Raw genomic sequence first — 57671 nt, 5'->3', positions numbered from 1 at the left:
CTATTCGATTTTGTCTTTAAAAGTAAATGTTAAAAAAGATTTTGCAAGGACAATCACGGATTTTATAAACAGGTCGGCGGAATCTTTTTATGGCAGCAAATTGAATTCAGACTTGCCTTTTGCTTCTGCCGCTGATTCAAAGGAAAACAGAATTTGTGCCTATAAAAAATTCGGCTTGTCATCAAGGGAAATTGAAATTGCCGAGCTTTTGCTAAAGAATCAGACTAACAAGCAGATTGCAAAGGAGCTTTTTATTGCCACCAGCACGGTTGCAACTCACATTCAGCACATATATGAAAAATTCGGTGTAAAAAGCAGAAGCGAATGGATTCTGGCAGTTATGAGCTTGTAGCTGAATTTATTTTAAATGAAGAATCCGCTGATTTCTTGAGCCGCGGAATTGCAGTGAAATGTCCTTAAGCTCTTCTATAAAAGGTCCGTCTACAAGAACATCAATGCAGCTTAAAAATTGCTCTGTAAAGGCGCAGTGTTTTTTTCCGTCGGAAGGAAGAATGTCTTTGTCGTAAACGTAGCCTGTGTAGCACCAGATTGTTTTCTTGGGAAACATTTTTTTTACTTTTGATAAAAACGGCGCAAGAACTTCCTGATTTTCCGGCTCAAAAGGCTCTCCTCCAAGAACTGTAAGTCCTGAAATAAATTCCTTTGAAAGAGCTTCGATTATTTCGTTTTCTATTTCTTCTGTAAAAAGTTTTCCGTACTGAAAATTCCAAGTGCATTTGTTAAAGCAGCCCGGACAATGAACTCTGCATCCAGAAACAAAGAGGGAAACTCTAACACCTTCTCCGTTTGAAATGTCGAATTTTTTAATTTCTCCGTAGTACATTTATAAGTGCAGCACACGCTCTTTTATTTCCTGTGTGCGTCCCTGATTCCAGTATTGTGTTCCAATGTAGCCGCAGGTTCTTCTTGCAACGTTCATTGTGGCTTGGTCGTGATTTTTGCAGTTTGGACATTCCCAGATAAGTTTTCCGTCGCTGTCTGTTGCAATTTGAATTTCGCCCGTGTAGCCGCATTTTTGGCAGAAGTCGCTTTTTGTGTTCAGTTCTGCATACATTATGTTGTTGTAAATGTGCTTTAAGAGAGCCATTACAGCTGGAATATTGTTTTCCATGTTCGGAACTTCAACGTAACTTACAGCTCCGCCTGGCGAAAGTTTTTGGAATTCAGATTCAAATGAAAGCTTTGTAAATGCGTCGATTTTTTCTGTTACATTTACGTGATAGCTGTTTGTGATGTAATTTTTGTCTGTAACGCCTTCAATTATTCCGAATCTTTTTTTGAGGCACTTTGCAAATTTGTAAGTTGTGCTTTCAAGAGGAGTTCCATAAACGGAATAGTCGATGTGCTCGGCTTCCTTCCATTTTTTGCAGGCTTCGTTTAAGGCTTTCATGACATTGAGCGCAAAAGGCTTTGCATCTGGATCTGTGTGAGATTTTCCGGTCATGTAGCGCACGCATTCGCAAAGTCCGGCGTATCCAAGGGAAATTGTTGAATATCCGTTGTACAAAAGCTTGTCGATAACTTCGCCTTTCTTTAAGCGCGCCAAAGCACCGTTTTGCCATAGGATTGGCGCGGCATCAGATTTTGTTCCAAGAAGGCGTTCGTGGCGGATTCTAAGCGCTCTGTGGCAAAGTTCAAGCCGTTCCTGAAGAAGCTGATGGAATTTCATCATGTCGCCGCCAGAAGAGCAGGCTACATCAACAAGATTCAGCGTTACAACTCCCTGATTGAATCTTCCGTAGTATTTTGGCTTTCCAGTCAAGTCCAAGTAAGGCGTTAAAAATGAACGGCAGCCCATGCAAGGATAGCAGTTTCCGTTTCCTTTTGCATCGATTTTTAGCTCCAGCATTTTCTTTTCGCTGATGTAGTCTGGAACCATTCTACGCGCTGTGCATTTTGCGGCAAGTTCGGAAAGATAATAATACGGTGAGCCTTGTTCCACGTTGTCATTTTCAAGAACATAAATAAGCTTTGGGAATGCAGGAGTAATCCAGGCGCCTTTTTCGTTTTTTACTCCCTGATAACGCTGCTTGAGAACTTCTTCTATAATAAGCGCAAGGTCAGCTTTTTCCTGCTCGTTTTTTGCTTCATTCAAGTACATGAAAACCGTCACAAAAGGAGCCTGGCCGTTTGTTGTCATAAGGGTTATAACTTGATACTGAATTGTCTGAACTCCGCGCTTAATTTCGTCCTTTACGCGCTGTTCTACCATATAATCGAACTGCTCGGAAGAAACCTGAAGCCCTGTCGCTTTTATGAGTTCTGTTGTTTCAGCCATGATTTTTTTGCGGCTTACGTCTACAAACGGAGCAAGATGAGTGAGAGTAATGCTTTGTCCGCCGTACTGGCAGCTTGCAACTTGGGCTATAATCTGTGTGGCGATATTGCAGGCTGTTGAAAAAGAATGCGGGCGGTCAATTTTTGTTCCGCTGATTACAGTTCCGTTTTGAAGCATATCTTCAAGGTTTACAAGGTCGCAGTTGTGCATGTGCTGGGCAAAATAATCCGCATCGTGGAAGTGTATGATTCCTTCGTCATGGGCCTTGCAAATATCCGGATCCAAAAGAAAACGGCGTGTAATGTCTTTGCTGACTTCTCCAGCCATATAGTCGCGCTGAACAGAAACTACAGTCGGATTTTTATTTGAATTTTCCTGCTTGACTTCTTCGTTGTTTTCTTCAAGAAGGCTCATTATTTGCTGGTCTGTTGTATTTTCTTTGCGCAAAAGCTGATGGCGGTAGCGGTAGGTTATATAAAGCTTTGCAACTTCATAAGCCCCGTTCTGCATGATTCCATTTTCAACAAGGTCTTGAATGTCTTCAACATTAAGAGCGTGTCCTGAATTGTGGCATTCGATTTCAATATCATCAACAATGGATTCAATCTGGCTTTCTTTAAGGCGCTGCGATTCTCTAACCTGCTCGTTTGCCTTTCTTATTGCCGTTGAAATTTTATTGCGGTCATAAACAGCTTCCGCACCACTTCTTTTGATGATTTTCATGCTTTTCCCTCTTTTTTAGAAGCACCAATGTCTATATATGGTGTTACAAGTGTTCTTAGTATACTAGCAGTAGTGTTTTCAGTCAATAAAACGAGCCTTTTGCAAAAATTAAAGAATTCTGTAAACAAGCGGTTTATGCGTGTTTCTTGGTGGCAGATTTTTTTTGCTTTTTTTAACTGCGGAACTAAGGGGAAATCTTTAAAAATAAGGGTACAAAAGCGAAAATAATTCTAAAAATTCTGCATAATCAGTTGAATTGTCATACTTTTGCAATATTTAAGGAGTTTTAAGAGACTATTCTGTAAAAAAACAGCGCACTTTGTGGTTTTCTGAAATCTGCTTTAAAGGCGGAATTTCCGAGCGGCATTTTTCCTGCGCTTTTGGGCATCTGTGGGCGAACGGACATCCAGAAAGGTTTTCCAGCAGTGTTTTCATTTCGCCTGTTTTTTCAACTTGAAATTTTCCGCCTGCGCCGGCAAAAAGTGTCTGCGTGTATGGATGCAAGGCTTCCTTGTAAAGGTCTTTTGCCTCGGCTTCTTCTACAATCATTCCGCGGTACATTACGCCGATTGTGTCGCAAAAATAGCAGGAAACTTTTAAATCGTGGGCAATAAACAAAAATGAAAGTCCGCGTTTTTTTCTTAAATCCTGCAAGAGATTTAAAATTTGAGCCTGAACAGAAACATCCAGCGCACTTACAACTTCATCGCAAATCAGAAGCTCCGGCTCAAGAATCAGTCCTCGTGCAATTGAAATGCGCTGTCTTTGTCCGCCTGAAAATTCCTGCGGCCGTCTGTCTAAATCTGCTTTGTCTAGTCCGATTTCTTCAAGCAAGGCGGCGGCTTTTTCACGTGCCTGTTCTTTTCCTTGCCAATGCGATGAGTATTTTAAAGGCGATGATAAAATGCTTGCAATTGTCATGCGCGGATTCAGCGAGCGGGAAGGATCTTGAAAAATGTACTTTACTTTTTCCCTGTATGCGGCAAGCTCTTTTTTGTCCAGGTTTCCGACTTCAACAGGCTCTTCTTTTTCCTGCGGATTAAAATATATTTTTCCGGAATCAGCATTGTACATTCTTACTAAAAGCCGGGCTGTTGTTGTTTTTCCGCAGCCGCTTTCGCCAACAAGACCGTAAGTTTTTCCGCGCTCAATTTCAAATGAAACTCCATTTACGGCATAGACTTGCTTGTTCTTCTTTGCAAAGAATCCTGCGTCAAGACCAAAGTGTTTCTGTAGGTTTTCTGCGTGTAAAATTATATCTTTTTTCATATAAAAACAGCCCTTTTTATATTATTTTGTAGCATTTGAAGTTTTCTTTTTCGCATTCGTCCTTTTTAAAGCCGCATCTTGGAGCAAACGGACATCCGGGCTCAGGAGAGGCTGGATCTGTAACTCTTCCCGGAATAGAAGAAAGTTCTTGCTCTGTGTAGTGGCTTCCGAATTTTGGTGTGGAAGCTAAAAGTGCCTTTGTGTATGGATGCCGCGGATTTTTTATGATTTGAGCGGAAGTTCCTTTTTCCATGATTAGTCCGCCGTACATTACAATTATGTTGTCGCAAAGTGAAGCTACAAGGTCGATGTTGTGGCTTATGAAAATTATTGAAAGTCCGCGCTTGTCTCTTAAATCTGCCAGAAGTTCCACGATTTGCGCCTGAATTGTAACATCGAGCGCAGTAGTTGGCTCGTCCGCAATAAGAAGGTCGCAGCCTTGTGCAAGAGAAAGCGCAATGCTGATTCTTTGAAGCTGTCCTCCTGAAAACTGGTGCGGAAAATTCTTTAGGCGTTTTTCTGCATCTGGAAGTCCGACTTCATTTAAAAGTTCCACAGCGCGTTTTTTGCATTCTTCTTTTGAAAGTTCTGGCTCTGAATTTCTGAAAGTTTCCGCAAAAACATTTCCTATGCTTTGAAGCGGATCAAACGAGCGTCCGGGCTCTTGGAAGATACAGCCGATTTTTCTTCCGCGCAATTCCCTGAACTGATCTTGCGAAAGTGAAGTAAGCTCAATGCCTTTAAAGAAAATTCTTCCTTCAACAAAAGCGTTTCCCGGCAAAAGTCCTGAGATTGCCGTTGTTGAAACTGATTTTCCTGAGCCGCTTTCCCCGACAATTCCAAGAATTTCTCCGCGCTTCATTGAAAAAGTTACGCCGCGAACAGCCTGAATCTGAATATTCTTGTTTCCAGTTGTAACATCAAAAGTTACAAAAAGATTTTGCACAGTTAAAAATGAACGCTGAAGTTCCGCCATTGAAAATTCGCACTGAGCAGGATGTGTCTTGATTTTCTTTTCAAGCTGCCTTTTTTTCCAAGTTGGAAAAACTGAATGGAACGGATCATAAAAATCGCGCAAGGCATCGCCCAGAAAATTAAACGCAAGCGTTACGGCAAGCAAAAGCCACACAGGAGTTAAGAGCCACGGAAAATTTTTTAGGTTGTTCAATGTGGAAATATCGCGATTTATAAGCGAGCCCCAGCTTACAGCAGGATCATTTATTCCAAGTCCAAGATACGAAAGTGTTGTTTCGCTCATAATAAAGCCCGGAATCGAAAGCGTTGTGCTTACAATAAGAAGGCTTGCAATCTGCGGAATTATATATTTGAAAATTATTACAAGCGATGGAGTTCCTTCAAGGACTGCGTTTTGAACAAATTCTTCACGTTTGATTGAATGAACCATTCCACGCAACGTCCGCGCGCTTCCCGGCCAGCCTACAAGAGAAAGAATTACGGTGATGACCATGTAGGAAGTTCCAGAGTCCATGTTTGTGTTTAATAGCGAGCGTAAAAAAAGAATCAAGTAAAGGCTTGGAATGAGCATAAAAAATTCGCTGAACCGCATTATAAACCAGTCTGTTGAGCCGCCGTAAAATCCTGCGAGTCCGCCGAAAATTATTGCAAGAACTAATGAAACTGCGCTGGCAATAAATCCAATCGTAAGCGAAATTCTGCTTCCGTATACGATTCTTGAAAAAAGGTCTCGTCCTAAATTGTCTGCTCCGATTAAAAATACTGGGTATTGGTTTCCGTTTGAATCAGGCTCAGTTCCAAAAAGATGAAGGTCGCACGGAATAATTCCAAGTACTTTGTATTTATGTCCATGTACAAAAAATTTCAAGTTGTGCCGCAAATCCTTTACTTTTGCGTAATGCCAAGTTGTGCTTTCCAGAACTCTGAATTCGCGGACTTTTAAACCTTTGGAAGTCAGCTCAATATTTGCAGGATGAAAAGTATCTTCTGAAAAAGATGCGGTCGCTGAATATGGAGCAAAAAATTCAGCAAAAATCATGACAATATAAATCGCGGCAATCATGATTAAAGAGGCAAGCGCAACTGGTCGTCCTGTAATATATTTAAAAAGCTGCTTCATTTTGTTTTATTTTCCAATGGCAAATTTGCTTAGCGGAATTTCCTTTGAGCAAGACAAAGGCAAAGTTACTGATTTTAACTGCGGAAATGAAATGCCGCTTTCGAGCGCAAATGTAGGATTTGTTCCGGACTTGTTTATAATCTGCGTAATAAATTTTCCGGCTGTAATTGTGTTTACTGTGGCTGTGAGCGGAATTGTTCCGTCTGCGGAATTTATTTCATTTTGGGCAACATCAAGAGCTGTAAGTTCTTTTCCGCCTGAGCTTATTTTGCATGAATTTAAAATGTACTTCCAGTCTGCGCCGCCTTCATTTTTTACATTCAAGTTGAAATTTATTTTTACGTCCATGTTCACGTTGTCGAGCAAATTTTCTGCAATCGGTTTTCCAGAAGCCAGTGAAGTTGCCGCGCTTGCTGCTTTTACCGCCGAGATTCCGCTTTTTGTGAAAGAAGAAATAATTTCTTTTGCAGTCGGCAGAACAACTTTTGGACTTGAAAACGAAAAGCTTGGCTTGAATACTGGAACGTCAAAGTCTTTTGAAAACGGCAATGTTATTGAAGAAATCAGCGGAATGTTGTCTATTGTTGCGTTTCCCGCTATTTTGAATGGAAGCGTTTTTTCAGACTTGAAAGTTTTTGCAAAGTTCAGAATTGAATCATAAGGAATTTTAAAATTGAACGAATTTTCTTTTGTGGATTTTGCTGAAAGTCCAATACCTTCATCCGCAGTCAAAGTTGTAAAAGCTTCTCCGTTGCAAGTTATGTCTGCCGCAAGTTTTGCAAGCGAAAGTGAAACTGGATAGGGATTTTTGATTGCATAGTCGCACTTTAAAGTTATTCCTTCTGTGTCGAGCGAAACAAATGAAATTGAATTGAATGAAACTGATGGCTTTGGAATTTCCGTTGGAATCTTGTTTGTTGAGCAGGAAATCTGAACAAAAGCAAGCAATGCGCTCGCGGCAATAGTTAATAAAAATTTTTTCATAAAGCACTCCAAAAAATTATTTATATCTGATTCTAGGATCTACAATTGCAAGTGTGATGTCTGAAATAATCATTCCGGCAAGAACTAGCGCGGAAACAAACATGCTGTTTGCCAAAACAAGATTTACATCCTGCTGGGTTACAGCTTCGTACATCAGCCGTCCAATTCCCGGATACGAAAAAATTATTTCCAAAATCAAGCTTCCGCTGAAAAGGCTTGCAAGAAGATTTGCGCTGCCTGTTATATACGGATTGAGCGTGTTTTTAAAAGCGTGGTTTAAATAAATTCTGCGCTCGCAAATTCCGCGTGAACGAAGAGCCATGATGTACGGAAGCCCCATTTGATCTAGCATAGTTGAGCGGATCATTCTCATAGTTCCTCCGACTCCGCCAAGAAAAGATGCAAGCAACGGAAGAAAAATATGATGAACATAGCTGAATGAAAATTTCAGCGGATTTTCAGAAAATGGAAAATTCGGATAGCCTGTTACTGGAAAAAGTCCTGTTATAGATGCAAAAAGCTGCAAAAGAATTAAAAGCAAAATTCCCGGGAACGCATGAAAAAACAGCGCGAAAAATGTTGCCGCCACATCGGTTCTAGTTCCGGCTTTGCTAGAAAAATAAACTCCGAGCAAAAAAGAAAATGACGTAATAAAAACAAGCGAAATCAAATTCAGAACTATTGAATTTTTAAGTCGTGATAAAATTAAAAAACTTACCGGCGTTCTGGAAATCAAACTGATTCCAAGATCGTGATTTACAAAAACTCTTTTAAGCCAGTCCATATACTGCGCGTAAAACGGTTTGTCCAGCCCCAGTTCTTTTCTAAGCTGCTGGCCTTGGTCGGTTGTAAAACTGTTGTCTTTTGAAATTTGCGATGACGAAACCGAAGTTGAATTCATGGAAGATGCGATTTGCTGTGTCATCATCTGATCAACTATGTCTCCGGGAGCAAGTTCCATGAGTGCGAACATTGCAAGTCCCAGAAGAAAAAGAAGAGCCGCCATTGTTGCAATTCTTCCAGTTATAAAAGATGCAAGAGGACTTTGCTTTTTAAAGTAGTTCCATGGAAAAGAAATTGTTTCCCAAAGTTTTTTTAAAAATGCTGCCATATTTTTTCCTTACTGAATCTGCGACAAGAAAATCCGTTCCGTCATTGCTCCGTTCATGTTGTCATAAAAAAAGTTTGAAATATCCCATTTGCCTTGGAGCGCAAAAAAAGTTTTCATGCTTACAAGATAAATTATCGGGCATTGCTCAAGAATAATGGACTGGTATTCGTCCCAAATTTTTTTTGCTTGATTGAAATCATTTGTAAAAGAACCTTCGTTGTAAAGGTGGTCGATTCTAGCTTCCCATTCAGTTGCCGGAGTTTTTTGCTCTGGATACCAAAGATGCAAATTTCCGGTTGAAGGCCAGACGTTGCTTCCTTGAGTTGGAAAAATATTTGCGCCAAGTCCAATGAACACCGATTGCCAGTCATAAGTTGAAGTCAAAAGCTCAATCAGTTTTTGAAAATCAACTTGACGCACGTTTACGGTTATTCCTACGCTTGAACATTCGTCTGCCACAATCTGCGCCATGTCATTTGTGGTTGCGCTGGATGAAGCGATTGTAAGGTCAAATGAAATTTCGTTTCCAAAGGCATCGCGCATTGTTCCGTTTGAATCTTGGTTTATTCCGATTTTTGACAAAAGCCGCAAAGCCATTTCCTTGTCGAATCTGTATTTGAGTGTGATTGCTTCGTTGTAATATGGATTCACGCTTGGAAAAAAATTGTATTTTGGCTCGGCAAGTCCGCGGTAAGTCTGCGCAATTATTCTTTCACGGTTTAAAAGGCAGCTCATTGCCTGACGGAATTCTTTTTTTGTAAACCAGCTGTAGAAATTTTTTCCTCTGTTTTTTGGATTCTGATTGAAAGTCCACATTGCAGTTCCAATTGAGCCTTCCGAGCGGAAAACTTTGTAAGAATCTTTTTGTCCGTTTATCACAGCGTCAACTTCCTCTGGAACAGGCGAATAAGATTCCATTTTTCCTTGCTTGAACAAAAGATATTCAGTCCGCGGATTTCCTACAATTTGAACTGTCTTTGTGTCTATGTAAGTTGTGGTTTTTCCTTGCGAATCTTTTTCCCAGTAGTACGGATTTTTTTTGTACACGATTCTCTGGCCCGGAATATATTCGGCTATGTACCATCTTCCCATTGAAGGAATCTCCCGGACATTGCACGAAGCCTTGAACAAGTCTTTTACGCCTTCCGCGCCTTTTTCTTCCTTTGCTTTTTTATAAATGAAAGCCGGACAAAAGTTCATGTTTGTGGCAAGAAGCGGATCTGCTATAATCCGCGGAAAAACAAAGTCAAACTGCCTATCGTTTATTTTTACACATTCAATGCGAGCAGAAGTTCCGTCTGGCATGGAAACAAACTGTCCGTTGTAGCCTGAACTTTGGAACGCTGGATCTCCTGCAATTTCGTTGTACCAAAAAACAATATCGTCAGAAGTTACAGGAACTTTTTTGTCTGAACCGTACCAAGTCCAGTAAAGATTTTCGCGCAAAGTGTAATGGACGGTGAGCGTGTTTTTTTCCTTGTTGGTTTTAACTTCAAAGAATGCCGCTTTTGGAAACCATTTTTTTTCAGCATTGTCATAGTCCACAAGGCAATCCAAAGTCTGGTTTATAATTCCTGCGCTTTCCGCATCGCGCTCTGCAATATACTGATTGAAAGTTTTTGGGTCTGCGCTTATTGAAGAAAGCCATTCGCCGCCTTCTGTTCCGTCTGTAAATCCGCCGCCTTTCCATGGCTTGTAAAGTGTTTTTTCAAGAAGAAGCGAGCCTGAATTTTTTTTGTATTCCGCAATTTCTTCAAGTGTCATTTCAGGAGATTTTTGTCCGCAGCTAAAAAACAAGCCGGCGCATAAAAACAAAGCGAATGTTTTTTTCATGTTACGCTCCTACGGTTATAGTTCCTTTAAAAACATCCCGGAGAATTTTTACTTCTGTTGGAATTTCCTGTTTTTTTTCTTCAACTTTTTTTGGAACAAACTGAATTTCAAAGCTTATAGTCCGCCCGTAAACTTTAGAAAGATACTCTGAAATTTTAAAAGCCTGCTGCTGAATTTGCATTTGCTCAAACTGATTTTCACTTATTGCGCTTGCCCTGTTTTCTTCAAGCTTCCATTCTTTTGTCTGCATTAAAGTGCTTGCAAGCAAAGCGTCATCTATAGAAAAATCAGAAATCATTGCATCTTTTACTTTTTCTATGTCCGAAGTGTCCACATTTTTTGCTGCGGATTCTTTTTGCTGCGGAATGTCAGTCTTTTGCTCTAAAGGCTTGTTTTCTGTCTCTGCTGAAAATTTTTCAGGCGGTTCAGCTCCGCCATCATAAAAAGAGTCTTCGTCTTCTTCCAGCGCGCTGAATGTGGGAATTGGAGCGGGAACAGATAAAAACGAATTTCTTGGCGCATTTATATTTGCTGGTTCATTTTTTTTTTCAGCAGGAATTTTTCTTTGCAAGTTTGAATTTGCCAGAATCGGTTTTACAGCGTCAATTGCTTTTTTTACTTCCGCCGCGGAAACATAATCCTTGAGCCAGCAAAGCCTTGAAACTGCAAGTTCAAATTCGTATCTTGGACTTAAAGAATAACGCACGTCTCTGTAAAGCTGCATGAAAATTCCAAGAGCTCTTTCTATCTGCACGGAATTCCAGGAATCCAATACTTCCTTAGAAAAACGGTCTGCGCTTTGTCCTAGCAATGACTCTTTTTTTACGCCGCTCTTTATAAGAAGAAGTGAACGCAAATAATCCGCGCAGTTTGAAACAAGCTGCTCAATGCTTACTCCGTTCTGCAAATATTCATCAAGCTTTAAAAGCGCGTTTTCTGAATCTTTTTTTACACAGAAACCGAATATTTCATTCAGGCGGTCAACTCCCACAAGCCCGAGTTTGTCGCGGATTTTTTCGTAAGTGATTTCTCCGCCGGAAAAAGCAGCAACCTGATCAAAGAGCGTGTACGAGTCTCTCATTGAACCAGTTGATTCTCTTGCAATCCAGTAAAGCGCTTCGTCTTCTGCCTTTATTCCAAGTTCGCTGGCGGCTTCTGCAAGCTGCTGTTTTACTTTTTCAATTGGAACAAGCCTAAAGTTGAACTGCTGGCATCTTGATTTTATTGTGGCTGGAACTTTTTGTATTTCCGTAGTTGCGAAAATAAAAATGCAGTATGGCGGTGGCTCTTCAATTGTCTTTAAAAGCGCGTTGAATGCAGAAGTTGAAAGCATATGCACTTCATCGATTATGTAGATTTTGTATCTGCATGAATTCGGCGGAAACAAAACTTCATCTTTTATCTGGCGAACATCGTTAACGCTTGTATTTGAAGCACCGTCTATTTCAATTACGTCGAGCGAAGAGCCTGCTGTTATTTCTTTGCACGCTGCGCATTCTCCGCACGGAAAAGCTGTAGGACCTTTTTGGCAGTTCAGAGCTTTTGCAAGGATTCTTGCGGTTGATGTTTTTCCGCAGCCTCTTGGACCTGAAAACAAATATGCGTGAGCTATTTTTTTTGATTGAATTGAATTCTTGAGAGTTTCTGCAACGAATTCCTGACCAACAAGATTGTCAAAATTCTGTGGACGACGCCTTGTCGCCGTAACTTCGTAAGCCATATCTTATAGAATACAGTAAAAAATCAATATTTACAACGGCAGTTTTTATAAGGGAAAAGCTATAGAATTTTTGTTTCCTGTTCTAAGTGGAATGCGCTTCCTATTCAAGCAGGAACAGCATTTTTGTTTTAAACGGAAGCTCTTTCCTATTAGAGCAGGAATGATTTCTTCTATATTATGATTATGTAAGCTTGAATCTGACTGGGTATCTGTATCTTACGGCGCAAGGTTTTCCGTTGATTAGTGCCGGAACGCAGTCTATTCCGTTGAACGCTGCAACTGCCGCTTCTGCAAATCCGTAGCCGGGGTCTTTTAGCACGTTGATTTTTACGACTTTTCCTTTTGGGTCAATAAAAAGTTCAAGCACAACTACGCCTTCAATTCCTTGCTTTTTTGCCATCTGCGGATAAGAAAGCCGGCTTAAAACTTTTTTTGCAGGAAACGCCGGGGCTTTTGAAATTTTATGCTGAGGAACATATTCCTCGAACGGCTCAGGTTCTGCCTCTTCTTTTTGCTCTTTAGTGATTTCTTCCTCTTTTTTCTCCTCGACTTTTTCACTTGCTTTTGGCTCTTTTTGTTTTGCCACTTCAACTTCTTTTTTTGGAGCGGATTTTAGCTTGGGCGGCGGCGGAAGATATTCCTGAACATCAACGAGCTTGAACACTTTTGTTTCTATAAAATCTTCCTCTTTAAGCTCCTTTTCAGCCTTTCCCTTAAAAAGACAAAATGCCCCAATATGAAAAAGAATCGTTACAATAAGTATGAACGGCTTGTAGCATTTCTGGCAGAACTGACAAAATTTTGCATTCTTTATCATATTACAACTCCTTTACAACAAAGCTCACAACTCTGTGCTGAAGCGACTGCAAAACTGACACAACCGAATTCACATATTTATACGGCGTGTTTTTGTCGGCAATTATGTGAATGCGCACATCGGGATGCTCGGCAATTGCGGAAACAATTAGCGCTTCTAAAAGTTCTGGCGTTACATTCTGCTTGTCCGCGCTTACAGTTCCGTCTTTCTGAATCCAGATTTCAAAGTTGTGCTCAAGGCTGGTTTTCTGCAGCTGCTTTGCTTCGGAATATTCAATGTGCTCTTCATAACGCTGGTTCATAAGTGAAATGAGCATTATAAAAATCAGCAGAAGAAATCCGATGTCCGACATTGAGGACGTTGTTATGCTCGCTTTTCTTTTTTTGCGTTTTATGTTCATACGCCGCCTTCCATTTTAAAGCAGAAGTTTTCTATATTAAGGTTTCTTATTTCGTAAATCACATCGACCACATTTTGATAAGGAGTTTCAGGATTTATCGAAAGAAGAAAAGTCATGTTCGGCCATTCTTTTTGTTTTTCTTGCAATGCGGCGCAAAGTTCTTCAAGATTTGAATTTTCCCCGTTGAGAATGAGAGTTCCGTCTGCATTCAGGCTGGCTTTCATAAGATCATTTTGCTGGACAACTTTCGGTTTTTCCTTTGATGGAAGATTCAGCACAAATCCCTTGTTCACGTTGAATCCCGCAATCACAATGAAAAACACAATCAAAAGAAAGCTCAAGTCCTGAAGCGAGCCTGAGCTTGTGTCTTCAAAAGGTCGTCTTCTGCTTTTAATCATTTTTGGCACCAAGAAGTTCCGGAACAATGTCGTTTACGGCTTTTGAAGTTTCTGCGGCAAAGACATCAACTTTCTGAACAAAAAGGTTGTAGGCAACAAGAGCGACAATTGCGATTATAAGTCCGAAAACTGTTGTAATGAGAGCCTCGTAGATTCCGCCTGCGACAAGCTGCGCATTTACATCTGTAGCATCTGCAATCGACTTGAACGCGCCAATCATTCCGGAAACTGTTCCCAAAAATCCTGTGAGAGGCGCAAGTGAAGAAAGTGCTGTAAGATAGTTGAAGCCGTTTTCCATTCTGCGGATTCTTTCCTGGGCCTCGCTTTCTGCTGCTTTTTCCATTCTTGACTCTCCGAATTTTGAATTCTGAAGAAGGGCCAGAAGAACTGTTGCGGCTGTTTTTTTTCGGCTGAATGAAGAGAGAAGCTGTTCCGCCTCGTCCTTTTTGTTTTGCCTCAAAAGTTCTTTTACCCGGCTGCTTAAAGATGAAACATTGCAGTCGTGCCAGAAAAGGTAAATGCAGCGTTCCAGAACCAGCGCGAATGTCGCAATGCTAAAAACAAGAAGAACCCACATAAACGGTCCGCCAAGCTTAAAAAGTTCAACTAAATTGAATGTCATAATTTTCTCCCATAAAAATCAGTTTTTTATCTGTCATTCTCGTGCTTGACACGGGAATCTTGTACAGCATAACATTGAATTACAAAACTCGCCATTCAGACTAATAGCTTATCTTAAGTCCGAGTGAAATCATCGGAATTCCAATGTTGAAGTTTGCGCTTGCCGCGCTGTCGTCTTCTTTTCCTGTTCGGCTGTTGAATCCTTTTTCGCCTTTTGGACTGTAAAGATTCAGGAATATGTCTTCTGCGCCGATGTAGTATTCAAGCGTTGTCCGTGATGATTTTCCGACTTTCTTTTTATAGCCGAGCCTAAGGTCAACCGGGCATGAAATCTGCGTGCGCAAACTGTCGCTGTAGAAACTGTTTCTTGTGTAACGCTGAATCACAGTTCCGTCTTCAAGCTTTGCCGGATAGCAGTAAATGTCGCCGCTGTCTTTTTTCGGTGTGCCTGTGGCAAATGTTCCTTTTACGGTAAGCGTCCAGTGCTCCTTGAATTTAAAGTTTGCAACAGCATTCAGCGTGTGGAATCTGTGGAAGTCCGGGTAATACCACTCGTCAAGCGGATCGCCGTAGTTTGTTGTTTGGTCGTCGTACATTTTTGTGTACGGATTTTTAAATCTTGCCATAACAAATGAGTATGAAAGATAACCGTCCCACTTTTCGCCGTTTTTCTTTTCCAGCATAAGGTCGAATCCAGTTGTGAAACCTTTTCCGTTGAACCTAGCATCAAGCTTTGTGTCCATCGGATTTGAATCGTCCGCAACAACAAACATTCTTTTCAAATAATGCTTATAATATCCTTCAAGCTTAAAGCTCCAGTCTTCATTGAATTTTAAATCTGTTCCCAGAACTGCAAAAATCGCCCGGTTTGGAGTTACTTCCGATTCTTTAAGTCCCATGTCGTTGCTTGCAACTATCAGCTCCATTGGCACAGAAGAGAAAAGTCCGCAGCCCGCGCTGAATGAAACCTTGTCAAAATGGTCTGTATAACGCCACGGTGTGTAGTGCAGAACTGCCCTTGGATTGAAAACTGGATTCGGGTTTAGGCTGAAATCGTTGCTGTAATTTCTTATGTGGAATTCATCAAGACGGAATCCAGCTTCTCCGCTCAAAAGGCTTTTGTCTGTTCCGAAATTCCAAAGCGCAAAAGTTGCCGACTTGAAAACATTGTTTTCTTTGTCTCTTATGGAATAATCAAATTCGTAAAAATCCGGATATGGAGAATCTCCCTTGAGCTGTTCATTCCAGCCGCAAGTTTTTTGCGTAGTGTCGCTTCTGCTCCACAATCCTTCTGCGCCGACTGCAATTCTGTTGCTTGCGTCAAGTTCCATTTCGCCTTCGATTTTTCCCTGAAGCTGATGAACTGTCATGCGCTCTTTTTGCCGTTCGCTCTGTGTGTTCAGATGATATTTTTTGCTTGTCCTTGCCTCATCGCTTAAAAGAGAACCGTACTGCTCAAGAAAGTCATCGTTGTATTTAAATTCGCCGTCAACAGTTCCGTAGTATGTCAAATCTTCGGATGTCCAGTTGTAGCTTGCAAGAGCCTTGATCTGTGTGTTGTCTGTCGGAATCCATTTTGCATTCAGTGCTGCGAATGCGCTTTGCATACTGAAGTCAAAGTCAGATGTTGTGTGCTCGCCATCATCAGTGTCGTCTGTTTCAAGTCCAACTCCGTCGCTTCCGTAGAATGCGTTGAAAGTCAAGCTCAGTTTTTCCGCCGGATTCCAGTAAGCCTTTGTGTAGAAGTCGCGGATATACGGAACTGTTTTGAGCGCGTCTGTGATTTCATTTGAGCCGCCGAACAGTTTGTATGCGCCGATGTAGCCTTCGATGTAGGTTACTTTTCCGCCTGCAAAAATTCCGAAGTTTTTTGTTACAGGAAGCTGGACGAACAAATCTGTCGCAATTGAAGTTATGTTGAAGTCAAAGTGTATTTCTTCTCCCGGCTGAACGGTTGTCACTTCCATCAGTCCTGAAAGAGCCTGTCCGTATCGCGCTGAAAAAACTCCGTTGCTCATCTTTACGCTGTCTGTCATGTGCGGATTGAAAATTGAATATGCGCCGCCCCAGTGCCACGGATAAAGAATGTAAACTCCGTCAAGAACAGTCTGCATTTCGCGTGGATAGCCTCCGCGGATTGAAGGCTCGCTGTTCCAGTTGCCGTTGAAAGTTACGCCAGGCATTGTCTGCACGGAACTCATAACGTCTTCAACAAGCCCAATCTGCGCAGTTGTCTTAATCTGCTCCTTGTCCATCACAACAGAAACTCCGCTGACAGCTTCTTTTTCAGGATCTGCTGTCTGCTCAAGAGTAAGTCCTTCGCCTTCCATGATGATGTCGTCAAAATTGTCATCGGGCTGCATTGCGTCTTGTGCTGTCTGCGCATGGACAAAAAAACTTGAAGCAAAAAGTCCCAGCGCGATAAGCAATTTAAATACATGGCTCATTTTTCATCTCCCAATTTGTTATTTTTATTGAATTATATAAAATTTATATCGTTTGTCAATATATTTTTAGTAATTAACATTAATATATTTTCGTTTTAGAATAAAATATTAATACCAAACAAGAATTTAAAAATAAATATATAAATATCAAGAATAAAAGGAAATGCTTTTTTGCTTGAATTGCATTTTTTAGGCGGTAAGCTGCATAATTTGAAAGGTGAATTTTTGTTGCTTATTGAATACATTGACAAACTGATATTTTCCATATAAACTCTACCCGAAAATAACGTATGTTATTTTTATATCTTATAACCTTTTTGTTTGTCAATATAGAGTTAAAAATTTTCTAAAAATGTGCTGATTTAATTTTATGGAGTTTTATTTATGAAAAATTTTTTGTGCTTCTGGCTGTGGCTCTTTTTGCTGTAAGCAATTCTTTTGCAAATATTCAGTTCAGTTTTGACCTTATTGAAAAGCCGATTAATTATTCTGAAGTTGATTTTTCTTCTGTGCGCGGCGAAGATGTGGATAATTATACAGGCTCTGTTACAAAGCTTTTGGAATTTGGATTTCAGGCGGGAATTGTTTATTTTTTTGATTCAGATGTTGGAAAAATACTTTTTAGCTCATTGGATGAAAATTCCGAAGAAAATCAGCAGGAAAATCAAACAGGAATTTCAAAATACCAAAGCGGAATTTATTTTGATTTTGAAATGCTGTCTTACGGAAAAGCAAAATTTAAAATAAAGGAAGATGACACAACAAGAGAAATTCTTGATGATAAAGTTGACGGAAAAGATTTTTCCTTGGCTCTGGGATTTTGCGGCCGTTACAACAAATCTGAAAAGTTTTTCTTTGATTTTAAACTCGGCGTTTATGGTGGCTATACTTCATTTGAAAGCAAGGAAGATTCTTATAATGTTAAGTCCTTTGCTGGCGGCTGTGAAGCTGGAATTTCTGTAAATTACAAAGTTTTTAAAACACCAAAATTTACAACTGCGGTTTCTTTGGGTTGCGAAATGAATATTGGCTCTTGCTTTGGAACTTTATATGAATCTGGCTATCATGACTCAGTATTTGCTCTTTTTTCAAAATCTAATGAAATAGGAATAGAAGTTCACGCAGGCGTAAAGTTTATTCTTTAAAACTGAAATGCCGATTGTGGTCGGCGTTCATTTCGCTTCAAGTCCTAGAAATTTAGTTGCTCACTTTAAAATAGAAAAAGGACACTTTATTGCAAAGTGTCCTTTATAATTTCTGTGGGCCATCTAGGACTTGAACCTAGGACCAAGGGATTATGAGTCCCCTGCTCTAACCGACTGAGCTAATGGCCCGAATGTCAAATATTATATCTGAAATTTTACATTGGGGTCAATAGCAAAAATGTTTTACTTCATCAGATTTTGAATTTAGACAGAACGCTGTCCATGACCTTTATGCTGTCGTGGGTTGTCTGCGCCATTTCGGAAATGTTCTGGGCGGAGGTGTTTATTTCCTTTACGCCTTCGGACATTTCGTCCATGCTTCCTGCAACCTGCTGGGCAAGCATATCAAGGTTTCCGGCTGCGGTCGCCACGTTTTCAATTGCGGCGGATATTTCCTTTGCGGTCTTGAGAACTGTCGAAGTCGTATCGTCCACGTCCTGCAGATTCGCCAGAACCTGCTTTGAGGACTCATGCTGGTGCGACATTGTGCTGTCCACATTCTGAACAAGCGATTCGGTGGAGCTGACTTTTTCAGTTATCTTTTCAAATTCCTTTACGGAAATCTCGGATGTCTCGACAACCTTTGCAATCACCTGGCCGATTGTCTCAAGCTCCTTCTTGATTGAATTTGACTGCGCGGCGGAATTCTCTGCAAGCTTTCTGATTTCGTCCGCAACAACGCTGAATCCTTTTCCGGCTTCACCTGCGTGCGCTGCTTCAATTGCGGCGTTCATGGCAAGAAGGTTTGTCTGGGATGCAATCTGCGAAATGACCGAGTTCGCGTCGGCAAGATTCTTGGACTGCTCCGCCATGTTCTTGATTTCATCCGCCATCTCGTTCTGGCGCGTTTTTCCGGAATCCGTGATTCGGATAAGCTCCTTGTATTCGCCCGCAAGATTCGCGACGGATTCAGACATTTCCGCGATGTCCGCCACCATTTTTTCGATGAACGAGGATGACTCGGTGATTTTTGCGGACTGATCCTCAATGTTCTTTTCGAGCGACTCGATTCCGTGGCTTGAGCTGTCAAGAATTCCCTGAACCTCATCAAGCGTCTTGTTCTGCTTTTCAATCTGATTTTTTACGCTCAGAATGTTCGACATAATCTGGGAAACCGCGCTTGCCGATTCCTGAGAGGTTGAGGCCAGGCTTGTTCCGATTGACTCAAGCTGGGATTCCGCAGAATTCACGTCCGCAAGAAGTCCGCGCAAAGTTCCGATAAACTGGTTCACGGAATCTATCATCTCGCCGATTTCGTTTTCCTTTTTGGCGTCTATTTTTATCGTAAGGTCGGAAGTTCCGGACTCTCCGTTCAGGCTTCTGAATGCGGCGGAAGTTCTCTTCAAAGGCTTCATCACAATCTGAAGGATTATCAGAAGAATCACCGCAAGGCTAAGAAGAATCGCCACAATTACGATTGGAACCGCAAGGCTTGTAAGGCGCGACGAGCTTTTTTCAAGTTCCTTCAGGTTTACGCCGAGATAAAGCATCGCGTTTCCGTCGTCGCTGTCAATCGGGCTGAAAACCGTAGCTGAGACGTTTCCCTTGTAACGGTCAATCAGCTCAAGGACGTGGCGGTTTTTGTAGACTTCTCCGATGATGAACGGACTTCCCATTTTTCCGCCGGTTTTGGGCTTGCCGTTTTCGTCAACATCCGAGCTTTCTACGCTGGTGTCTTCTATAAAAATGTTCATGCTGCATCCGAGCGTGGAGGCGTATTCAGAAATCCATCCGTGATCAGAAATTTCCTGCTGAATCAAAAGAACGCTTCCGTTTATCGCCGGAAATCTTGCGGCGGCTGTTGCAAGAACCTCGTCATTTTTAAGCGATACGCACGAATTCAGTTTTCCGCCAGCGGCATTTGAAAGAGCCTTCTTTTCGGAGGCAAGTGAAATGGAATTGTTCTTTCCGGCTGAAAAAAGTGTCTCGCCGGAAGTTTTGGCAAGAATCACGCTGTAAAGTTCCGCCTCTTCCTGAACTTCGGAAAGCCGGCTGAAAATCTCATCCTGCGATGAAAGGCCGCTCCAGTCAATTTTGTCCTGAATCACGGAAAGTTTTTTCTCAAGATTTTTCTGCCGTGCGGTGAACAGAACGTGCATTCTGTCCGAGCTTGCCCTGAGCTCCGTTTTTTTCATTCCGGTAATTTCGCCCGAAATCATATTGTGAAGCACAAGCGAGACGCAGACGGAAACCGCAACCGAAAGCGCGACCGAAATAACAACAAGCGTAAAATAAATCGACTTCTTCTTTTCCATAAAAAACCTGCCGGGGATTTTGACACCCCTTTTTATATTATTCAGGTGAAGGAGGAATGTCAATTTTTTTTGCTTAACTAAACTATATTTTATTGATACAATTTTAGCATGAGCAATGTAACTACGATTATTCCGACACCTTCAACTTTTAAACGTGTGGTTCTTGTTATTGCCGGCGCAGTTATTTTTTCCATGAACTTGAATTCTTTTGCTTATGCAGCTGAACTTTTTCCAGGCGGATTTGCAGGAATTTCACTTTTGATTCAGCGTGCATTTTTGAAGTTTTTCAATTTGAAAATTCCGTATACGATTTTGTATTTTGCGTTGAATGCCGTGCCTGTTTTTATAAGCTTTAAATATATTGGAAAGAAGTTTACGATTTTTTCTTTGCTGATGATTGCAGTTTCTTCATTTCTTACGGATTTTATTCCTTCAATCCGGATTACAGACGATTTGCTTTTGTGCTCGATTTTCGGCGGAATTTTAAACGGGCTTGCCATAACTTGCTGCCTTTATGCTGATGCTACAAGCGGCGGAACGGATTTTATCGCAATTTATTTTTCCGAAAAAAAAGGCATGGATATGTGGAATATGATTTTCGGAATGAATATTTGCGTTTTAGTTGTGGCAGGAATTCTTTTTGGCTGGGACAAGGCTCTTTACTCGATTATTTTTCAATTCAGTTCGACTCAAATTTTGAATGAGCTTTACCGGCGATACCAAAAAATAACGCTTTTGATTATTACAGAAAAACCTGACGAAATGTACCAGGTTGTAAAGAATTCTACAAATCATGACGCTACAAAATTTATTGGAACAGGCTGCTACAAAAATTCAGAAAAAACAATGCTTTATACGGTTGTTTCTGCGGATGAGCTTGGACCTTTGAGTCGCGAACTGAAAAAATGTGATTCTGCAGCTTTTATAAATGTTTTAAAAACAAAAGAAATTTTCGGGCGTTTTTTTACAAGGAGCAAAGATTAAAACGTTTGTTAAATATTTCCGCAGCATTTGAGAAGAAAAAATATGTGCTGAATTTTTCTTGGAAGAATTTTCCGCAGAGGCTCGGTGCTTTTGTTTTCGGGGCTGACTGCCATTGCCTGCGCCATTATGTCGCTCATTGCAGGAGGAACTTCGCCCAGAATTTTTTTTGCCATATCTTTTGAATATTGTCTGTGGAAAAGTCCAAAGGCTGAAAGTTTTTCTTCTGGGTAAAATTTGCAAGGCCGCCAGACAAGCGAGCGGTTTTTGCTGTAGAAACTGCTTGCTCCAAAAAGCCTGCAAATAAAAGGTCGTGCGCCATAAATGGAGCAGTGGTAGTCATTTTCCGCATTGAAAAAAATGCAGGTTTTGCCGGAATTTTCATTTTCTTCAAGAAGTTTTTCTGCGGTTTGTCTTTGGTTTTGTATAAGCCACAATGCCATAAAATTTGCTTCTGCTTCTGTTAAGTCCGGCTCAAAGTTGTGGCAGCACATTCCGCAGCCAGAAGGACAGGTGAATTTTGTTTTTTTGTACCAGTCTGACTGCTGTTTTTCAAGTTTTGTGTAAAGTTTTTCTATTTCAGCGGCAATTTTGCCTTCGCAAGTGTCTTTAAGGCTTTCAAAAACTGATTCCATAGACTTTGCCTAAATTAAGTTTTTACAAGAATTTTGCGCTGCGCAAAATATGAAAATTCTGCACAGCGCATTTTTTATTACGTTTTGTAAAACTAGCTTTTGTAAGCGTCATTATGAACGCCGCTAATTGCTCTTCCGCTTGGCTCGTCCATTTTGCTCCAGGCTTCGTCCCATTCTAGGGCTTTTGCTGTTGAGCAGGCGACTCCGGCTTCATGCGGAACTGCAAGTGCTGCGCTTTCGCTTGGGAAGAGATTTGAAAAAATTTCCCTATAGTAATATTCTTCCTTTGTAACAGGAGTATTTACTGGGAATCTTTTTGCTCTTTGGGCGAATTCTGCATCCGAAACTTTCTGCGCTGTCATTTCCTTTAATGTGTCAATCCAGCTGTAACCTACGCCGTCGCTGAACTGCTCTTTTTGTCTCCAGCAAATGTCCGGCGGAAGAATGTCTTCAAATGCTTTGCGTACAATCCATTTTTCAATGCGCTGTTTTCCGTTTGGAAGCTTTATGTTCATTTTGTCAAGCGGATTCAGTCTCATTGCAATGTCAATAAAATCTTTGTCAAGGAAAGGAACGCGACCTTCAACTCCCCAAGCCGCAAGAGATTTGTTTGCACGCAGGCAGTCGTAAAGGTGCAGCTTGCTCATTTTGCGTACAAGCTCTTCATGGAATTCGCGGGCATTAGGCGCTTTGTGAAAGTACAAATATCCGCCAAAAAGCTCATCGCTTCCTTCACCAGAAAGAACCATTTTTATTCCCATTGATTTTATTACGCGGGCAAGCAGATACATCGGTGTGGAAGCACGCACTGTTGTGATGTCGTAAGTTTCAATGTGGTAAATTACATCTTCAAGGGCATCCAGAGCTTCTTGAATTGTAAAATGAACTTCATGGTGAACTGTTCCAATAAAATCAGCGGCTTTTTTTGCGGCGATTAAATCCGGGCTACCTTCAAGTCCTACTGCAAAACTGTGAAGCTGCGGCCACCAGGCATCTTTTAAAGAGCCGGTTTCAATTCTTTTTTTTGCAAATTTTTGTGTGATTGCCGCGATTACAGTTGAATCAAGTCCGCCTGAAAGCAAAACTCCATAAGGAACATCGCTCATAAGCTGTTGTTTTACGGCTTTTTCAAGTCCGTCGCGAACATTCTGAATCACGTCTTCGTTTATAATTTCTCCGTTGTCATCTGTTGCGCGTTTCGCATTTTCTACTGCGCTGAATTCTTCCCAGTCGCGTTTGTACCAAAGTGTGGGCTCTTTGTCTTTTGAATAGAAATAATGTCCGTTTGGAAATTCTTCTATAGAAACCATGTTTTGTCCTTCAAGAGCCTTTAGTTCTGAAGCAACATAGTAACGTCCCTGTTTGTCCCACGCTTGATAAAGCGGAATAACACCGATTTCATCGCGGGCAATTAAATAAACGTCTTTTTCTGAATCATAAAGCGCAAATGCAAAAATTCCAGAAAGCTCTTCTATCATTTTGCAAAACCCGTTTTCTTCTGCTCTGTATTTTTTGTAAAGCGGAATTATAACTTCACAGTCGCTTTGTGTTTTAAAGCTGTATTTTTCTGCAAACTGCCTGCGGATTTCCTGATGATTGTAAATTTCACCGTTTGCCGCAAGAATAATTTTTCCGTCATCGCTAACAAGTGGCTGTTTTCCAGAAAGCGGATCTACAATAGAAAGACGCTCATGGCTTAAAATCGCATTGCTTCCAGTGTAAACTCCGCTCCAGTCCGGTCCCCTATGACGGATTTTTTTAGACATATCCAGAACTTGGGAACGAAGCTGTTCTTTTAAGCCTTCATCAATCGGCTGCGAGCCACTGTTTAAATCAAATGCGCCAACAAATCCACACATAAATAACCCCTTTTTCAATTAATTGGCAAAAAAAAGACGCCTGTTCTGAGGGCATAAAAATACCCAAAAAACAGACGTCGTTGTCTAAAAACAATATATTGATTTTTTAAATTTGTGTCAATTCTTAGATTGAAAATTGAAATTCCTTTTGCTTTCTATTATTCTGTTTTTGGCAAAAAAAATAACGGACTGCCCTAAGGAGGAAAAAGACAGTCCGTTTATGAAGCGTGTTGACTTCATTTTGTCGTTTTATTTACTGCTAGCTATAATTTACATGAAAACTGTAATGTAGTCAATAATTTTGAAGAATTTTTTAGAAGTTTTTTATAAATAATGCGGTATTTCGCAAGGAGTAACATTTTATGTCAAAAAAGGTCGGAATAATCGGCGCAATGAGCGTTGAACTGGAGCTTTTAAAGTCTAAACTGGAAGAAAATCCGGCGGTAACTAAGGCTGGCGGTATGGCTTTTACTGAAGGAAAAATAAACGGCGTTTCTGTAGTCCTGGTTCAGTCCGGAGTTGGAAAAGTAAATGCTGCATTGTGCGCGCAGAGGCTGATTCTTCAGTTTGGATGCACTCATATAATTAACACAGGAATTGCCGGCGCAATGGCTTCTGGACTCAAAGTGCTTGATTTTGTTGCTTCCACAGATGCGGTTTATCATGACATGGACGCAACAGGATTCGGCTACAAAAAAACTGAAATTCCGCAGATGAAGTGCAGCGACTTTCCGGCGGACAGCAAAATGCTTGAAGCGGCGAGGGCTGCATTTAAAGAATTTCCTGCGGAACATAAACTTGTGTTTGGGCGGATTGCTACAGGAGATCAGTTTGTAAGCGACAAGGAAAAAAAATCTGCAATTCAGGAAACTTGTTCTCCAGCTTGTGTTGAAATGGAAGGGGCTGCTGTTGCGCACGCTTGCTGGATAAATGAAATTCCGTTTGTAATTATCCGTTGCATGAGCGACATGGCGGACGATGACGGAGAATCAACTTACAGCTTTAACGAAAATGAAGCGGCTTCATTGAGCGGCTCTCTTGTTTTGTCCATGCTTGATAGATTTTAACTGCATTTAATTCTTTTTCTTGCATTATATTGCTAAATCTTCCCATTTGTTGTAAAAATATAACTTTAGTTATTTACAATAAATGGAGATGCTTTCAATGAAAAAGTCATTTTCTGCCGTCGCGCTTTTTGTTGTTTTCGCAGTTTTTTTGAACGCGGAGCCTGTAATCACAAAATTTGAAATTCAAGGCTTAAAGCGCACAAAGGAATTTGCCGCTCAACGCGATTTAAAAAAGTTCATTGGAAAAGAAGCTTCTGCGGAAACTTTGCATAACATAGAAAATTCGCTTCAGGCAGACAATCTTTTTACAAACATTTCCATTGAATGCGAGCCTATAACCGAAAATGAAAGCTGCGTGAAAATTTCACTTGAAGAAAAAATGTCCATTTTGCCGCTGCCCATTGTCGCCGTTAACGACGGACTTTTTTCTGCGGGCGCGTTTCTTATTGATTCAAATGCTATGGGCTTGAAAGATTTTTTTATGCTTGGCGGAATTTTTTCGCGGGACAACATTTCCGGAATGACAATTTTTTCACGTCCTCCAAAAGGCTCGTCGCTTGGATTTTCAATTTACACAGGAATTTCAAAATCAGACACGGAACTTGTTACAACGGAAGATGATTCAGTTTACGATTTTGGCTCTCTTTCTTTCCGCGGAAGCCTTGGCGTTTCCAAGAAATTCTTTGACTGCTTTTCTGCAGAACTTAGCACAGGATTTGGAATTATAAAAGTTGACGGCTCGGACGAAATCAAAGGCGAAATTGAATCTGAAAAAGTCTGGGAATCTTCTGCCGCAATAGATTTTAAAGCCGCTGATTGGAACGGAACTTTTATGTCCGAAAAATCCGCAGTTGCAAAAGCATTTGTTGACGTTACGCCTTGCCGGGATGTTTTTAACGGATTTGAGCTTAGAATAAAAATTCAGCAGCCTGTTCTTGAAAAACTTAGAATTGTGCAGTCTGCGGCTTGCTTTTATGAATTTGACGCTCCGATTGTTTTTTACAGGGGCGGACATTCAGCTTCTGTGAGCCTTTTTCCTAGTGAATTTTCTTCTGATTCAATGGCGGGGCTTTCTCTTGGGCTTGAATATGCTGCGCTTAAGACAAAAATAGGGCTTTTTTCTGTTTATGCAGTTTATCAGACAGCGCGCGCAAAAGACTTTGACAGGACTTGGGTTTTTAATCAGGGGGCTGGCGGCGGAATGAAAATGTATCTTTCAAAAGTTGCGTTTCCGGCTTGTTCCGTTGAAGTTATTTACAATATTACAGAAAAAGAATTCAGAACAGGCTTTTCTATAGGAATGTCGATGTAAGTTCAAAATATCATTGCCGTACTTGACGCTGCGATGTTTTTGAAAGAAACTCGGTTAGCAATCTCTAAATTATTGCAATATATACAGTTAGATTTTCGAATCAAGACCAAAAATGACATGAAATTAAAAAACTCGAAAATTAAGGGTATTTTGTCATTCCCCGACTTGATCGGGGAATCTCTTGCAACAGATTGAAGTGTTAAGCATGGCAATGGCATATAGTTACATTAAATTATTGCATTTAAATGAACAGAACCCCGGTTGCCCGGGGTTCTGCCGTTCACTTTCGTGAACTAAAGGAGAGAGTTTTATCAGCTTTATAAGCTGATTAGAATATACATCATTCCAATTTCTTTGTCAACAGTTTTTAAAAAAATTTTTTAATTTTTTTTTACTCGCTTTTGATGGCAATTTTCTTTTCTGTGGAATCTTCCTTGCGTCCGATTTCAATAGAAAGAATGCCGTTTTTGAATGTTGCGTTCACTTTGTTGGAATCAATGTCCTTTGGCAAAGTAAATGAACGCTTGAACTGGCTGTGCCTTGTTGTGCGCTCACGCAAAATGTAGTAAACATCGTCAACTTTTTCTTTCTTTTCGCCTGAATCAGACTTTGCGTTTTCAACAGAAGAAATTGTAAGAACATCGTTTTTAAGCGTTATGTCTACATCTTTTTCAGTTTTTCCAGGCAAATCCATAGAAAGCACATAGCTGTCTTTTTTCTGCACAACATCTACTTTCGGGGCAAAAGCTGCTTCGCGGTAGGTCGGCAATGCAAATCCGTCATTTCCAAAAAGTGAATCTAAAAGTGAAAGTTCGTTCATATAAATCTCCTCGCTGGTTTTACAGCATTGTTTTAATTTTTTTTCGTACTGCCTTTCAGCTGTACACTAGATATATAGCAGAATACGTGCCAAGTAAGAAAAGTCAGTAATTTTTTGTAGAAATGCCTTTTTTGCTTGTTTTAGGCTGAATATTTGCGTTTGGTTTTATATTTGCTTGAAAATTTGTGCTATTGCCGTTGAATTTGACTTTTTATTTGAATTTTTTTGACACAGAAGGCCAAATCAATTTGGTAATAATTGGGAAATTTTGGCTCACATTAATGATGTGGAATTGCCACACGGATTGGAAAGACATGGGGATTTTTTGTGTGTTTGAAAAATTGCCATTTCTGCGATTTGCTTTAAGGAATTTCTTTTCAAAAAATTCAAATTTTAATTTGCAATTCTTGTTGATATTGAAAACATTTGTTGACGATACAAGAAATTACCATTATAATTTTCTTCACATATATATATGGAGGACATAATGGCTAAGACCAAATATGTTTATTACTTTGGTGATGGCGACGCAGAAGGCGATGAATCAATGCGTCCAATCCTCGGTGGAAAAGGCGCAAACCTTGCTCAGATGGCAAAGAAACCTTTGAGCCTTCCTGTTCCATCTGGATTCACAATTTCAATTGATGTTTGTCAGGAATACTACAAATTAGGCAAAAAGTATCCGGCAGGACTTGATGCAGAAGTTGCTAAGTATCTTGCAAAGCTTGAAAAGTCAATGGGCAAAAAGCTCGGCGATGCAAAAGATCCGCTTCTTGTTTCAGTTCGCTCAGGCGCTGCAGAATCTATGCCTGGTATGATGGACACAATCCTCAACCTCGGTCTTAACGACAATTCAGTTCTTGGTCTTGCAAACAAAACACAGAACCCACGCTTTGCATGGGATGCATATCGCCGCTTTATTCAGATGTACGGCAACGTTGCAATGGGTGTAGATCACGACAAGTTCGAAGAAATCATCGACGAAGTTAAGTCTCACCGCGGAATCACACAGGATACAGATCTTACTACAGAAGAACTTCAAGAAATTGTTTCTAAGTACAAGGCAATGTACAAGAAAGAAAAGGGCGAAGACTTCCCTCAGGATCCACACAAACAGATGTGGGGAGCAATCGGAGCTGTATTCGGTTCTTGGATGAATCCTCGTGCTATCACATACCGCAAGCTCAACAACATTGATGAAAGAGTTATCAAAGGCACAGCCGTAACTGTTATGGCAATGGTATTCGGAAACATGGGCGACACATCAGGAACTGGTGTTTGCTTCAGCCGTGATCCTTCTACTGGTGTTAATGAATTCATGGGTGAATACCTTATGAACGCACAGGGTGAAGACGTTGTTGCTGGAATCCGCACACCTCAGCACCTTTCTCAACTTGCTGAAACAAATCCAAAGATTTACGATCAGCTTTGCAAAATCCGCGCTCGCCTTGAAAAGCACTATCACGATATGCAGGATATGGAGTTCACAGTTCAGGAAGGAACACTCTATATGCTCCAGTGCCGCAACGGAAAACGCACAGGACCGGCAGCTGTTAAGATGGCAGTTGACATGGTTGCAGAAAAACTCATCACAAAAGAGCAGGCTCTTCTCCGCGTAAAGCCAGATCAGCTTGACCAGCTTCTTCACCCGCAGTTTGAGCCAAAAGCTCTTAAAGCCGCAGCACCAATCGCAGAAGCTCTTAACGCATCTCCTGGAGCCGGAGCTGGACAGATTGTATTCACAGCAGATGAAGCTGTTGAATGGAACAAGGCTGGAAAGAAAGTAATGCTCGTTCGCAAAGAGACATCTCCTGATGATATTGCAGGTATGTACGTTGCAGAAGGAATCTTGACATCTACAGGCGGACGCACATCACATGCTGCTGTTGTTGCCCGTGGTATGGGAACTCCTTGTGTTTGCGGATGCGCGGCAGTTGTATTTGTAGACAAAGAAACAGTAAAGATTGGCGACAAGACTTTCAAGAAGGGCGACAATATTTCTATTGACGGTTCAACTGGTAAAGTTTACGCAGGTCTTATCCCTGTAGAAGAAGCAAAAGTTTCTGGCGACCTTGAAACATTCCTTGGCTGGGCTGATGAAATCCGCGCAAAGTCTGTACGCAAGACAGCTTCTGGAAAAACTGTAAAGGGATTCGATGTTCTTGCAAACGCAGAGCAGAACGAAGCTCCACAGGCATTCAAGTTTGGCGCAAACGGTATTGGTCTTTGCCGCACAGAGCACATGTTCTTTGAAGAACCAAAACTTTCTTCATTCCAGAAAATGATTATTTCTGAAAACACAGAAGCTCGCAAAGAAAACCTTGCAAAGATTCTTCCACTTCAGGAAAAAGATTTCTACGGAATCATCAAGACAATGGGCGGACGCGCTGTTACAATCCGTCTTCTTGACCCGCCTCTTAACGAGTTCATTCAGGCTGCTACAGATGTTGAAGCTCAGGCTCTTGCTTCTAAGCTTGGAGTTTCTGTTGCAACAATCAAGGCAAAGTTCGCTGACCTCAACGAGCACAACCCTATGCTTGGACACCGCGGATGCCGTCTTGCAATCACATATCCTGAAATCTACGAAATGCAGGTTGAAGCAATCGCTTTGGCGACTGCACACGCAGAAAAGGACGGAATTGCACATGATGTTCGCATTATGATTCCTAACGTAACTTCTGTAAACGAACTCAAGCAGATCCGCGCACAGGCAGAAGCTGTAATTGCAAAAGTAAACGAAGCAAAGGGAACAAACCTCAAGTTCCAGATTGGTTCTATGATTGAATTCCCACGCGCAGCTTGCACAGCAGACCAGATTGCTCAGTACGCTGACTTCTTCTCATTCGGTACAAATGACCTTACACAGACAACATTCGGCTTCAGCCGCGATGACTATGGCAAGTTCATTGATTCTTACCTTGACCAGAAGATTCTCGAAAAAGATCCATTCAAGACTCTTGACCCAGATGGACCAGGCGCTCTTATGGAAATTGCAGAATCTAAGGGACGTTCAGTAAAATCTGACCTTCACCTTGGAATCTGTGGAGAACATGGTGGAGACCCAGATTCAATCGCTCTTTGCTACAAGCTTGGTCTTAACTACGTTTCTTGCTCACCATTCCGTGTACCAGCTGCACGCCTTGCCGGAGCACAGGCTGTTATTAAAGCTCTTGCCGCTGCAAAAGCTGCAAAAGCACCAGCAAAAAAGCCAGCTGCAAAGAAAGCAGTAGCAGAAAAAAAGACTTCAACAGCAAAGAAACCAGCTGCAAAAGCACCAGCAAAAAAAGCTCCTGCTAAAAAGTCAACAGCAAAGAAGCCAGCTGCAAAAGCACCAGCAAAAAAAGCTCCTGCTAAAAAAACAACAAAGAAATAATTTTCATTGATGTTTAGCGGCTAAATGCTAACTTCCCCTCTAGGAAACTGGAGGGGATTTTTTTATGCCCTTAACATAAGTCTTCTTTTTTACTAAAATCAAACATATATGAAATCAATTTCTAACTTTCATACGCATACAGAGCTTTGCCATCATGCAAAAGGACAGCCGGTTGATTATGTTAATCAGGCTATGTTGGAAGGCTGCACTGCTTTGGGATTTTCTGATCATTGCCCGTATCCGGAAGATTTTTTTGACTACTGGCCGGAAATAAGAATGACAACAAAAGAGGCTTCTGAATACAGCGAATGGATTGAAGAGGCAAAGGAAGCTGCGGCGTTTCCTATTTATCAAGGATATGAATGCGAATGGGAAGAATCTTACGCTGACTGGTATGATGAGCTTAAGGCTAACTTTGGCGCGGACTATCTAGTTCTTGGCTCGCACTGGGTTACAGACGGTTCAAGCCATATTTACATTCCTGATGTTGAAAGCCCTTCGCTTTTAAATAAATATATTGACCAGACAATAGAAGGAATGAGGAGCGGGCATTTTGCATTTCTTGCCCACCCGGATTTGTTTATGGCAGGCTACAAAGAATGGGACGACCAGTCAAAGGCTTGCAGCCAGGCGATTTTGGATGCGGCTTCTGATTTGGACTTGCCTATTGAAATAAACGGACTTGGAATAACAAGAACTCCGAATCATACAAAGCGTGGAATGCGTTATCCTTACCCGTTTGTAGAATTCTGGGAAATGGCTTCCCTTACAAATGTCCGCGTAATTTGCAATTCCGATGCGCACAATCCTCAGGATGTTATCATGAACGCATGGAAGGCTAGGGATTTTGCAAGCCGTTTTGGAATTGAGCCTTTGGAGCTTCCAGATTTCTGTACTGATTAAAAACAAGAATTCCGCTTTTCCTTGAATCTATCAGAGTGAAATTTTCTGGACGTTTTATAAAAACTTTGGCGTCTGGAAAGTTCTTGCAAAAAATTGTTTCGTAAACAATGCCGTCCACAAGATTATTGCTGAATGCTTCTGCAAAAAGTTTTTTTCCGCCTATTAAAAAAATATCGTCTGGGCAAAGAAAATTAAGCGCATTTAAAGCCTTTTTTATAGAAGAAAAAAAGAAAAATTCATTGTCTGTGCGTTCTATTTTTTGCGTGGCGGCGTTTCTTTTTATTACAATGTTCAGCCTGTTTTTAAGCGGAAAAGGCAGAGTCTTAAATGTATTGAATCCCATTATGACGGCTTTTTTTGTGGTCATTTGTTTAAAAAAATCCATGTCTTCTTTGCATTCTTTTTGAAGCGAAGAGTTTTTTTTCCAAGGAAGAGTTCCGTCTTCTAGCGCGAATTCTCCGTTAAGCCCGGCGGCGTAAATTGCATTCATTTTTTTATCAGACCTTTTGCCTTAAATTTGATGTCATGGGGATGTCCAATAAGTTCTAAATGTCATTGTCGTACTTGATACGACAATCTCTAAATGATTGTAATATATGCATTTAGATTTCTAACCGAGTTTGCTGCGCAAACATCACAGGGGCAAGCCCGAAAATGTCATAAAAGATACTTATGGAACATCCCATCTATTGAAATTTTACAACAGATTCCTGTGTCGGGGCACAGGAATGACTGTTTTTATCAAAACTCAACATTTGATCTTTTGCCTTAGTTTATAGTTCATGGAATTGCAAGGTCAAGACTTTTTGAGCGCAAGGTTTGTATTGCCATATTTTTGCAAATCAGAGATAATGTTTAACTATGAAAATTACAGATTTTATGAAGAGGCTTTTTCAGAAGTCTGGAAAGAAGAATGAAAACTCCGGTTTGCTGGACAGAATAAATTTATCAATGAATCTTCTTGTGCAGAAATCGCAAAATTTAAATAGCCAGTTTGATGAAGAAAAAAAACAGATAACAGAACTTGCCGAGGAAGCAAAAAAGATTGCCGGCTCTCCTGAAATTTTTTCTGCAAAGCTTGAGCAGGACATTCTTGGAAACATTACAGCCGTAAGTTCCGCCTGCGATTCAGTTCTTTCAGGAAGCAATGAGTCCGCAGTAAAAGAAACGCTTGCTTCCCTAAAGACAGTTCTGGCGCAAAGAATGGCGTTAAAGTAAGTTACAATTTTGAAAAAACATTTCCAAGGCTTTCGTGCAGAACAAGATTTGCGATTCCGTCGCTTGGAGTCGGGTCGCGGTTTATAAGCACAATATTTTCTCCGCGGAAATAATGAATCATTCCTGCCGCCGGATAAACAGTGAGTGAAGTTCCCCCGATAATCAAAAGGTCCGCGCTTCCTATTGCCTTTATTGCGCCGCTTACAACTTCATCCTTTAGCGATTCTTCGTACAGAACAACGTCCGGCTTTATAAGAGAACCGCATTTTTCACACAGGGGAAGTCCGTCTTGGTCTGAATGCGAGGCAATATATTTTTCATCGTAAAACGCGCCGCATTTTGTGCAGTAGTTTCTAAGAACGCTTCCGTGCAGCTCAAAAACTTTTTTGCTTCCTGCCGCCTGATGAAGTCCGTCAATATTTTGCGTTACAACTGCCAAAAGTTTTCCCTGCTTTTCAAGTTCCGCAAGTTTAAAGTGCGTAATGTTCGGCTTTATTCCAGTTACAAGAAGTTTTTCCCGGTAGAACCTATAGAATTCCTTTGGATTTGAATGAAAGAAAGTCGCGCTCAATATTGTTTCAGGTGAATAAGCCCACTTTTGATTGTAAAGCCCGTCAACGCTTCTAAAGTCTGGAATGCCGCTTTCTGTGCTGACTCCAGCCCCTCCGAAAAACACAATTTTCTGGGATTTTTCTACAAGCTGTTTTAACTGCTCAATTTTTTCTTCCATAAAAAAACGCCTCCATAATTTTTTTGTTTCAATTTAGAGTTTTGTATTTTATTGTCATTATCGGGCTTGACACGATAATCTGTTGAAAAATTACAGAAGATTCCCGTGTCTTAGCACGGGAATGACAGTTAAGCAATTATTTTTACTAATTTACTAAAACTCGAAATTGAATCTATCCGCCATTTACATTTCAAGCGCGGAAAGTTCTTCCCATCTTGAGTATGCTGCTTCAAGCTCTTTTTCTAGGTCTGCATATTCCTTTCCGGCTTTTGATGATTTTTCGTAGTCAGGGCAAGCCATAAATTTTTCAAGCTCCGGCTTTTTGTCTTCAAGTTCAAATATGCGCTGCTCAAGCTGCTCGAATTCTTTTTTTTCCTTGAACGACATTTTGTTTTTTTTCTGATGAACAGGTGCTTTTTCTTGTTTTTCTTCCTGCTTGGATTCTGATTTTTGCTGCGCATTTTGTTCCTGCTGAAGCTCAAGATATTCCGAGCATTTTCCAACAAAGCCAGAAACGCTTCCGTCGTTTTCCATTATAAACATTGTGTCGCAGATTTTGTCCATAAAATAGCGGTCGTGGCTTACAACTAAAAGGCAGCCCTTGAACGAAAGCAAAAACTGCTCAAGGATATTCATTGTAAAAATATCAAAGTCGTTTGTAGGTTCGTCCAAAATTAAAAAATTCGGATTGCTGATTAAAAGGCGCACAAGATAAAGCCGCTTGCGTTCTCCGCCGCTCAAAGTTCCGACTGGCGAATACTGAATTTTTCCTTCAAAGCCGAACTGCTCAAGGAAAAGAGGCGCGCTTAAAACAGTGCCGTCATTCATTTTCATAACGTCCGCCGCTTCCTTTATGTACTCAAGAACTGTAAGCTCTGTGTTTTCAAAATGCGGATTCTGCTCGTAGTACGCAATCGAAGTGTTTTCGCCTTTTACAACTTCTCCAGAATCTGGCTGAATTTTCTGCGTGATTATATTTAAAAGCGTAGTTTTTCCAGAGCCGTTGCCTCCGAACACTCCGATTTTTTCGCCCTTGTTGAAATTGTAGCTAAAGTCTTTAAGAACCGGAAAAGAATTTTCAACGCCGCTTTTGCCAGAAGAAGCGAATCCTTTTTGAAAATTCTTTGTGATTTTATGAAGCTCCAGAATTTTTCCGCCAAGCCTTCTGCCTTCAACTTCAAAAGTAAAGCCTTTGTCTGCGGAAAATTTTTCGCGGTTTATTAAAGCCTGGTCCCGCTGAATTCTTGCCTTTGCCTTTGTTCCGCGCGCGCAAGGTCCTCTCATAAGCCAGTCGCGTTCAAATCGCAAAACTGATTCAATGCGGCGTTCTGTGTTTGCTTCAATTTGTGCTTCTGTCTGCTTTTTTTCAAGATAAGTTGAATAGTTGCCTGTGTAAAGCTTAATTTTGTTGCGTGCAAGCTCATAGATGTTGTTGCAAACTGCGTCCAAAAAGTAGCGGTCGTGAGTTACCATAAGAACTGATCTTTTTGTTTCGGCAAGATAATTTTGAAGCCACAATATTGTAGAAATGTCCAGATGGTTTGTAGGCTCATCCAAAAGAAGCAGCTTTGTGTCTTCAACAAGAACTTGTGCAAGCGCGACTTTTTTTATCATTCCGCCTGAAAGTTCACCCATTTTGCGGCTAAGATCGTTTATTCCAAGTATAGTAAGAATGGACTTTATTTGGGATTCGTAATTCCAAAGATTGTCTTTTTGCATTTTTTCATTCAGCGTGTTGAACTTTTGCTGAGCTTGCTGCGAGTTTGTTTTTTGAAGCTCATCGCAGGCTTCTTCATACTCACGGATTGTCTTGAGCTTGGGACTTTGAAATTTAAAAATATGACTTTTGATTGTGTCGTCCTTGCTGTACAAAGGATTCTGGGCAAGAAAAGAAACTCCGGCCTCTTTATTTAGAACAACAGTTCCTTCGTCCGGGGAAAGCAGACCCGCAATTGTGTTCAGCAAAGTTGATTTTCCAGTTCCGTTGCGTCCTATAAGAGCCGCCTTGTCTCCTTCGTTTAATCCGAACGTTACTCCTGTAAACAAAGGCTTTTCACGCCCGATTTTTGCAAGGTTATTCACAGATAAAAGATTCATGCCCAAGATTTTAGCAGTTAAAAACTGAAGTTTCAATTGTAATGCAAATGGGTAGACGCTGGGGAAAAGTTTTGTTATTATAAGCGCATATTTTGCGCGACTAGCTCAGTTGGTTAGAGTACAAGCATGACACGCTTGGGGTCTTTGGTTCGATTCCAAAGCCGCGCATTTTTTTGTTTTGCCGCCATTAGAAAAACGAAACCTCCAGTGCAGTTTGAACAGTTTGCGCTGGAGGCTTTTTTATAAGCATTTATTGCCACAGGGATTGGAAAAATCTGACGATTTTTCTACCAAAAAGTTGTTTTTTGAAATTTATTCAGTATAATGTAAAATAGATTACTTAAAAGTTGTTTATAACAGAGATTCCCGCGTCAAGCGCGGGAATGACAGAAAAATCCAAGCTTGATAATGGCATGAAAATGTAAAACTGTCATTGTCTGGCTTGACTCGACAGTCCTGTGTCTTTGTCATTGTCGGACTCGATCCGACAATCTTTAAATATATACATTTTGACTGGAGGTCTTTTATGAAGAAATTTATTGTTCCGGCTTTATTTGCGTTTTTATTTGTGGCTGCGTCCTGCATGAATGTGAGCGGCGGCTCTGAAAAGGGTGGCTCAATTCGTGTTGCCTTGCCTGGCGGACGCTATGTTTACAGCAAGGAAAATGCCGACAAGTTTGTTGTGCGTGTAATTGGCGAAAATGAAACTATAGAGAAAGAAGCGGCATCGGGGGGGCTTCAATAGAATTCACGGAGCTTGAAGCCGGCGAATATACCGTTGAAGCGGAAGCATGGGATTCCGATAATGATGAGCTTATCGCGTCTGGAAGCAAAAAGATAGAAGTTGAAGCGGATAAAACCACGGAATGCTCTTTTAGCCTTATAATTTCCAACTGCTTTGTTGCAAAAGACGGAAGCATTGTCATAGACAAAACCAAGCTTGAAAAAACAGCTCTCACAACAGTAATTGATACCGCCACAACAATTACAGGAAGCGGAACAGAAGGTGTTTTTATTGACGGCCGCACAGTAACTTTAAGCCCCTACAGCATAGGAAAGTATGAAGTAACTCAGGAACTTTATGAAGCTGTAATGGGAGTAAATCCAAGCAATTTTAAGGATTCCCCTGCAGATGGAGAAATTCAAAAACTGCGTCCTGTTGAAGGCATATACTGGTATCATGCGATTTTGTTCTGTAATAAACTTTCCATAAAAATGGGGCTTGATAAATGTTATATAATTACTCAGTCGGATGGCAGTGAAATTGACTATGACAATATTGACTTTACTAATATTAAGACCATTGCTCCAACTTGGCAAATTTCATATAAATTAGAAAATAATGGTTATCGCTTGCCTACAGAAGCAGAATGGGAATTTGCTGCCCGTGGAGGAAATCAAGATGCTGATGACTGGAATTATACTTATGCTGGCAGTAACAATATAGAAGGTGTTGCATGGTATAATGAAGATGGTAATAGAAGTACTAAGATAACTCATGAAGTTGGATTAAAAAATGCTAACAGAATTGGTCTTTATGATATGAGCGGAAACTGCTGGGAGTTTTGTTCTGATAGATCAAACACTGTTTCTACAGGAGAAGTGACGGATCCTGTTGCGAGTGGAACTGGATGTGTGCGTAGAGGAGGGGGATTTTATGAAGAAGAGTCTACAAATATTTTTAACCGTTCTTATCAAGGTGAAACTACATTGACAACTTTCCTTTACGAAGATAATGGCTTCCGCATAGCCCGCACTGTAAAATAAAACTTCATTTATTGTCAGAGAATGTTCAAAAAGCATCTTTTTTGTCATTGTCGTGCTTGACCCTGCGATGTTTCTGGAAGAAACTCGGTTGATAATCCTTTGTGTTGTCGAAGATTTTAAACTGAGTTTGCTACGCAAACGTCGAAGCATCAAGTGCGGAAATGACAGAGAAAATTCTAGTTGTAAATGGCATAAATAAAAAAACACGCCGTGTTTTCCTTGAATTCTCGGCGTGAAATTTAAAAAGTACGGCGTGTTTTAAAAAATTCTCGCCGAGTTTTTTCAATCTTTTTAATAGAGTTCATTGGGTATGTCTAAAAAAACATCTTTTTTGTCATTATTGGGCTTGCCCCTGCGGTGTTTCTGAAAGAAACTCGGTTGATAATCTTTTGTGTTGTCAAAGATTCCAAACCGAGTTTGCTACTCAAACGTCGCGGCATCAAGTGCGGGAATGACAAGTTCTTTTTTTTATTTAACAGAAAACCAGTCTTCCATATGTAAAAAAGAGCGTTCTGCGGCTTCTGCAAAATCTGTTGTATTGTGCGTTACAAGAACCATTCCGTTTGCAATTGCGGTTGCGGCAATCTGTGTGTCATAATATGGAAGAGATTTTCCTTCTTTTGGGCATTTTCCTAAAAGCTGACCGCATATTCCTGCTGCAAAATCGTCGTAGGGAATTATCTCGATGTTGTTTTTTAGATTTTCAGTAAAGTTTACGATTGATTCTTTGCGTTTTCCCTCTGGCATTTTCTCAACTCCGTAAATAAGTTCCTGCCAGGTTACAGCGGAAATTGCACAGAAATTTTTTCTTGCCTCATATAAATCAATCACGTTTTGGTTTGGACGTTCCTTTGAGAATTCGGACACGATGTTTGTATCAAGAAGATATATTTTTTTCATTTTTCCTCCGTAAGTGATTCTTATTATATTTGCTTGTAAACAAATCTTCAGTACTTATTTATTCCTCGAAAATCACTCTGTTAGGGTCAGCATAAACTTTTGGTCCGAGAGGAATTCCTTCATCGCTTAGAGCATCCTTGTATTCTTCGCGCCATTCTGAAAGCCAGCTTGTTTTATTTTTGGGCGATTCTTTTTCATATTCCTCATAGCTAATAATTACCGCAACTGGCTTGCCGTACCTTGTAAGTTCAACTGGTTCACCGCTTTCTGCAATCTTTACGAAATTTGAAAGATTGTTCCGCGCGTCATAAATTGAAGTTTTACACATAGTTTCCTCCTAAGATATAATGAAATGTCATCTTTGCTCTTGACCAGAAAAGCTAAAGTAATATTTTGCTAACCGAGTTTTTTAGAAACACAACGGAGCTGCTCTGGCAATGACAGTTTGTAAGTAAAATAATAACATTGCCCTGCTTTATAGTCAACATTAAAAATTATAGCCAACATTTTTTTGAGGTGAGATATAAAGTTTCGCACATAGCTTCCATTGATTTTAAAAAATTTTTATTTTATCCTAAATAATATGAAAAAATTCATTTTGCTGTTGCTTTTGTTTTTATCATTGACTTCCTGCAATATAGCCCGCAGTAAAAATAAAGCTGAAGTTTCATCTGGCGATTTAGAAGCGTCAACAACTGCAAAATATTATATTTCCAGCAGCTATCATTTTATGTTGAATTATCCTGATTTTATAGGCAAAGCCATGAATTATGCCTGGCAGAAATATTCCGGGGTTACCGTTCCTGCAATAGTTTATCCATCAAATTATTGTTTAAAAAAAGGCAAGTATTCTTCTCCATATTTGAAATTCGCCAATATTTCTGCAAAAAAAATCACGCAGGCGGAAATATTTTTTTTCAGCACAGGAAATCCTGATTATACAAGTTTGCTTGTTAAGCTCGATTTGATTCCTGGAGATTGTTATGAGGTAAGTTTGACAGACTCATTTTTAGGAAAAAATGAATACCGGTTAGATAAAATAGATTTTTACTTTCAGGATGAAACCATGAGCTCATTTTCTGTGGCTGATTTTTTTCATTTTCATTACCCGGAACTTGCAGATTTTGACTTGTCCGGTTCAGGAACTTTTTTTCTAAAAGGAGACGAAGGATATTATTATTTGATAATTAAAAACTGCAAATCAGGCGATGAAAACGCAGGATTTTTTAGGCTGAGCATTACAAAAGAAACAGGCGAAGAAACAATTGTTGAAAATGAAATTTCCTATAACAGCGAATACAATGCTTATTCATATAACCTATGGGGTGAAGAAAACATGGCAATTGAAGATTTTTGTTTCGCAAAAAAGGTTAATGTTGAATATCGTTCTTCCGATGGCAAAACAATATCCGAGGAAATTACAGATTCAGAACAGCTGGAAAAAATAAGCTTATGGGTAGCCGCGTTCTGTTATTTTGGTTTGAGATAAGGGAGAAGAACTTGTACAAAAACAAAAGACAAGAATTTTTAAGAAATAGTTTTTTGTTTTTGTACATTTTCTCCTTGACAATCCCCGATTTTCGCATAGAATACAAATCATAGGCACAAGCAAAACAGAAAATACTTGTTCTAAAATCAGTTTGGTTGTCATGTCTTGATGCAAGTTAAGCGTAGCAAACAGATTCTTCTTAGTTCTCTTATTTCCAGTTTTCTTAAATCCTAATTATTCAAACATTTTTATTTTCTCATGCAGACAGGATTATTGTGCCTAAATTCTTTTTTAGGAGTATTTTATGAACAGACAGGACATCGACTTTGTCCAGAGCAGCATCTACTATCAGTTTAAAAATTTGCAGCTGCTTGAGCAGGCATTCACGCGCAAGTCTTATTCGGAGGAGCATCCGGAAGTTCAGAACAACGAGGTTCTTGAATTCTACGGAGACGAAATTCTTGATTTTTTTGTTACGAAGATGATGTACAAAAGATTTTCAAGAATTCTCAACAATGAGCTTGTCTCGGAAAAAAACGAGGGCGAGCTTACAAAACTGAAATCGATTCTAGTAAGTAAGGAAAGTCTTGCGCGCTGCATGTACAATATCGGGTTTTCAAAGTTTCTATATCTTGGAAAAAGCGATGAAAAAAATGAAGTGTACAAAAGCAAGTCCGTAAACGAAGATTTATTCGAGGCGATAATCGGGGCGGTTGCCGCTGACTGCGACTGGAACTACGAAAATCTTGAAAAAGTCTGCCGGACAATGCTGGATATGGAAACAACGAACGGCTACCTTGCTTTGCTTGTCAAGGAAAAATCTCACCGGCTTGGATTCGGAGAGCCTTGCTATCGTCCTTTCGCATGGCAGACAGACAATCCTGAAGACTGGCAATCGGACAATCTTTTCAATATGGGAATCGGATTTGGCGGCTTTGGAAGCACATCAAAAAATCCTAAAACCGGGAAACATGAATACGGAATCCAAGTTGGAGAAAATAAATTCACAGGAATTGGCGACGGAATCGCCCAGGCAAAACTTGACGCAGAAAAAAAAGCCTATCAGTTTCTTATTCAGGAAGAAATAAAACGGCAGTTCCAGAATCTTGACTACACAAATCCGGCAAGCACGCTTCACGAGCTATTCCAGAAAAAAGTGATTATGGAAGTGCGCTACGAATTCAACGAATACCACGACAAGAACGGAAATCCAATCTGGAACTGCAAGGCGATTCTCGAAGGCTACGGAACATTTGAAGCCGACAACGCGTCAAAAAAGCAGGCGAAGCAGGACGCTTCGTTGAAACTTTTGGAATTCATAAAGGAACCAAAAATCGAGCAGACCGAAAAATGGGAAATCCCGACATTCTATCACGGAATGGCGAGAATCTGGCACGATGAGGGGAAAATATAATGAACAAAAACTATATCCTGATGGCTGTGAATAAAGCCGGAAAAAATGTATATATCGATGAAGTTCCGAACGGAAAACAGTGCTGCTGTTTCTGCAAGGAATGTGGCGGCGAGCTTGTCGCAAAGAACAACGGCAAAATAAAAGTCCATCACTTTGCGCACGCAACCGGAAACGACAGCATAAACTGCTCTCAGACTGCACTTCATATTCTTGCAAAAGAAATTATCGCAGAAGAAAGGTGTGTGCCTTCAATAAACAAGAACGGACAGCTTGAATTCATCCATGCGGATGAAATTTTACTTGAATCAAATTTAGGGGAAATAATTCCTGATATTCTTGCTGTTTGTGGTGAAGACAAAATTGCTATTGAAATTTTTGTTACTCATGCGGTTGATAATGTAAAATTTGGTAAGATTTTGAATAAGAAACTCACAACATTTGAAATCGATTTGTCAAAAATAAAATATGAAAACAAAGATGACATAAAAAATGCAATTTACGACACGAAGAATATTCGGGTGATTTATGATGATACAATTGCCAAAATGACTTTGGAATACAAAAAAGAGCTGATAAAAGCAAAAGGAATTCGAAAGTTTATTAAAAGCGGAATTGTACAACAATGCCCGATGAAGTGCGGCGTTATCGTCAACAGAATTGCAAAAATGTTCGACGTAAGATTTTCCAAATGTCAGAATTGTTTTTTCAGTTATATTTCAGAAGATAAAGAGTCTCTTTTATGCATGGGAAATATAAGCCAAGGAGAATCCATTCCAGATTGGTTTGTAAAAGCAAATGTCAATGAGAATCGAATTATGACTAACGAAGAGATTCTGTTAAGACTTAATGAATTCAAAAAAATATGATATGATGTTCAAGGGGATTAAAAATGAAAAAGACAATATTTGTAGATTTAATTTTTTTGCTTAATGTAATGCTGTTGATTAGTTGTGTCTCAACAACTAGTGTTGCTAAGTTTTACACAGAACTGCAACCAATAGAATCTGTTCCTGAAGAGTGTAGACTTGCTGAAAATGAAACACCTAAAGTTTTTTGTTCAGATGATATTCAGTCGGATTTGTATTTTATGCGTTCAAACTATTTTCAGGTTATAGGATATTCTGCTTGGAATGGTCCTGATGAAAATGGAGCAGGGGGAGAAGATTGCTTACAGAATGAAATCACTTATTTTTGCAAACAAAAAGGCGCAAGAGTTGCAATTTATAGTAAAAAATATACAGATACAAGAAATGGAATTTATTCTGTACCATTAATAAATAATCATTATTATACTGATTCTAATGGATATATGCATTCTTATAACACAACATCATATATTGCAAATTCATATTCTGTTAATCGTTATAATTATGATGTTTATTTCTTTGTTCCTTATAATCAGTCTTATATAAAAGTTCCTAAAATAGGAATTGAATTTAGAGATCTTGATTCGGCAGATAGAATAAAGCTTCAAAGAAATACAGGTATATGTGTGGATGTTGTATATGAAAACTCTCCGGCTTTTTTCGCTAATCTTTCAAGAGGCGATGTGATTATTGAAATCAACGGCGAAAATATTCTTAATGTTGATACTTATCGTTCTGTTACTTCAAAATTGTCTGCAGATGATTCTGTGGAAATAAAATATATCCGTAACGGAAAAGAGGAAAAGGCTGAATTCAAGATTTTTTAGTTTCAAGAAGTTTCTGACTATGAAAAAACTGATTTCACTTTTTACTTTGCTGTTTATTTGTTTTATATTATTTTCTTGTGCAAGTGGAACGTCTTTTGTTACTGGCAAAAAGAGACCTTATGTAAATCCTGACAGGATTTCTATATATACAGAGCCTCCAGAAGATTATGAAGTCATTGGAATTGTTTCTGCTTCTAGTGATTCAGGTTTTACAGATCAGGGCAGTTTGAATTATGCGATTGCAGAACTGAAAAAGCAGGCCGGAAAAATTGGAGCCAATGGAATTATTCTGGAAAGCATTTCTAAATCAAATTCAGGAGGCTCATTTGTCGGCAATGTCTTTGTTGCTGATTCTGCGCAGAATGTTACTGGCAAGGCAATTTATGTTCTAAAATAAACTGTTTAGTGTTGTTTTGCCAATTCACTGTGCTGGTGGTATAATATTCGCACTTTATTAGAAGGAGTAAATATGAAATTATCAAGAAAATCAAAGGTCTTATTGGTTTTGCTTATGGTTGCTGCCTCTACTTGTTTTGCCCAGAAATGGAAAGGCCTTGTAAAAGGAATTGAAAGAAGAGTGGGCGGAAAGAACAATTCACAGCAGACAACTGAATCAGCTGGAAAAGAAGATATGCCTAACTTGCCTGGTTTTAATACTAATGTTGAAACAGGTCCACGCAATATAAAGAACTATAAATCAAAAAGACCAGCCAAAATTCCAAATGAGCCTTATCTTCAGGAAATGGCAAAGAAAAATGATAACGCAGAAAAAGCTCTAAAGAAAGAAGATTTTAAGAGAGCGTATGAGCTTTTTAATACATCTATTAAAGCTAAAGCCACAGAAAAAATATATGATGATTATGATGGCTATATGGCAATGATGGACTGGGAAAGAGATCTTTCAAGCTGGATTCATTCCTTTTATGAAGATCCAAATTATCAGGGAGAAAAATAATCTCATTTAGCCTAAACTTCGAGTTTTATGACTTAATGTCATTATCGGGCTTGACCCGATAATCTATTGAGAATTTCCAACAGATTCCTGACCGAGTTTACTGCGTAAACATCGCAGTGTCGTAGCACGGGAATGACAGTTAAATTACTGTTCTTATCAAAACTCGAAATTAATAATATTTAGCTTTTTAATAAAAATCTAAAAACAAGAGCCGTGCAGGAAAATGCATTTAAATGCAAAATCTGGCACGGCTTTTTTGTCTGTAAAAGCTTGCGTAGGAATTATATTTTATTCCAGCAGCCGTCCTGCCTTGTAGGATTCTTCAAGATAGCTTGGGTTCTGGTAGTAGAGGTCTGTGTTGAAGTTTGAGATTTGGTCGCTTATAAATGAATTGAACAGCTTGATTAAAGTTTCTTCTTCTGTTCCCGGAACGGCTAAGTCTTCAATCATTATGCAGTAAAGTTTTCCTATGTCCTGAAATCCTGGCAGTGTGTACTTGCAGTTTTTTACAGTTTCAAAGTCGCCGTTTTGGATTTTGTAGTCCCGGATTATTTCATCGCTTACTTGCTCAAATGAAAGGCAGTGATTTACAGGCGCGGCATAGAGCTGTTTGTGCACGCCTTTTTTACCAAGCGCATTTACAACAGCTCCGCGGCGGTTTTTTGTTCTTCGGGCAATAAATTCAATCAGCGCGCAAACATAAAAAAAATCATTCCTCTGTTCTTCGGTCATATACAATCTCGCTTTTTTTGAAATTAAGACAGTTTAATGCTGATAATGTGTGGAAACTTATTTGATGTGTAGGGTGCTTGAATTCTGCAAGTGCCCAAAATTGTTTTTTTGTAATTGTGCCTTTAATAAAATCGTTTACATAATTCCATACTGTGTCGTTTGCCATCGGACCTTCGACAATATCGTAATTGTGAGTTTTTCCGCTTCGGCAATGGGCAATGAATTCAAGCCATTCGTCATTCATTTCATCGAATTTTAAAATTGAAAGAGATTCATCGGCAGTATAATCAAAAAAATTGATTACAGGCTTTTCATTGTTTCTGTTTGCCCAGCGGACGGCTTGCTTCCAGTTGTTTGTGCAATAAAATCCCCATGAAAAATCTTTTGTGTATAAACTTTTTCGGATTTCTGGAAACTGTACAATTTCTCCGCTTGCATGATATAAGATGCTTTTATTCATTGCTAGATATTTTTCCTCGTTTTACTTTTTGGGTGGTGGTCATTTCTAGGGGCTGTTCGAGCATTGTGATTTTTGAGATGCGGGCATAAGGCTGAAGCTCCTTGTTTACTTTTGAAATTATTTTTTCAATTTCTGATTTTACAGATTTGTCTAGCGGAGAGGATTCTCTGTTTATGTTCAGTCTTGAAAAAAGGTCGTCGCTGGCATAGACGAGAGCTTCGATTTGCTCGCTTTTTGTTGCTTTGTCTGCAATGTAGCCGCGCACTGTGATTTGCGCTATGTCTGTAAAAAGCTGGAATGCGTTTTCAATTTCTTCCGGGTAGACGTTTTTTCCGCCTTCTGTAACAATCATGTTTTTTACGCGCCCTGCAAGAATAAGGTAGCCTTCGCTGTCTAGATTTCCAAGATCGCCGGTTTTAAAGAATCCGTCTGGAGTAAAAACTTTTGCGGTTTCTTCTTCCATGTTGTAGTAGCCTTTAAAAACCATCGGGCCTTTTACCGCTACTTCTCCGATTCCGTCTGCGGAAGGCTCAAGAATTTTCATTTCCATATACGGAAAGAAATACTGGCCGACGCTTTCAATTTTAAAGCGGCTTATTGGGTTCAATGCGATAATCGGGCTTGTCTCTGTAAGTCCGTAGCCTTGCACAAAGTCAATTCCCATTTCGTTGTAGATTTTAAATACGCTTGAAGCAAGAGGTCCGCCGCCACAGATTGCAATTCTTAGCGACTGAATATTTGCTTGTTTTAGCACGCTTTTAAAAAGTGTCTTGCCGGGATTTACTTTGAAAACTTTTTTTATTATGTAGGAAATCCACATCATGGCATGGATTGCGCCGTTTACAAGCGGGCCTTTCGCCTTGATTCCTTTCATTATTCCTGCGAGCAGCTTATTGAACAAAAGCGGAACACCAAGCAGCATTGTGATTTGTCCTTCGCGAAGTTCTTTCATTAGCCGGGAAACAGCCATGCTTTTTCCGAATACGATTTCAGCTCCTACGGAAAGACTTTCTATGAAAACCGCCTGCATTGTGTAAGCGTGATGAATCGGAAGGAGCGCGTAAAAAACATCAGTTGAAAAAATGTCCATGCGGGTCTGCGCGATATATGCATCGCTTACAAGATTTTTGTGGGTGAGCATTACGCCTTTTGGATTTCCTGTTGTTCCGCTTGTAAAAAGAATTGCCGCAAGATCATCTTCTTTTGCGCTTCGGAATTCATGTTCAATTGAATTGGGCTTTAAGCTGTAAACGTATTTTTCTGGAAACTTAGGGCTGAGCGAATAAACTTTGTATTCAGCATTTTGTGCGTCAAAGGTTGGAAACTTTTCTTCATCAACAAAAAAGAATTTTGGCTTGGCTGTGTTCAAAAGATTTTTGATTTCCTCTTCATGGAGAGCGTAATCTATAGGACAGATTGTAGCTCCGGCGGCAAGAGACGCGAGGAATACAAGTCCCCATTGTGGAGAGTTTTTTCCGCTTACTGCGATTCTGTCTCCTTTTTGGATTCTGTTTTCTGTAAACCAGGAAGCAAGGGCTTTTACTTTTTGTTCTACCTGCGAATATAAAAGTGTATTTTTTGAGCCGCCTTCGCCTTCAAAATCTGTAAAGCAAGGTCTTTCTGGAAACCGCTTTGCCGTTATAAAAAACATTTCGGGAACTGTTGGCCATTCCCCTGAAAAGTCGATGTCTTTGTATTTGCTTAAAAAATCCCAAGGTGTTTTTGTGGCTGTCTGCATAGTCCGTTCTCCAGAAAAATATGAGTAATTTATAATATTATATTCTATCACGAAATCTGGTTTATTTAAAACAAAAAACGGCCGCAACCGTTTATTGGTCGCAGCCGCATTTTTTAGCTTGGCTAAAGTTTGGAATTGCTATTAGTACATTCCGCCCATTCCATCCATGCTCGCCTGTGGAGCAGCTGGTGCTGGAGGTTCAGGAATATCTGTGATAGCGCATTCTGTTGTGAGCAGCATTCCAGCTACAGAAGCGGCATTCTGGAGAGCGCATCTTGTAACCTTTGCCGGGTCGATGATTCCAGCTTCCATCATGTCTACCCATTCGCCTGTAGCGGCATTGTATCCAACGCCTTTCTTTTCTGCCTTTGCTTTGTCAGCAATTACAGCTCCGTCTACTCCTGCATTTTCTGCAATCTGGCGGATAGGTTCTTCCAAGGCTCTCTTTATAATCTGGAAACCAACTTTTTCGTCTCCAGTGAGATTTTCTTTTTCTGCGTCAAGAACTTTGCTTGCTTCGATGAGTGCAAGTCCGCCGCCTGAAACAATTCCTTCTTCCAAAGCTGCTCTTGTTGCTGCAAGAGTATCTTCAACACGGAATTTCTTTTCTTTCATTTCTGTTTCTGTGATTGCGCCGATGTTGATTACAGCTACGCCGCCAGAAAGTTTTGCAAGGCGTTCCTTGAGCTTTTCCTTGTCATAGTCAGAAGTTGATTTTTTAATCTGATTCTTGATTTCTGCAACACGGTCAGCGATTGCCTTTTTGTCTCCAGCGCCGTCAACTAAGGTTGTGTTGTCCTTGTCGATTTTTACAGATTTTACCTGTCCAAGATCTGCAAGTTCTGTTGATTCAAGCTTAAGTCCCAAATCTTTTGTGATTACTTTTCCGCCTGTGAGGATTGCGATGTCCTGAAGCATTTCCTTTCTTCTGTCGCCGAATCCAGGTGCTTTTACCGCGCAGCATTTGAGAGTTCCGCGGATTGAGTTTACAACCAAAGTTGCAAGAGCTTCACCGTCAAGGTCTTCGGAAATGATGATTAAAGGCTTTCCTGTCTGTGCAACTTTTTCAAGAACAGGAAGAAGGTCTTTCATTGTGCTGATTTTTTCATCATAAATGAGGACGTAAGCGTCGTTGTAGTTTACTTCCATGCGCTCTCGGTCATTTACAAAGTAAGAAGAAATATATCCGCGGTCAAACTGCATTCCTTCTACAGTTTTTACAGTTGTGTCCATGTTCTTGGATTCTTCAACCGTGATAACGCCGTCTTTTCCGACTTTTTCAATTGCGTCTGCAAGGATTTTACCAATTTCCGGGTCGTTGTTTGCAGAAATTGTCGCTACGTGAGTAATATCTTCGTTGCCTTTTACTGCGCGGCTGTTCTTTTTTACTTCTTCAACGGCGATTGCTGTTGCCTTGTCGATTCCGCGTTTGATTTCAATAGGCGTCATTCCTGCTGAAACTGCCTTGAGTCCTTCGCGTACAATTGCATAGGCAAGAACTGTTGCTGTTGTTGTTCCGTCTCCAGCTACATCGTTTGTCTTTGAGGAAACTTCGCGTACAAGCTGTGCTCCCATGTTTTCAAATGGATCTTTAAGCTCGATTTCTTTTGCAACTGAAACACCGTCTTTTGTGATTGTTGGTGCGCCGTATTTTTTGTCAAGCATAACCAAGCGTCCGCAAGGTCCTAATGTTACTTTTACTGCGCGGGCAATCTGCTCAACTCCGCTCAGCATTTTTTTGCGTGCATCTTCGCTGTAAACTAACTGTTTAGCCATGATTCTAACTCCTATTTTTATTGACTGTCTTGAAAAATCTAAAGACAGCTTAAAAATTTTATTTTATTGTAAATAAAGATACTAAAAATTATAAAAATCGACAATATTTTTTTATTAAAACTTTTCTAATTTTGTTTATTTATCCTTATAATATAGAAGAAAGTTGGTATTTTTTAGAATAATTTATATTTTTTTTGTAAATCACTTGATATTTTTTATAATTGTATTATAATCATAATTGTAATAATTACAAATTATTAAATCGGGAATTGGACTGTCATTTTTGGCAATTGCATAAAAAAAAGCAATGGTCTATAATGCTTCCAGTTATTATAGTTGAATTTTTCAATGCAAAGAGGTTTTGAAATGAACATGAGAGCTGAATGGGAAGGTTTTAACCCAAAAGGTTTGTGGACAAGCGAAGTCAATGTTCGCGATTTTATTCAGGCTAACTATACTCAGTATAGCGGAGATGAGTCATTCTTGGCTGGACCTACAGCTGCCACAAGCAAGTTGTTCGATGAGCTCCAGAAGTTACAGAAAGCTGAGCATAATAAGAAATGTGTTGGTCTTGACGGAAAGGAAAGATCAGGCGTTCTTGATTTGGATACAGACGTTGTTACTAGCCTTACATCTCATCAGGCTGGATATATCTGCCCGGAAGGAAAAGATCTTGAGCAGGTTGTAGGTCTTCAGACAGACAAGCCTCTTAAAAGAGCATTTATGCCTTACGGCGGAATCAGAATGGCTGAGCAGTGCCTTGAAATGTACGGCTACAAGCCAAATCCAGAGCTTCACAGAGTTTTCACAGAATATCACAAGACTCACTCAGACGCTGTATTTGAAGTTTATACTCCAGAAATCAGAAAAGCACGCAAGGCTCACATTCTTACTGGTTTGCCTGATACTTATGGACGCGGACGCATCGTAGGAGACTACCGCCGTGTTGCTCTTTATGGTATTGACTATCTTATCCAGTGCAAGGAACAGGACAAGGCTAACTGCGGAAACGGCACAATGACAGATGATGTTATCCGCCTCCGTGAAGAAATTTCTGAGCAGATTAAGGCACTCAAGGGAATCAAGGCAATGGCTGCGATTTACGGATATGATATTTCAAATCCTGCAAAGAACGCAAAAGAAGCTTTCCAGTGGCTTTACTTTGGTTATCTTGCCGCAATCAAGACACAGAACGGCGCCGCAATGTCTGTAGGACGCATTTCAACATTCCTTGACTGCTACATTGAGCGCGACTTGAAAAAAGGAATTCTTACAGAAGAAAAAGCACAGGAACTTGTTGACCACATCGTTATGAAGTTCCGCATGGTTCGCTTTGCACGTATTGAATCTTACAACCAGCTTTTCTCTGGCGACCCGATTTGGGCTACATTGGAAGTTGCAGGTCTTGGACAGGACGGACGCGATATGGTTACAAAGAACGACTACCGCTTCCTCCACACATTGGAAAACATGGGACCAAGTCCAGAGCCAAACATGACAGTTCTCTATTCAAAGAGACTTCCAGAAAACTTCCGCCGCTATGCTGCAAAGATTTCTATCGACACATCTTCAATTCAGTATGAAAACGATGATGTAATGCGCCCAATCTGGGGAGACGACTACTCAATCTGCTGCTGTGTTTCTGCAACTCAGACAGGAAAAGAGATGCAGTTCTTTGGTGCGCGCGCAAACCTTGCAAAAGCTCTCCTTTACGCTATCAACGGTGGAAAAGACGAGCCTGCAGGACTTACACCGGGAGTTCAGGTTGGTCCGGAATTCGCTCCAATCACTTCTGATTACCTTGATTATGACGAAGTTATGCGCAAGTACGATGCTATGCTTGAATGGCTTGCAAGTCTCTATGTAAACACATTGAACGCAATCCATTATATGCACGACAAGTACTACTACGAAGCTGCCGAGCTTTCTCTTGAAGATACATATCTTAAGAGAACATTTGCAACTGGAATCGCAGGATTCAGCCACGTAGTTGACTCACTTTCTGCAATCAAGTATGCAAAGGTAAAAGTAATCCGTGATGAAAGCGGACTTGCAAAGGACTTCGAAATTGAAGGCGACTTCCCACGCTACGGACAGGATGATGACCGCGCGGACGAAATTGCGACATGGCTTCTTAAGACATTTATGTCAAAGATTGAAAAGAACCACACATACCGCGATGCAGAGCCTACAACTTCTATCCTTACAATTACTTCAAACGTTGTATACGGAAAAGCAACTGGCGCTCTTCCAGACGGACGCAAAGCTGGCGAGCCATTCTCTCCTGGAGCTAACCCTTCTTACGGAGCAGAAACAAAGGGGCTTATCAAGTCTTTGAACTCTGTTGCAAAAGTTCCTTACAAATATGCTTTGGACGGAATTTCAAATACACAGACAATCAACCCGAACGCTCTTGGACATGACGAGAACGAGCGTATTTCTAACCTTGTAAACGTTTTGGACGGATACTTTGATCAGGGTGCGCATCACTTGAACGTTAACGTATTCGGAGTTGAAAAACTCAAGGACTGCCAGGCTCATCCAGACAAGCCGGAATATGCAAACTTCACAGTTCGCGTTTCTGGTTATGCAGTTCGCTTTATCAACCTTACAAAGGAACAGCAGGACGATGTTATTGCCCGCACTTGCCACGCAAGCCTCTAATGCTGACTTTTAAGACTGCATAAAAAACGGCCGCTTTTGGTTTTCCAAAGGCGGCTTTTTTGTTTCTTGCTGAAATTGATTTAAATTCTAGTATGGCATCTATCTGTTTTCAATTGCATTTCTTGGAACACGGATTTTTATATATGCTTTGCATGCTGAAGTGTCATAAAACTCATTTACTATTTCGTAAGGAAGCTGCGAGCTTGTTGCAGTGTCTGTATGCTGTGTAATATTTTTTATATGCTCGCTTTTTTCATCTGACTGCGATGCCTTGGCAGAAGCTATAGTCTGTGAAGAAATTTCTAAAGACGAAATGGAAGAGAGTTCGCTTAACGCATAAATTTTTGCAAGCTGAATTGCAGTTTCTTTGTCTCCTTTTTGTTTTGTTCCGCAGGCATAATAATAATCATTGTCTTTTTTTATTCCAAACTCATACCATTTGGGAATATTTTTGTCTGGATAATAGACTGCGTATCCTGTTTTTGCAGGTTTCCAAAGAACTGACTGTGCAGTTTCTGTATGAGCTGAAATAGAATTTACAGTGGAGAATATACTCTGATTTTGGCTGCTTCCGTATCCGCTGCCAGTTGTTGTTAAAGATTTCAGGTCAAGTCCTCCGCCCGGCGAAAAGACACCTCTTGATTCAGATTCTATTGATGTGTTTGAAGTTATCATTTGTCCCATTGAAATTTTTATTGTTTGGCTGTATCCGTTATAGAATGTTCCATCGGCGTTTATAACTCCTGAAAAACCTCCTTTGTAAACACCTTTTGCAACTTCTATTTCTATTTCGTTTCCCGACTTGTCTTTAAGTTTATATTTTCCATCATAGGAACTGAATAGGGATTCTGCTCCTGTTCCGTGCCAAAGAAGAAGGCAATGTTGTGTCAAAAGATATGTTGTGCCGTTTTCTTCAAGTAGCATACGGAAATGCATTCTTCCGTCTTTTTCTGCATACCCGTTTAGCGAAGGATTGTCCGGGCTTGATAGAGTCAAGTCGTCGTTTACTTGTATGATAAAATTTAGTTCAGGCTCAAAGAACTGTGATTCCTTTACGAATACAGCTTGCCCGTATCCTTTTCTGTCTATGTTTATGTTGTATTCTATTTCCGGCGAAATGAAATCGTAGCTTTCCATTGTGTGCTCATAAGTATAGTAATAGATTCCGTCTTTAAAAGAATGGTTTAAGGACTGCTCAAGATTGTTTGGAATTGATGCGCATGAAACAAAAAATGTCGCTAAAAAAATAAAACTGAATTTTTTCATAATATTTTCCGTATCAGAATTCTGCGTCCAGTTCAACAGGGCAATGGTCGCTTCCAAGAATTTCCGTGTGGATTTTCGCGCCGGTCATCTTGTCTTTTATGCTGTCTGAAACGAGAAAATAGTCGATTCGCCAGCCTGTGTTGCGCTCGCGGGCGTGGAATCTGTACGACCACCAGCTGTAGACTTCGGCGGTGTCTGGGTAGAAGTGGCGGAAGCTGTCCGTGAATCCTGACGAAAGCAGCTCTGTCATTTTTCCTCGCTCCTCGTCCGTGAATCCAGCGTTGCGGCGGTTTGTCTTGGGATTTTTGATGTCGATTTCCTCGTGGGCAACGTTCATGTCTCCGCACACAATCACGCCTTTTTTTTGCGCGAGCGTTTTAAGATATGCGCGGAAGTCGTCTTCCCATTTCATTCTGTATTCAAGTCGTTTAAGTTCGTCCTGCGAATTCGGCGTGTAGACCGTCACAAGGAAAAATTTTTCGTATTCAAGCGTGATTACGCGGCCTTCCGTGTCGTGCTCAGCGATTCCGATTCCGTAGCTTGCGGAAATAGGCTCGTGCTTTGCGAAAATCGCGGTTCCTGAGTAGCCTTTTTTCTCGGCGTAGTTCCAGAACTGGTGATAGCCTGAGAGTTTCATCTGAATCTGCCCGGCCTGAAGCTTTGTCTCCTGAAGGCAGAAAAAATCCGCGTCGAGCGAGCCGAACGCTTCCATAAAGTTTTTTCCCATCACGGCGCGAAGTCCGTTCACGTTCCACGAGATGAATTTCATATTCTGTTCCTTTTTTATTTTTTGTAGAATCCGTTTTCACATTTTGAGAATGCGTATCTGCAGATGATTACTTCCGCGTTGTCTGCCAGTTCCTTGATTTTTTCAGTATTCAATTTTCACTTCCTTTATCGGGGCTAGAAATTCTTTTTCATTAAAATGCAAATCTTTCAGAATTGGAATCAGGTCGATGTATTCTTCTGTGATACCGAGTTTTTTGTAGTCCGCGGTCACAACAAGATAGCCTGAATCCCATTTTTTGACTTCTGTGTATTTTTTCAGCGCGGCTGAGGTTCTGAATCTTATGCTGTGGTTTTTAAAAGTGAAAGATGTGTATTTTCCGCAGCTGCTCAGAACCGCATAATCCGGCTTTTTGGGTGTTTCCATGGTTTTCATCATACTACATCGCTTTTTTTCAGTCTATAAATCGGAGGGAAGGGAAAAATGAGTTAGCTAAAAAAATCAGCGAAAATTTATAAAAGTACTTGACAAATCCCGGGGGGGGGTACACTAGGAGTTGCTGAATTTTTTCAGTGAAATCTATTTATTTTAAGGAGTGAACTTATGAGAAAGTTTGCTAAAATTTCAGCTGTATTGGCAGCTATGGTTCTTGCGCTTGCATTTGTAGGCTGCAAAGATGACGATGATGACGACGATCCAAGCGTTGTTACAGCGTGGTATAGCGCAGAAGATGGTGCTACAGAAACTGTTTATTTCTATGATGATAGCACATTTAAATTGGAAGCTACAATGAACAAAGTAACTATGGTAGGAGCTACAGGCACTTATTCTGGCGACACTACTAAAGACGGTAAAATAAAGATGACAATAAAAAAGATTTTTGATGAAAAAACAAACGGTCTTGTTGATTGTCCTGCTTCAGAGGCTGAAGGTTATGCTACAATTAACGGCACTGTTTTAACGTTGCTTGGTGATGCCGAAGAGGATAATGAAGTTTTTATAAAGAAATAGTTTCTTTGCATAATTAGCTTAGCCTTTGCCCCCGGAAAAGTTCCGGGGCTTTTTTTTTGCCGCTGACATGCCGCTTGATAAATGCTAAACTCTTTCCAATAATTAAATAAACTAGACTGCCGCAGGTTGGACTGCGGAAGGAGTAATATGCAAGGATATATTCATCAGCTGGAATCTTTTGGTTCTGTGGACGGACCTGGTGTTCGCTTTATAATCTTTTTTTCAGGCTGCCCTTTAAGATGCAAATATTGCCACAACCCGGACACTTGGGACATGGCAAAGGGCAAGCTTTACACTGCGGATGAGCTTTTAAATGAAGCTTTGAGCTGCAAGGCTTATTGGGGCGCAAAAGGCGGAATCACGGTTTCTGGCGGAGAGCCTTTAATGCAGCTTGATTTTTTGCTTGAGCTTTTTACAAAGGCAAAGGAAAAAGGAGTCAACACTTGCATCGACACTGCCGGTGGTCCGTTCACAAAAGAAGGCGACTGGTTTGAGAAATTCAAAAAGCTTATGGAAGTTACAGACATTCTTCTGATGGACATTAAGCACATTGATGAAGAGGAACATATAAAGCTTACCGGTCGCACTGGAAAAAATATAATTGAAATGTTCCGCTATCTTGACGAAATAAAAAAGCCAATCTGGATTCGCCATGTTCTTGTTCCGGGCATTACAGACAATGATGAATATCTTTTGCGCACAAGAGATTTTATCCGCACACTTTCGAATGTTCAGCGTGTGGAAATTCTTCCTTACCACGGACTTGGCGCAATGAAATACAAGGACCTTGGCATTGACTACGTTTTAAAAGATACAGAAAGTCCTTCCGCGGAACGTGTGGCAAATGCGAAAAAAATCCTTGAATGCGAAAAATATGACGGCTGGAAAAAGTAATTTTATTGAAAATTCAGATTGACAAAACAACTGATTTTGTTTAAGTTAGTCCTTGTAAACAAAAGTTAGCTTAAGCTAATAACATCTGGCTTTGTTTAACTTTTTGTTCGAGGAGTATCTATGAAAATCAATTTTAAGGGTGCTGTTGCTTTTGCTGCGGCCTCTTTACTTTCTGTTTCCGCATTTGCACAGACTGTGGAATTCACAAACGAACTTTCTTCTGACGTTACAGCAATCAGAAAAGGAAAAGTTTACAATGATGGTGAAGATGAAACAACAAAAGACTTTGCCGGACTTGAAGAAAATGTTGTTGCGACTTTCACTTCAGAAAAAGTAGACGCAGAGCTTGATGTTACTTTTATCCTTGACGACTGGAACGACAAGAATTTTGGTTTTGCTTGGGACGATGTAAGCTGGTTTGTTGAATACCGCCCAGTTGAAATGGTTGCTCTTGGATTCCATGAAGATGTCTGGCTTGAAGGTTCTTACCTCCCGATTTATGATGACAATGTTGCTTTGGGAAATCTTGGTTCAGAAGGATTCACAGTTGCTGTAACACCAATTGAAGGTCTTAAGCTTGCTGTTACAGTTCCATTTGGCGGCGAGGATGACGTAAATTATTTCACTAGAAAAGATGAAAATGATGACACTGTAAATCTCAACATTGGATTCGGCGCAGAATATGCATTTGAAGAAATGTTCACAATTGGAGCGGCAGTTTCAAATGTTGCAGACAGCGACAACCGTGGCTTTGGTGTTTACGCAATGGTAAAGCCGCTTGCAGAACAGGATTTTGTAATCCGCGCAGGTTATGCTTATAGCAAGGCTGAAGAGGATATTGTAGAAGATGATGAAGTTGTTGGAAAAGCTTATACTTCTGGAATTGATGACTTGAGCATTTCTGAAGATTTCGGTGTATTTGGAAAAAGCCTTTTCAATGTTTCCGTTGAATATTCTCTTGACGCATTGAGTTTTTCTGCTGAAACACTTTTCAACACAGATGACAAAAATTCAGAATACGATATGTACTTTGCGGCTTGTGTAGGCTACGAGCTTTCAGAATCTTTGAGCGCAGATGTTACAGGAAAATTCTTGTTTGACAAAACTTCAGACGGAGCAGAACCTGTAATCGGTGTAAATCCTAATGTTGCATATACTTTCGGAAACCACACATTCTCTGCCGGCTTGAATTATGAAACTTGCGACGGGGACTCATTTATTTCAATTCCGCTTTCTTGGAGCTATTCTTTCTAATTTAGCGAATTTCAATTAGAAAATTTTTAATGCTGTTTGCCCAGTGAAATTTTTGCTAGGCAAGCGGCATTTTTGTTTTGTTGAAAATTCGTTTTGCGCATGGTAGAATCTTTTGAATGGGCGAAAATGACGATGTTCTGATAGAAATTATTCCTTTTATTCAGGAGCTGATTCCGGGAATTCCTACATCTCTTGTTTTGTTTTTGGTGAAGGCGGCTTTTTTAATTTCTGTTTTCGCATTGTTTGCTTTTATTATTTTTGCTCTTGTCCTTCATTTTAAAAGAAGAATTTCAGCAAAAAGATATTTAAAGAATCTTCCTGTTTCAAAGGACTTGGAAAAAATTGAGCCTGAGCTTAGGAAGAAACTTTTTAGTCTTGTAAGGCAATGCGTTGTTCTTGGCTCTGTAATTGATTCTTATACAAACAGAAAATCGAATTCAAAAAAAGTCAGCATGATTGTCTACAGTCTTTTAAAAGACAAAGAGCCTTTGGAACGGATTCTTTTTTATGCGGCGTCTATGGTTTATGATGCTGGATATTTGGAATTCAAGCAGTCGCTTTTTCATTCTGAAGTTTTAAGCAGAAAGGAAGAAATCTTTTTGCGCACTCATGTCGCAAGAGGACTTTTTCAGCTTGACTTTGTTCCTTATGAATACAAAAACATATTTTGGGAAGCGGCATTTTTTCACCATGAAAATCAAAATGGAACAGGATTTCCAGACGGATTGAATGGAGATGAAATTCCTTATGTGGCGCGCCTTATTCATTTGACAGAAGATTATGTTTCGCTTGTGCGTCAGGACGGATATAAAAAATCTTTGTCCAGAAAAAAAGCATTGGATGAGCTGAAAAAAGTTTCATTTAAATATGACCCGGAACTTCTTTTGCTTCTTGAAAAAATTTTGCTTGCACGGAAAAAATAAAAAGCTGTAGTCATTATCTGGCTTGACCAGATAATCCGTTGTAAATTTACAACAGATTTCCATGTCGTAGCATGGAAATGACAATGAAGCTGCTGTTTGCGAAAATTGCAATTTTTAAAAGTAACTTGTATACTTAAAATTATTATGGAAGATAAATTAAATATAAAAAATCCTTTGCTTGAACGGTTTTTGAAATATGTAAAAATTTGGAGCGAAAGCGATTCTGAAAAAGCTGATTCTGGAGTTATGCCCAGCACTTCTGGCCAGAACGAAATGGCTTCTGTTTTGCGCGATGAATTAAAGTCGCTTGGACTTGAAAATGTTCAGACAACGGAGCATTGCTATACTTACGGAATTCTTCCTGCAAACGGTTCTGCGGAATCTTCAATTTGCCTTCTTGCGCATATAGATACTTCTGAAGAAGTTTCTGGGAAAAATGTAAATCCAAAAATTTACGAAAATTATTCAGGCGGAAAAATTATTCTTTGCGGCGCGGAACTTGATCCGCAAAAAGATTCAGCGCTTTCTCTTGCTGCAAAAAATGGCGAAACAATTATAACGAGCGACGGCACAACATTGCTTGGCGCGGACGACAAGGCCGGTGTTGCAGAAATTGTTTCGTGCCTTGAATATCTTTTGAGTCACCCGGAATTAAAACATCCTGCGATTGAAATTATTTTTTCCCCGGATGAAGAAACTGGGCACGGCATGGACAAAGTTCCGCTTGAGCTTTTAAAGTCAAAATGCGCTTACACTGTTGACGGCGGACATATCGGCGAGCTTGAAACAGAATGTTTTAATGCGTTCAGGAGCGACGTTGTGTTCAAGGGCAATGC

General features: G+C 40.2%; 52 protein-coding genes and 2 tRNA genes (1 of these 54 running past the window's edge). 23 read left to right on the top strand and 31 right to left on the bottom strand.

Going from position 1 to position 57671, the window contains the following annotated elements; translation table 11 throughout:
* Positions 1 to 352 carry part of the coding region annotated (locus Q0N70_RS08105; protein WP_294015664.1) for a response regulator on the top strand (this coding region is incomplete at its 5' end). 1057 nt of the annotated region lie to the left of the window's left edge, so 352 of the 1409 annotated nt are shown.
* 6 nt (positions 353 to 358) lie between these two features.
* Here the strand turns inward: Q0N70_RS08105 and nrdG are convergent.
* The 13 genes from nrdG to Q0N70_RS08040 all read right to left on the bottom strand — a co-directional run bounded on the left by nrdG (position 359) and on the right by Q0N70_RS08040 (position 16717).
* Entirely contained in the window at positions 359 to 844 is a 486-nt protein-coding gene (gene nrdG / locus Q0N70_RS08100; RefSeq protein ID WP_294015662.1) for an anaerobic ribonucleoside-triphosphate reductase activating protein, read from the bottom strand.
* Positions 845 to 3022 (bottom strand): anaerobic ribonucleoside-triphosphate reductase, encoded by a 2178-nt coding sequence (gene nrdD / locus Q0N70_RS08095; protein WP_294015660.1) that lies wholly within the window; start codon positions 3020 to 3022, stop codon positions 845 to 847.
* Between the two features lie 294 nt (positions 3023 to 3316).
* Positions 3317 to 4291, bottom strand: coding sequence for an ABC transporter ATP-binding protein (locus tag Q0N70_RS08090; RefSeq protein ID WP_294015658.1), 975 nt, complete (start codon positions 4289 to 4291; stop codon positions 3317 to 3319).
* A 16-nt stretch (positions 4292 to 4307) separates the two neighbouring features.
* A complete protein-coding gene (locus tag Q0N70_RS08085) occupies positions 4308 to 6386 on the bottom strand; it encodes a dipeptide/oligopeptide/nickel ABC transporter permease/ATP-binding protein (RefSeq protein ID WP_294015656.1) in 2079 nt (692 codons plus the stop codon).
* Positions 6387 to 6392: 6 nt separating this feature from the next.
* Positions 6393 to 7370 (bottom strand): LEA type 2 family protein, encoded by a 978-nt coding sequence (locus Q0N70_RS08080; RefSeq protein WP_294015654.1) that lies wholly within the window; start codon positions 7368 to 7370, stop codon positions 6393 to 6395.
* Between the two features lie 16 nt (positions 7371 to 7386).
* Positions 7387 to 8481: an ABC transporter permease gene (locus tag Q0N70_RS08075; protein ID WP_294015651.1), complete on the bottom strand. Its 1095-nt coding sequence runs from the start codon at positions 8479 to 8481 to the stop codon at positions 7387 to 7389.
* A gap of 9 nt (positions 8482 to 8490) precedes the next feature.
* The gene (locus Q0N70_RS08070; RefSeq protein ID WP_294015649.1) at positions 8491 to 10314 is read right to left on the bottom strand and encodes an ABC transporter substrate-binding protein; all 1824 of its coding nucleotides are present in this window, start codon (positions 10312 to 10314) and stop codon (positions 8491 to 8493) included.
* A gap of 1 nt (position 10315) precedes the next feature.
* The gene (gene dnaX / locus Q0N70_RS08065) at positions 10316 to 12034 is read right to left on the bottom strand and encodes a DNA polymerase III subunit gamma/tau (protein ID WP_294015647.1); all 1719 of its coding nucleotides are present in this window, start codon (positions 12032 to 12034) and stop codon (positions 10316 to 10318) included.
* 181 nt (positions 12035 to 12215) lie between these two features.
* On the bottom strand, positions 12216 to 12851 hold the full coding sequence (locus Q0N70_RS08060; protein WP_294015645.1) for an energy transducer TonB: 636 nt from the start codon (positions 12849 to 12851) through the stop codon (positions 12216 to 12218).
* Position 12852: 1 nt separating this feature from the next.
* On the bottom strand, positions 12853 to 13251 hold the full coding sequence (locus Q0N70_RS08055) for a biopolymer transporter ExbD (RefSeq protein WP_294015644.1): 399 nt from the start codon (positions 13249 to 13251) through the stop codon (positions 12853 to 12855).
* Positions 13248 to 13649 (bottom strand): biopolymer transporter ExbD, encoded by a 402-nt coding sequence (locus Q0N70_RS08050; RefSeq protein WP_294015643.1) that lies wholly within the window; start codon positions 13647 to 13649, stop codon positions 13248 to 13250. Before Q0N70_RS08050 ends, Q0N70_RS08055 begins: the two co-directional genes overlap by 4 nt.
* Complete coding sequence (locus tag Q0N70_RS08045; protein ID WP_294015642.1) at positions 13642 to 14271, bottom strand: MotA/TolQ/ExbB proton channel family protein; 630 nt, start codon at positions 14269 to 14271, stop codon at positions 13642 to 13644. Before Q0N70_RS08045 ends, Q0N70_RS08050 begins: the two co-directional genes overlap by 8 nt.
* Before the next feature lie 100 nt (positions 14272 to 14371).
* The gene (locus tag Q0N70_RS08040) at positions 14372 to 16717 is read right to left on the bottom strand and encodes a TonB-dependent siderophore receptor (RefSeq protein ID WP_294015641.1); all 2346 of its coding nucleotides are present in this window, start codon (positions 16715 to 16717) and stop codon (positions 14372 to 14374) included.
* A 398-nt stretch (positions 16718 to 17115) separates the two neighbouring features.
* Here Q0N70_RS08040 and Q0N70_RS08035 point away from each other — a divergent pair, with 398 nt between their 5' ends.
* Positions 17116 to 17862 carry a hypothetical protein gene (locus tag Q0N70_RS08035; protein WP_294015640.1) on the top strand — a complete coding sequence of 249 codons (747 nt, stop codon included), beginning with the start codon at positions 17116 to 17118 and terminating at the stop codon, positions 17860 to 17862.
* A gap of 115 nt (positions 17863 to 17977) precedes the next feature.
* On the opposite strand, the gene Q0N70_RS08030 is transcribed toward Q0N70_RS08035, so the two are convergent.
* Positions 17978 to 18051: transfer RNA gene (locus tag Q0N70_RS08030), tRNA-Ile, on the bottom strand.
* A gap of 62 nt (positions 18052 to 18113) precedes the next feature.
* Positions 18114 to 20177 carry a methyl-accepting chemotaxis protein gene (locus Q0N70_RS08025; protein WP_294015639.1) on the bottom strand — a complete coding sequence of 688 codons (2064 nt, stop codon included), beginning with the start codon at positions 20175 to 20177 and terminating at the stop codon, positions 18114 to 18116.
* A 108-nt stretch (positions 20178 to 20285) separates the two neighbouring features.
* On the opposite strand from Q0N70_RS08025, the gene Q0N70_RS08020 reads away from it, so the two are divergent.
* Positions 20286 to 21161: a YitT family protein gene (locus Q0N70_RS08020; RefSeq protein ID WP_294015638.1), complete on the top strand. Its 876-nt coding sequence runs from the start codon at positions 20286 to 20288 to the stop codon at positions 21159 to 21161.
* A gap of 8 nt (positions 21162 to 21169) precedes the next feature.
* Here Q0N70_RS08020 and Q0N70_RS08015 read toward each other — a convergent pair whose 3' ends face one another.
* Together Q0N70_RS08015 and asnB are read right to left on the bottom strand one after the other, a co-directional pair.
* Positions 21170 to 21793 carry a YkgJ family cysteine cluster protein gene (locus tag Q0N70_RS08015; protein WP_294015637.1) on the bottom strand — a complete coding sequence of 208 codons (624 nt, stop codon included), beginning with the start codon at positions 21791 to 21793 and terminating at the stop codon, positions 21170 to 21172.
* A 92-nt stretch (positions 21794 to 21885) separates the two neighbouring features.
* On the bottom strand, positions 21886 to 23652 hold the full coding sequence (asnB, locus tag Q0N70_RS08010; RefSeq protein ID WP_294015636.1) for an asparagine synthase B: 1767 nt from the start codon (positions 23650 to 23652) through the stop codon (positions 21886 to 21888).
* 362 nt (positions 23653 to 24014) lie between these two features.
* Here asnB and Q0N70_RS08005 point away from each other — a divergent pair, with 362 nt between their 5' ends.
* Together Q0N70_RS08005 and Q0N70_RS08000 are read left to right on the top strand one after the other, a co-directional pair.
* Entirely contained in the window at positions 24015 to 24719 is a 705-nt protein-coding gene (locus Q0N70_RS08005) for a 5'-methylthioadenosine/adenosylhomocysteine nucleosidase (RefSeq protein WP_294015634.1), read from the top strand.
* A gap of 97 nt (positions 24720 to 24816) precedes the next feature.
* Positions 24817 to 26031 (top strand): hypothetical protein, encoded by a 1215-nt coding sequence (locus tag Q0N70_RS08000; RefSeq protein WP_294015632.1) that lies wholly within the window; start codon positions 24817 to 24819, stop codon positions 26029 to 26031.
* 391 nt (positions 26032 to 26422) lie between these two features.
* Here the strand turns inward: Q0N70_RS08000 and Q0N70_RS07995 are convergent, their stop codons facing one another.
* Positions 26423 to 26851, bottom strand: a complete 429-nt coding sequence (locus Q0N70_RS07995; protein WP_294015630.1) for an Hsp20/alpha crystallin family protein — start codon at positions 26849 to 26851, stop codon at positions 26423 to 26425.
* A 487-nt stretch (positions 26852 to 27338) separates the two neighbouring features.
* On the opposite strand from Q0N70_RS07995, the gene ppdK reads away from it, so the two are divergent.
* Both ppdK and Q0N70_RS07985 read left to right on the top strand, forming a co-directional pair.
* The gene (gene ppdK / locus Q0N70_RS07990) at positions 27339 to 30224 is read left to right on the top strand and encodes a pyruvate, phosphate dikinase (protein ID WP_294015628.1); all 2886 of its coding nucleotides are present in this window, start codon (positions 27339 to 27341) and stop codon (positions 30222 to 30224) included.
* Positions 30225 to 30332: 108 nt separating this feature from the next.
* Positions 30333 to 31127 carry a histidinol-phosphatase gene (locus Q0N70_RS07985; RefSeq protein WP_294015626.1) on the top strand — a complete coding sequence of 265 codons (795 nt, stop codon included), beginning with the start codon at positions 30333 to 30335 and terminating at the stop codon, positions 31125 to 31127.
* On the opposite strand, the gene Q0N70_RS07980 is transcribed toward Q0N70_RS07985, so the two are convergent.
* Positions 31063 to 31617: a dihydrofolate reductase gene (locus tag Q0N70_RS07980; protein WP_294015623.1), complete on the bottom strand. Its 555-nt coding sequence runs from the start codon at positions 31615 to 31617 to the stop codon at positions 31063 to 31065. The genes Q0N70_RS07985 and Q0N70_RS07980 overlap by 65 nt on opposite strands.
* 371 nt (positions 31618 to 31988) lie before the next feature.
* On the opposite strand from Q0N70_RS07980, the gene Q0N70_RS07975 reads away from it, so the two are divergent.
* Positions 31989 to 32345: a hypothetical protein gene (locus tag Q0N70_RS07975; protein WP_294015620.1), complete on the top strand. Its 357-nt coding sequence runs from the start codon at positions 31989 to 31991 to the stop codon at positions 32343 to 32345.
* A gap of 1 nt (position 32346) precedes the next feature.
* Here Q0N70_RS07975 and Q0N70_RS07970 read toward each other — a convergent pair whose 3' ends face one another.
* Positions 32347 to 33075: an NAD-dependent protein deacylase gene (locus Q0N70_RS07970; protein ID WP_294015617.1), complete on the bottom strand. Its 729-nt coding sequence runs from the start codon at positions 33073 to 33075 to the stop codon at positions 32347 to 32349.
* Positions 33076 to 33258: 183 nt separating this feature from the next.
* A complete protein-coding gene (locus Q0N70_RS07965; RefSeq protein WP_294015614.1) occupies positions 33259 to 35172 on the bottom strand; it encodes an ABC-F family ATP-binding cassette domain-containing protein in 1914 nt (637 codons plus the stop codon).
* A gap of 94 nt (positions 35173 to 35266) precedes the next feature.
* Between Q0N70_RS07965 and Q0N70_RS07960 the strand changes: the two genes are divergently transcribed.
* Together Q0N70_RS07960 and Q0N70_RS07955 are read left to right on the top strand one after the other, a co-directional pair.
* Positions 35267 to 35340 (top strand) — tRNA-Val (locus Q0N70_RS07960).
* Between the two features lie 358 nt (positions 35341 to 35698).
* Complete coding sequence (locus Q0N70_RS07955; RefSeq protein ID WP_294015612.1) at positions 35699 to 35917, top strand: hypothetical protein; 219 nt, start codon at positions 35699 to 35701, stop codon at positions 35915 to 35917.
* Here the strand turns inward: Q0N70_RS07955 and Q0N70_RS07950 are convergent.
* The gene (locus Q0N70_RS07950; RefSeq protein ID WP_294015610.1) at positions 35880 to 36200 is read right to left on the bottom strand and encodes a hypothetical protein; all 321 of its coding nucleotides are present in this window, start codon (positions 36198 to 36200) and stop codon (positions 35880 to 35882) included. The genes Q0N70_RS07955 and Q0N70_RS07950 overlap by 38 nt on opposite strands.
* Here Q0N70_RS07950 and Q0N70_RS07945 point away from each other — a divergent pair.
* A complete protein-coding gene (locus Q0N70_RS07945) occupies positions 36091 to 36939 on the top strand; it encodes a formylglycine-generating enzyme family protein (RefSeq protein ID WP_367268262.1) in 849 nt (282 codons plus the stop codon). The genes Q0N70_RS07950 and Q0N70_RS07945 overlap by 110 nt on opposite strands.
* Before the next feature lie 468 nt (positions 36940 to 37407).
* On the opposite strand, the gene Q0N70_RS07940 is transcribed toward Q0N70_RS07945, so the two are convergent.
* Positions 37408 to 37839: a type II toxin-antitoxin system VapC family toxin gene (locus tag Q0N70_RS07940; protein ID WP_294015607.1), complete on the bottom strand. Its 432-nt coding sequence runs from the start codon at positions 37837 to 37839 to the stop codon at positions 37408 to 37410.
* Between the two features lie 58 nt (positions 37840 to 37897).
* A complete protein-coding gene (locus tag Q0N70_RS07935; protein WP_294015605.1) occupies positions 37898 to 38167 on the bottom strand; it encodes a type II toxin-antitoxin system Phd/YefM family antitoxin in 270 nt (89 codons plus the stop codon).
* 255 nt (positions 38168 to 38422) lie between these two features.
* Here Q0N70_RS07935 and Q0N70_RS07930 point away from each other — a divergent pair, with 255 nt between their 5' ends.
* The 6 genes from Q0N70_RS07930 to Q0N70_RS07905 all read left to right on the top strand — a co-directional run bounded on the left by Q0N70_RS07930 (position 38423) and on the right by Q0N70_RS07905 (position 43390).
* Positions 38423 to 39328: a hypothetical protein gene (locus Q0N70_RS07930; protein ID WP_294015603.1), complete on the top strand. Its 906-nt coding sequence runs from the start codon at positions 38423 to 38425 to the stop codon at positions 39326 to 39328.
* A gap of 304 nt (positions 39329 to 39632) precedes the next feature.
* The gene (locus Q0N70_RS07925; RefSeq protein WP_294015601.1) at positions 39633 to 40742 is read left to right on the top strand and encodes a ribonuclease III domain-containing protein; all 1110 of its coding nucleotides are present in this window, start codon (positions 39633 to 39635) and stop codon (positions 40740 to 40742) included.
* On the top strand, positions 40742 to 41608 hold the full coding sequence (locus Q0N70_RS07920; RefSeq protein WP_294015599.1) for a hypothetical protein: 867 nt from the start codon (positions 40742 to 40744) through the stop codon (positions 41606 to 41608). The genes Q0N70_RS07925 and Q0N70_RS07920 overlap by 1 nt, the downstream gene beginning before the upstream one ends.
* A 23-nt stretch (positions 41609 to 41631) precedes the next feature.
* Positions 41632 to 42435, top strand: coding sequence for a PDZ domain-containing protein (locus Q0N70_RS07915; protein WP_294015597.1), 804 nt, complete (start codon positions 41632 to 41634; stop codon positions 42433 to 42435).
* Positions 42436 to 42454: 19 nt separating this feature from the next.
* The gene (locus tag Q0N70_RS07910; RefSeq protein ID WP_294015595.1) at positions 42455 to 42832 is read left to right on the top strand and encodes a hypothetical protein; all 378 of its coding nucleotides are present in this window, start codon (positions 42455 to 42457) and stop codon (positions 42830 to 42832) included.
* Between the two features lie 72 nt (positions 42833 to 42904).
* Complete coding sequence (locus tag Q0N70_RS07905; RefSeq protein WP_294015593.1) at positions 42905 to 43390, top strand: hypothetical protein; 486 nt, start codon at positions 42905 to 42907, stop codon at positions 43388 to 43390.
* Between the two features lie 288 nt (positions 43391 to 43678).
* Here the strand turns inward: Q0N70_RS07905 and Q0N70_RS07900 are convergent, their stop codons facing one another.
* From Q0N70_RS07900 to groL, 4 genes are all read right to left on the bottom strand, one after another.
* Entirely contained in the window at positions 43679 to 44122 is a 444-nt protein-coding gene (locus tag Q0N70_RS07900) for a hypothetical protein (RefSeq protein WP_294015591.1), read from the bottom strand.
* Positions 44100 to 44582: a DUF3990 domain-containing protein gene (locus Q0N70_RS07895; protein WP_294015589.1), complete on the bottom strand. Its 483-nt coding sequence runs from the start codon at positions 44580 to 44582 to the stop codon at positions 44100 to 44102. The genes Q0N70_RS07900 and Q0N70_RS07895 overlap by 23 nt, the downstream gene beginning before the upstream one ends.
* Entirely contained in the window at positions 44575 to 46320 is a 1746-nt protein-coding gene (locus tag Q0N70_RS07890; RefSeq protein WP_294015587.1) for a long-chain fatty acid--CoA ligase, read from the bottom strand. Before Q0N70_RS07890 ends, Q0N70_RS07895 begins: the two co-directional genes overlap by 8 nt.
* Positions 46321 to 46461: 141 nt before the next feature.
* Positions 46462 to 48096, bottom strand: coding sequence for a chaperonin GroEL (gene groL / locus Q0N70_RS07885; RefSeq protein ID WP_294015585.1), 1635 nt, complete (start codon positions 48094 to 48096; stop codon positions 46462 to 46464).
* Positions 48097 to 48462: 366 nt separating this feature from the next.
* On the opposite strand from groL, the gene pflB reads away from it, so the two are divergent.
* On the top strand, positions 48463 to 50760 hold the full coding sequence (gene pflB / locus Q0N70_RS07880; protein ID WP_294015583.1) for a formate C-acetyltransferase: 2298 nt from the start codon (positions 48463 to 48465) through the stop codon (positions 50758 to 50760).
* A 99-nt stretch (positions 50761 to 50859) separates the two neighbouring features.
* Here the strand turns inward: pflB and Q0N70_RS07875 are convergent, their stop codons facing one another.
* From Q0N70_RS07875 to Q0N70_RS07865, 3 genes are all read right to left on the bottom strand, one after another.
* Positions 50860 to 52026 carry a hypothetical protein gene (locus Q0N70_RS07875; protein WP_294015581.1) on the bottom strand — a complete coding sequence of 389 codons (1167 nt, stop codon included), beginning with the start codon at positions 52024 to 52026 and terminating at the stop codon, positions 50860 to 50862.
* Positions 52027 to 52039: 13 nt separating this feature from the next.
* A complete protein-coding gene (locus Q0N70_RS07870; RefSeq protein WP_294015579.1) occupies positions 52040 to 52795 on the bottom strand; it encodes an exodeoxyribonuclease III in 756 nt (251 codons plus the stop codon).
* Between the two features lie 102 nt (positions 52796 to 52897).
* Complete coding sequence (locus Q0N70_RS07865; protein ID WP_294015577.1) at positions 52898 to 53179, bottom strand: hypothetical protein; 282 nt, start codon at positions 53177 to 53179, stop codon at positions 52898 to 52900.
* A 177-nt stretch (positions 53180 to 53356) separates the two neighbouring features.
* Here Q0N70_RS07865 and Q0N70_RS07860 point away from each other — a divergent pair, with 177 nt between their 5' ends.
* From Q0N70_RS07860 to pepT, 5 genes are all read left to right on the top strand, one after another.
* Positions 53357 to 53764 carry a hypothetical protein gene (locus Q0N70_RS07860; protein WP_294015575.1) on the top strand — a complete coding sequence of 136 codons (408 nt, stop codon included), beginning with the start codon at positions 53357 to 53359 and terminating at the stop codon, positions 53762 to 53764.
* 147 nt (positions 53765 to 53911) lie between these two features.
* Complete coding sequence (pflA, locus tag Q0N70_RS07855) at positions 53912 to 54658, top strand: pyruvate formate-lyase-activating protein (RefSeq protein WP_276752461.1); 747 nt, start codon at positions 53912 to 53914, stop codon at positions 54656 to 54658.
* 120 nt (positions 54659 to 54778) lie between these two features.
* Entirely contained in the window at positions 54779 to 55912 is a 1134-nt protein-coding gene (locus Q0N70_RS07850) for a hypothetical protein (protein ID WP_294015571.1), read from the top strand.
* 116 nt (positions 55913 to 56028) lie between these two features.
* Complete coding sequence (locus Q0N70_RS07845) at positions 56029 to 56835, top strand: HD domain-containing phosphohydrolase (RefSeq protein WP_294015569.1); 807 nt, start codon at positions 56029 to 56031, stop codon at positions 56833 to 56835.
* 144 nt (positions 56836 to 56979) lie between these two features.
* The coding region (gene pepT / locus Q0N70_RS07840; protein ID WP_294015567.1) for a tripeptide aminopeptidase PepT at positions 56980 to 57671 on the top strand (692 nt) is incomplete at its 3' end.

The organism is uncultured Treponema sp. (assembly GCF_945873775.1).
GTDB lineage: Bacteria > Spirochaetota > Spirochaetia > Treponematales > Treponemataceae > Treponema_D.
This window is presented reverse-complemented; position numbering and strand designations above follow the sequence as displayed.

Bases quoted from the DNA above. Each gene is read 5' to 3' on its own strand.
- Q0N70_RS08000 (WP_294015632.1), top strand. From the start codon at position 24,817: ATGAAAAAGTCATTTTCTGCCGTCGCGCTTTTTGTTGTTTTCGCAGTT.
- Q0N70_RS08055 (WP_294015644.1), bottom strand. From the start codon at position 13,251: ATGAACATAAAACGCAAAAAAAGAAAAGCGAGCATAACAACGTCCTCA.
- asnB (WP_294015636.1), bottom strand. From the start codon at position 23,652: ATGTGTGGATTTGTTGGCGCATTTGATTTAAACAGTGGCTCGCAGCCG.
- pflA (WP_276752461.1), top strand. From the start codon at position 53,912: ATGCAAGGATATATTCATCAGCTGGAATCTTTTGGTTCTGTGGACGGA.
- Q0N70_RS07970 (WP_294015617.1), bottom strand. From the start codon at position 33,075: ATGGAAGAAAAAATTGAGCAGTTAAAACAGCTTGTAGAAAAATCCCAG.
- Q0N70_RS07955 (WP_294015612.1), top strand. From the start codon at position 35,699: ATGAAGAAATTTATTGTTCCGGCTTTATTTGCGTTTTTATTTGTGGCT.
- Q0N70_RS08060 (WP_294015645.1), bottom strand. From the start codon at position 12,851: ATGATAAAGAATGCAAAATTTTGTCAGTTCTGCCAGAAATGCTACAAG.
- Q0N70_RS07930 (WP_294015603.1), top strand. From the start codon at position 38,423: ATGAAAAAATTCATTTTGCTGTTGCTTTTGTTTTTATCATTGACTTCC.
- groL (WP_294015585.1), bottom strand. From the start codon at position 48,096: ATGGCTAAACAGTTAGTTTACAGCGAAGATGCACGCAAAAAAATGCTG.
- Q0N70_RS08050 (WP_294015643.1), bottom strand. From the start codon at position 13,649: ATGATTAAAAGCAGAAGACGACCTTTTGAAGACACAAGCTCAGGCTCG.
- Q0N70_RS08070 (WP_294015649.1), bottom strand. From the start codon at position 10,314: ATGAAAAAAACATTCGCTTTGTTTTTATGCGCCGGCTTGTTTTTTAGC.
- nrdG (WP_294015662.1), bottom strand. From the start codon at position 844: ATGTACTACGGAGAAATTAAAAAATTCGACATTTCAAACGGAGAAGGT.
- Q0N70_RS08085 (WP_294015656.1), bottom strand. From the start codon at position 6,386: ATGAAGCAGCTTTTTAAATATATTACAGGACGACCAGTTGCGCTTGCC.
- Q0N70_RS07920 (WP_294015599.1), top strand. From the start codon at position 40,742: ATGAACAAAAACTATATCCTGATGGCTGTGAATAAAGCCGGAAAAAAT.
- Q0N70_RS08075 (WP_294015651.1), bottom strand. From the start codon at position 8,481: ATGGCAGCATTTTTAAAAAAACTTTGGGAAACAATTTCTTTTCCATGG.
- Q0N70_RS08045 (WP_294015642.1), bottom strand. From the start codon at position 14,271: ATGACATTCAATTTAGTTGAACTTTTTAAGCTTGGCGGACCGTTTATG.
- Q0N70_RS08015 (WP_294015637.1), bottom strand. From the start codon at position 21,793: ATGGAATCAGTTTTTGAAAGCCTTAAAGACACTTGCGAAGGCAAAATT.
- Q0N70_RS07965 (WP_294015614.1), bottom strand. From the start codon at position 35,172: ATGAATCTTTTATCTGTGAATAACCTTGCAAAAATCGGGCGTGAAAAG.
- ppdK (WP_294015628.1), top strand. From the start codon at position 27,339: ATGGCTAAGACCAAATATGTTTATTACTTTGGTGATGGCGACGCAGAA.
- Q0N70_RS07995 (WP_294015630.1), bottom strand. From the start codon at position 26,851: ATGAACGAACTTTCACTTTTAGATTCACTTTTTGGAAATGACGGATTT.
- Q0N70_RS07925 (WP_294015601.1), top strand. From the start codon at position 39,633: ATGAACAGACAGGACATCGACTTTGTCCAGAGCAGCATCTACTATCAG.
- Q0N70_RS08020 (WP_294015638.1), top strand. From the start codon at position 20,286: ATGAGCAATGTAACTACGATTATTCCGACACCTTCAACTTTTAAACGT.
- Q0N70_RS07895 (WP_294015589.1), bottom strand. From the start codon at position 44,582: ATGAATAAAAGCATCTTATATCATGCAAGCGGAGAAATTGTACAGTTT.
- Q0N70_RS07980 (WP_294015623.1), bottom strand. From the start codon at position 31,617: ATGAATGCAATTTACGCCGCCGGGCTTAACGGAGAATTCGCGCTAGAA.
- Q0N70_RS08005 (WP_294015634.1), top strand. From the start codon at position 24,015: ATGTCAAAAAAGGTCGGAATAATCGGCGCAATGAGCGTTGAACTGGAG.
- Q0N70_RS08090 (WP_294015658.1), bottom strand. From the start codon at position 4,291: ATGAAAAAAGATATAATTTTACACGCAGAAAACCTACAGAAACACTTT.
- Q0N70_RS07845 (WP_294015569.1), top strand. From the start codon at position 56,029: ATGGGCGAAAATGACGATGTTCTGATAGAAATTATTCCTTTTATTCAG.
- Q0N70_RS07905 (WP_294015593.1), top strand. From the start codon at position 42,905: ATGAAATTATCAAGAAAATCAAAGGTCTTATTGGTTTTGCTTATGGTT.
- Q0N70_RS07865 (WP_294015577.1), bottom strand. From the start codon at position 53,179: ATGGAAACACCCAAAAAGCCGGATTATGCGGTTCTGAGCAGCTGCGGA.
- Q0N70_RS07940 (WP_294015607.1), bottom strand. From the start codon at position 37,839: ATGAAAAAAATATATCTTCTTGATACAAACATCGTGTCCGAATTCTCA.
- Q0N70_RS07975 (WP_294015620.1), top strand. From the start codon at position 31,989: ATGAAAATTACAGATTTTATGAAGAGGCTTTTTCAGAAGTCTGGAAAG.
- nrdD (WP_294015660.1), bottom strand. From the start codon at position 3,022: ATGAAAATCATCAAAAGAAGTGGTGCGGAAGCTGTTTATGACCGCAAT.
- Q0N70_RS07890 (WP_294015587.1), bottom strand. From the start codon at position 46,320: ATGCAGACAGCCACAAAAACACCTTGGGATTTTTTAAGCAAATACAAA.
- Q0N70_RS07935 (WP_294015605.1), bottom strand. From the start codon at position 38,167: ATGTGTAAAACTTCAATTTATGACGCGCGGAACAATCTTTCAAATTTC.
- Q0N70_RS07910 (WP_294015595.1), top strand. From the start codon at position 42,455: ATGAAAAAACTGATTTCACTTTTTACTTTGCTGTTTATTTGTTTTATA.
- Q0N70_RS08025 (WP_294015639.1), bottom strand. From the start codon at position 20,177: ATGGAAAAGAAGAAGTCGATTTATTTTACGCTTGTTGTTATTTCGGTC.
- Q0N70_RS07860 (WP_294015575.1), top strand. From the start codon at position 53,357: ATGAGAAAGTTTGCTAAAATTTCAGCTGTATTGGCAGCTATGGTTCTT.
- Q0N70_RS08040 (WP_294015641.1), bottom strand. From the start codon at position 16,717: ATGAGCCATGTATTTAAATTGCTTATCGCGCTGGGACTTTTTGCTTCA.
- Q0N70_RS07900 (WP_294015591.1), bottom strand. From the start codon at position 44,122: ATGACCGAAGAACAGAGGAATGATTTTTTTTATGTTTGCGCGCTGATT.
- pflB (WP_294015583.1), top strand. From the start codon at position 48,463: ATGAACATGAGAGCTGAATGGGAAGGTTTTAACCCAAAAGGTTTGTGG.
- dnaX (WP_294015647.1), bottom strand. From the start codon at position 12,034: ATGGCTTACGAAGTTACGGCGACAAGGCGTCGTCCACAGAATTTTGAC.
- Q0N70_RS08080 (WP_294015654.1), bottom strand. From the start codon at position 7,370: ATGAAAAAATTTTTATTAACTATTGCCGCGAGCGCATTGCTTGCTTTT.
- Q0N70_RS07870 (WP_294015579.1), bottom strand. From the start codon at position 52,795: ATGAAATTCATCTCGTGGAACGTGAACGGACTTCGCGCCGTGATGGGA.
- Q0N70_RS07915 (WP_294015597.1), top strand. From the start codon at position 41,632: ATGAAAAAGACAATATTTGTAGATTTAATTTTTTTGCTTAATGTAATG.
- Q0N70_RS07850 (WP_294015571.1), top strand. From the start codon at position 54,779: ATGAAAATCAATTTTAAGGGTGCTGTTGCTTTTGCTGCGGCCTCTTTA.
- Q0N70_RS07875 (WP_294015581.1), bottom strand. From the start codon at position 52,026: ATGAAAAAATTCAGTTTTATTTTTTTAGCGACATTTTTTGTTTCATGC.
- Q0N70_RS07985 (WP_294015626.1), top strand. From the start codon at position 30,333: ATGAAATCAATTTCTAACTTTCATACGCATACAGAGCTTTGCCATCAT.